The organism is Marinobacter sp. KM021, from assembly GCF_050707965.1.
GTDB classification, from domain to species: domain Bacteria; phylum Pseudomonadota; class Gammaproteobacteria; order Pseudomonadales; family Oleiphilaceae; genus Marinobacter; species Marinobacter shengliensis.
Map to the genome: position 1 here is coordinate 4,528,936 of NZ_CP136129.1, position 43,425 is coordinate 4,572,360.

The following is a 43,425-nucleotide window of genomic DNA, read 5'->3' on the forward strand; positions in this document are numbered from 1 at the left end:
ATGACCAGCCCAAGGCTGTCGAACAGTGGGGCCGTGTTGTATTGCCGGATCAGTCGCGCGCCTTGCAGGAACAGTGGAACTTGTGGTCCGGGTACATTGGTGATCGGCAGGTTGAAGAGCGGGTGATAACGCTGCGCCACCTGCAGCTCGGAATATAGCCGGGCAGACAGCGCCAGCAGGGTGGACGGCAGCAGTTCGGTCAGCCGGTCGGCGGCAATGGCTTCCCGGTAGGGTTCAGACTCCACCGCGTTCTGATGGATGCGTCGGATCCGGGCTGCGGGATTGGGTTCGTTAGTGGCAAGGTCCAGCAGCATCGCAGACATCTGGTTGCCGGTGGCTTTGCGCAGGCTGCTGGAGCGCACCGAAATCGGCGTCATTGCTACCAGGGACTTGTCTGTGTCGCCACCCTGTTGTTCGAGGTAACGGTGCAGGGTCTCAGCGCATAATCCGAGCACCACGTCGTTCAGGGTGACATCTCCGAGGCTGGCCTTGATTGCCTTGAGCCGGGACAGGCTGACGCTGGCGGAGACAATGCGCCGGTTGGCGGTGATCTGCCGGTTAAACGGACTGTGGGGTGCGGTGAACAGCGGGAAGGGCACCGGCAGCTTCTGCAGCTGTTTCTTGACCAGGCCCCGGGCGGTGGCTTCGGCTGCGTTGTAAGCGAGTGAGGCAACCTGCATGGGGGTCTTGAGCATATTGGCGCTGGCCTGAAGAAATACACGCTCCTCGGAAGGCTCCGGTCGCGCCAGCCAGGGACGTGGCGGTGCAATGGGCCGGGGCTCTGGTGTGTATTCCAGTAACTTGCCCATGATCTCCTCGCCACTGAAGGCATCAATGGCGGCATGGTGCAGTTTGACGATCAGCGCAAATCCTTGTTTATCACCTTCCGGGTCGTCAATGCGAAAGCCGTCGACAAACGTGATGTGCCACAGGGGGCGGTCACGTTTTAGCGGCTCTTCCATGATTTTTGATGCCAAAGACATCAGGCTTGCCTGTTTGCCGTGTTCGCCCAGGTTAACGTAGGCCAGGTGCCGCTCAATACTGAAGCTGGGGTCATCGATCCAGTAGGGGCGCCCCAGGCGCAGGGGGATTTCCTTGAGCTTTTGCCGAAACAGGGGGACCACGTGCAGGCGGCTGCGCAGGTATGACACAAACGTGCTGAATGCCAGGGGATCTCTCAGGCCGCTGGCGTCGAACAGGTACACACCGCCAATGTGCATGGGGGTGGTTTCTGACTCCAGATAGAGAAACGAGGCATCCAGTTCCGACAGCTGACGCATCCAGCGCACTCCCTTGTGTGTCACGGTTAAGGTTGCGGGCCTTGGAGTATAGCCCATGGCATGATCGGGCCTATTGGCCCCGGTGCCTCGATTTTATTCCGGTTGAAGCCATTTGTGGATGGTCTCATCATGGCTGAGTCTGTCCCAGAACCACATCAATGCCTTGCCTTTGTCTTCGCTATGGCGGGCCAGATGTACGCTGATGGCGGAGCGGGGTTCACTCGTCTCTTTGGCAATAAGCGAGCCCCTGGCGAGCTGGTTCCGGATTCTCGGGTAGGGCAGCCAGCCAACTCCCAAACCTACCTCCTGGGCTAGAATCTTTTGGTCGATGTTGCTGACGGTGAGGGTTCTCTGGCGCCGGAATATTCCCGCATGGCCGGGTGGCAGCGAGCGCGACGTATCCGCCGCTACCGCTGCGGGATACTGTGCAATATCCGCTTCGGCCAGGGGGCCGGTCACACTGGCGAGGGGGTGTTCTGCGCCTACCGCAAACACAAACGGTACTTCCCCCAGTGATTTGGTGGCGAAAGCTCCGGCAGGTTTGCTCAGCAGGTCTGCCCCGACAACCATATCAACGCGACGGCTTTGCAGGGCATCCCAGGCACCGGCGAAGACTTCTTCGATAATCTGCACATCAACCGGAACCCCAAGCTGATGAAAATCCCGAATGGCCGGAAACAGGCATTCAGCCGGCAGCAGCGAGTTAAAGCCAATACGCAGCCGGGTTTCCCAGCCCTGGGCCACCTGCCGCGTGGTATGGGCAAGGTTCTCCGCGGCTTCCAGCAGTGAACGCCCCTCCTCAAGCAGATACCGCCCGGCTGAGGTCAGTACAGCCTTATGACCGCTGCGGTCAAAGATACTGACGTTCAGATCCTCTTCGAGCTTCTGAACCGTGTAACTGATGGCGGAAGGCACCCGGAACAGCTCCGAGGCAGCCCCTGCAAAACTGCCCTTGCGGTCAATGGCGTCCAGCACTTTGAGTGCGTCAATCGTAATAGCTGTATGCATGTTCGAATAATCTGAAAGTGTTTGCCAGAAATGCTTGCTATCAGCCTACCAGCCCACCCGGTAACCTGTCTCCAACATTTGTAAACGGGGTCAGACCCCTGTGAGTTAATGTGGACAGTTAAATTGGGGTCAGACCCCTGTTGATAAGTCTGCAGTTATACACAGGGGTCTATACACAGGGGTCTGACCCCAGCAGGAGGTTTTATGGGTTTGTTGGTTGATGGTCAGTGGCACGACGAGTGGTATGACACGGACAAGACCGGAGGCAAGTTTGAGCGTGAAGCGGCTCGGTTTCGCAACTGGGTAACGGTTGATGGCTCGCCCGGTCCGGCGGGGGAGGGCGGCTTTGCGGCCGAGAGCGGGCGCTATCATCTGTATGTGTCTATGGCCTGCCCCTGGGCGCACCGGACATTGATATTCCGGAAGCTGAAGGGTTTGGAGCGTCACATTTCGGTGTCGGTTGTGCATCCGGACATGGTGGAGAATGGCTGGGAGTTTCGGGAGGATGATCCGGCTCACCAGGATCATCTGTATCAATCCCAGTTTATGCATCAGATCTACACTCGGGCCGCGCCAGATTATTCCGGTCGGGTCACCGTACCGGTGTTGTGGGATAAGCGGCAGGAAACCATTGTCAGCAATGAGTCTGCCGATATCATCCGGATGTTCAATTCCGCGTTTAACGGCCTGGAAGGCGTGAATTCCGCTCTGGATCTATACCCGGAACAGCTGCGCGAGCAGATCGATTCGGTGAACGAGCGGGTTTATGACACCGTTAACAATGGTGTTTACAAGGCCGGCTTCGCGACTGCACAGGACAAATACGAAGAAGCCTACAGCGCGCTGTTTGATTCTCTGGACTGGCTTGAGCAGATCCTGGCGGGGAAGCGCTATCTGACCGGCAGCCAGCTTACCGAGGCGGACTGGCGCCTGTTCACCACGTTGATTCGGTTTGATGCCGTGTATTACAGCCACTTCAAATGCAATCGCCAGCAGATCCGGGATTATCCGAATCTGTCAGGTTATGTGCGGGAGCTGTACCAGGTGCCCGGAGTGGCCGAGACGGTGGATATTCGTCAGATCAAGCAGCATTACTATGTCAGCCAGCGCACCATCAACCCGACACAGGTGGTGCCGGTTGGGCCAGATCTGGACTTCGATGCGCCCCATGGCCGCGAGCAGGTTGGCTAAGGCAGTAGAACGGGCGGCGCCTGATGGGTTGCCGCCCGGTTTGATGCTCAGCTGACTCGGGCTACCGCCACTTCAGTCAGCAACTCCAAGGCCTTCCGGTGCTCAGACTTCGGCAGGCAGGTGAGCAGGTCGCAGGCGATCCGTGCCTGCTCTTTTGCCTTGGCCATGGTATATTCAATGGCGCCGGAGGATTTGACGATCTCCAATACCTTCGGCAGGTCGTCCAGCCCGCCTTTGCGGATGGCCTGACGAATCAGCTGTCGCTCTTCATCGCTGCCGTTGGCCATGGCATAAATCAGGGGCAGGGTGGTTTTCCCCTCGGCCAGGTCGTCGCCCACGTTTTTGCCCATGGCTTCTGCATCGCCCAGATAATCGAGAACGTCGTCCACCAGCTGGAACGCCAGGCCTAGGTGCTTTCCATAGTCTTTCAGTGCAGTTTCTTGCCTGTCATCGGCGCCCGCCAGCAGCGCGCCGGTGTGGGAGGAGGCCTCGAACAGCATGGCAGTCTTGTTGTGGATGACCACCATGTACTGCTCTTCGGTAAGATCCGGGTTTTTCACGTTCATCAGCTGCATTACTTCGCCTTCGGCAATCACCGCCGTGGCGTGGGACAGAACGTTCATGATCGGCAGGCTTTCCAGTTCCACCATCATCTCGAAGGCCCGGGCGTAGAGGAAATCACCTACCAGAACGCTGGGAGCATTGCCCCATTTTGCGTTGGCGGTGCTGCGGCCCCGACGCATGTCAGAGGTGTCGACCACATCGTCGTGGAGCAGGGTGGCGGTGTGCAGGAACTCGATGACGGCAGCCAGCTTCAGGTGTTCGATTTCGCTGTAGCCTGCAGCCCGACTGGATAGTAGTACCAGCAGCGGCCTCAGGCGTTTACCGCCGCTTTCAATGATGTATTGAGCGATCTTCTCAACCATTGGGACGTCAGAGGCAAGCCGCTGGATTATCAGGTCATTGACGCGGCTGAAGTCTTCCGCCACGGTGTCATGGATGCGCTGGGCTGTCATCGGGCTGGTACGTCCCTTGCTGGTGTTTTCGTTGAGTTTTCGGGCAGGACGCGGCAATGCTAGGTATTGCTGCCTACAGTGTCAACTTGCCCGGGAATCTCACTTGTATTGCCCGGCGGCTTTTCGTACAATCACGCGCCCAACTCATCCCAACCTGCGCTCCCTGCAATAGGGTCGCCAGAGCGCTTCCCTTAGAACCAGGTGGATAAGAGCAGGGATGGGTCAATCGCGGAGACTATGAATGTACGCAGTTATTGTTAGCGGTGGTAAGCAGCACCGTGTAAAAGAAGGCGAAACTCTGAAGCTGGAGAAGCTGGAAGTTGAAACCGGCGGCTCTGTTGAGTTCGATCGTGTTCTTCTGGTTGCCAACGGCGACGACGTAAAAGTCGGTGCCCCGGTAGTTGATGGCGCAAAGGTGACCGCTGAAGTGGTTAGCCACGGTCGTCACGACAAGATCAACATCATCAAGTTCCGTCGTCGTAAGCATCACATGAAGCGTCAGGGCCACCGTCAGTGGTTTACTGAAGTCAAGATCACGGGTATCCAGGGCTAAGCCCTCGAATAACCCCTTAATTAAGGAGGCTGGTAATGGCTCATAAAAAGGCAGCAGGTAGTACCCGTAACGGTCGCGATTCCGAGTCGAAACGACTTGGTGTCAAGCGCTACGGCGGTGAGACTGTCACTGCAGGCAGCATCATCATTCGTCAGCGTGGCACCCGTTTCCACGCCGGCAGCAACGTAGGCATTGGCAAGGACCACACCCTGTTCGCGAAAGCGGAAGGTCAGGTGAAGTTCGAAACCAAAGGTCCGCAGAACCGCAAGTTCGTGAGCATCGTTCCGGCTGCGTAAGCAGCGGCGATCCGGTTCTGTCGAACCTTGGGTGAGCCTGATATGCTGATCTGATCAGCCCTCAGGTGAATCCGGAGCCCCGCAAAGCTTCCATGAGGCTGCGGGGCTTTTTAGTTTATGCAAAGGCATCAGGCGTATGAAATTTGTAGACGAAGCCACCATCATTGTTGAAGCCGGTAAAGGCGGCCACGGCTGCCTGAGTTTCCGGCGGGAAAAGTATGTACCAAAGGGTGGTCCCGACGGCGGTGACGGCGGGGATGGCGGCTCTGTCTACCTGGAAGCAGACAGCGCTCTGAACACGCTGATCGATTACCGCTTCCAGCGCAAACACAAGGCCCAGAATGGCGAGCCGGGGGCCGGGCGTAACTGCACAGGTAACAAGGGTGAAGACCTGGTGCTGCCGGTACCGGTAGGCACCACCGTTGTGGATATGGATACCCATGAAGTGCTGGGCGACCTCACCAAGGAAGGCCAGCGCCTGAAGGTGGCCCAGGGTGGTTTTCATGGCCTGGGGAATACCCGTTTCAAGTCATCGGTCAATCGTGCCCCGCGACAGACCAGTAAAGGCTCGGAAGGTGAGGCCCGTAATTTGCGCCTGGAGCTGAAGGTTCTTGCGGATGTCGGTTTACTGGGCATGCCCAATGCCGGCAAATCTACTTTCATTCGTTCGGTATCTGCGGCAAAGCCGAAGGTGGCTGACTACCCGTTTACCACGCTGGTACCCAATCTTGGTGTGGTTAGTGTTCAGGCTCACCAGAGCTTTGTCATTGCCGACATTCCGGGGTTGATCGAAGGCGCTGCCGAGGGCGCAGGGCTGGGTATCCGCTTCCTTAAACATCTGGTGCGTACCCGCTTGTTGCTGCACTTGGTGGATGTGGCGCCTTACGATGGTTCGTCCCCCGTTGAGGCGGTAAAGGCCATTGCTCACGAGTTGGAGAAGTTTAGCGAAACCCTGGCCAGCCGCCCCCGTTGGCTGGTGCTGAACAAGGTCGATATGGTGCCAGAAGAAGATCGTGACGCCCATTGCCGGGCCATCGTGGATGAGCTGGGTTGGGAAGGTCCGGTATTCCGCATCTCGGCATTGAGTGGTGAAGGTACCAAGCCGTTGGTTCAGGCGGTGATGCGCTGGATTGAAGAGCAGGCGGAGCAGGAAGCCGAGAACCCGGAAGTTGCCGAGCAGGAGGCCGCTCGTCGCCGCCGGATGGACGAAGAGGCGCGCGCCAGAATTGAAGCTGATCGACAGGCTCGCCGGGCTGCGCGAGAAGCCGATGACGATGATGACTTTGACGACGACGATTACGACGTTGAAGTGGTCTACGCCCCCGAGTAAACAGCAACCCCAAGGGACAGAATCGCAATCATGAGTGAACGCCTCCAGCTCCGAAAGGCTCGACGTCTGGTTATCAAAATTGGTAGTGCCTTGCTTACCGATGATGGCAAGGGGCTGGATGTCGCGGCCCTCGGGTTGTGGGTAGACCAGATTGCGGAGCTGATTGCCGAAGGCGTGGAAGTGGTGGTGGTGTCCTCAGGCTCGGTGGCTGAAGGCATGAGTCGCTTGGGCTGGAGCTCACGGCCCCAGCATTTGCACGAGTTGCAGGCCGCAGCAGCGGTCGGTCAGATGGGCCTGGTGCAAACCTGGGAGGCGCAGTTCAAGCGCCATGATATCCACACCGCTCAGATTCTGCTGACCCACGATGATCTCTCCGATCGCAAGCGTTACCTGAACGGCCGCAGCACGCTGCGCACGCTTCTGGATTACGGTGTGGTGCCCATCGTCAATGAAAATGATACGGTGGTGACCGACGAGATCCGTTTCGGTGACAACGATACCTTGGGCGCGCTGGTGGCCAACCTGATCGAAGCCGATGGTCTGATCATCCTTACCGACCAGTTGGGGTTGTTTAACAAGGACCCACGTAAGCATCAGGATGCAGAACTGGTTACCGAACGCAAAGCCGAAGACCGGGATCTCGACGCCATGGCGGGTGGCGGCGCCGGGGCGCTAGGCCGCGGAGGTATGCTGACGAAGCTGCGGGCAGCCCGTCTGGCAGCCCGTTCAGGTGCCTTTACCGTGATTGTCGGCGGTCGTATCGAGCATGCGATTTCCCGTCTGCGGCAGGGTGATGTGATTGGCACGTTATTGCTTCCAGAGCAGGGTAGAATGGCGGCTCGCAAACAGTGGATTGCCAGCCATCTGCAAACCCGGGGTAAATTGACGCTGGATGAAGGTGCGGTAAAGGTGTTGCGCCAGGGCGGTCGCAGTTTGTTGCCGGTAGGCGTGAAGGCAATTGCCGGCCAGTTCCGGCGGGGCGAGATGGTGTCATGCGTTGACCTGAATGGTCGGGAAATTGCCCGCGGGCTTGTTAACTACGATGCTGACGAAGCAAGGGCTATTGCCGGCCGCTCAAGTGATCGCATTGCCGATGTGCTGGGTTATGTCTCCGACGAAGAGATGATTCATCGGGATAATCTGGTTGTGGTCTGAGTTGTTCGTATAACGGGTAAAATTCAGGCACAAAAAAACCGGCACGAAGCCGGTTTTTTGTTTGCCCGGCGAAGCCGGCAAACCCGGCCACCTGAAAGAAGGTGGCGTCACCCCGGCTGAGGGGAAGACAATCCGACTGGCAAGGGCGTTGTTGGCTAACGGCAGGGTCTGAAGGAAGCTATAGGAGGTTAACGGTACACAACGCAAGTGAACCTGCTTCGGCAGTCCAGGTGGGTAAGCGTGCAAAATAGCGCGACGCCCGATACTCAGTCAGACCTGGGCTGTGTTTGAGGGTGGCATCGTTAACAGGGAGCCGGTGCAGTAACCGGGGAAGCCTGGCACCCTATCCGGTTCGACCGGACGCTGAGGCTCAAGGTGAAAGCCAAGGCCGCAGCGGGTGTGAGGTGGCAGATGAAGCCGTAGTAGTGACGAAGTTCCGGCCCGAGAAGCCTGGTAACAGTGTGGAGGGCAAAACCGGAATGACCGCTGGCGGAGGTTCAGCGGGCCGATCAGGGTCAAAAGCTCTGGTTGGATGCGAAGGGCGGAAGTCATTAACGAGCATGACGGACGACGAGCGATAGGTGGACGCTGCGTTCACAAGCTGCCCGACGGGGCGGGGATGTGCATCGAGGTGCTGCGGGAACGCAGTCGCTTTGGTGTTCACCGAACAAGGGAGTAGAGCGAGACCGTGGCGGCAGATTGCCAGAGTGCTAGTACCCGGACGGATCGTTTGAAACAGACCAGCAGCCAGGCCGATCCTCGAAGTCGTCATCACACAGATGAGCAGGCATGAGGACCTACTACAGCTTGTACGGACAGCTGCTGTCAAAACAGCGTTTGTATGAAGCCTTCAGGCACGTCAAGCGCAACAAGGGTGCGGCCGGAATCGATGGGCAGAGCCTGAGTGCGTTTGAGGCGAATCTGGAGGTGGAGCTGTCGTGCCTGTTACTCGAACTGAAGGAAAAGCGCTATCGGGCGCACCCGGTCAGGCGTGTGGCCATCGCCAAGGACGACGGTGGTGAACGTTTGCTGGGCATTCCAACGGTTCGGGACCGGGTTGTGCAACAGGCGTTGCGCAGAATCATCGAACCGATCTTCGAGCCGGACTTCCACCCGTCGAGTTACGGGTATCGTCCGGGCCGCAGTGGTCACCACGCCATCGGCAAGGCGGAGTTATTCGTCCGCCGCTACCGACGGACATGGGTAGTGGATATGGACCTGTCGAAATGCTTCGACACCCTGAACCATGACCTGATCATCCGTCAGTTCCGCCGACGGATCACGGACGGCAGTGTTCTGTCACTGCTGCGCCAGTTCCTGGAAAGCGGCGTGATGGTGGGGTACCACCTTGAAGACACGACGTTGGGCAGCCCGCAGGGCGGCGTGATCAGTCCGCTGATCGCGAACGTCTACCTGGACGCCTTCGACCAGTTCATGAAAGCGCGGGGGCATCGGATTGTCCGCTATGCAGACGATATCCTGATCCTCTGCGCCTCCCGAGCTGGGGCGAGCAATGCGTTACGGGTGGCCCAAAGCTACCTGGAAGGGGAGCTGAAGCTGACAGTTAACGCCACCAAGACCCACATCGCCAACAGCGATGAGGGGGTGAAGTTCCTGGGTGTGGTGATCTACACGAACTACACACGCATCCAGGACAAGAAGGTGGTGACACTCAAGCAGAAGCTGAAGGCGCTGACCAGGCGAAACCGGGGCGTCGGACTTGCGGCGATCATCCGCGAGCTGAACCCGGTGCTACGGGGCTTTGTCAACTACTTCCGGGTAGCTAACTGTGCGCGGGTGCTAAAGCAGGTTATGAGTTGGTTAAGACGGCGACTGCGCTGCATCCAGCTCAAACAGTGGAAGAGACCGGGCCGGTTGCATCGGAGGCTGAAACAGTTGGGCTACAAGCCTCCGTTTCGGTACATCAAGATGCAAAGCTGGCGCAATGCGGCCTCACCGCTGGCCCACCATGCAATCCCGAATGCCTATCTGCATAATGACTTACGGTTGGTGGATCCGACCAAGGTCAGAACCGGCATCACTGTCCCCGAATTCGGGGTAAGTTAATGGCATGAGCCGTATACGTGGCCCGTATGTACGGTTCTGTGAGAGGGATGAGGCGGTGACGCCTCACCCTACTTGATATGAGCTCAAGATTCAGGCAGCTTTCAGGGCCTTGATCTTGGCGTTCAGGCGGCTCTTATGACGAGCAACCTTGTTCTTGGCGAAGATGCCTTTGTTGACCATGCTGTCCAGAATCGGCTGAGCGGTCTTCAGGGCTTCCTGAGCGCCTTCGTAGCTGCCAGCTTTGATCTGGGCGTCTACTTTCTTCATGTAAGTACGTGCCATGGAACGCAGGCTGGCGTTGTGCTTGCGGTTTTTCTCGTTCTGACGAGCGCGCTTCTTGGCTTGCGGGGAATTTGCCACCGTAAAACTCCTGAAATTCGTTGCTGTAACTACTGAATATGTTTACATCGCAGGCGCGCCAAAACCAGCGCGTCGGAATAAATGACGCGGAACTATGCCGCCGAAAGGCCCAAATGTCAAGGCCGGCGGCGCAGTAATCCCCGTGTTGAAAAGGCCTGTGATACACTCCCGCATCGCCTGCATTGGGCCTGAACCGGCTATGGCTGGCACCTTGCGGATTACCGAAACGCCATTCCGGCCTGAACCCTGGATTTCTGGACGCCCATCACCATGTCATCGGAACCTCAACCAATAGACTCTCAGCCCCCAGTTCAGGAGCCCCCAAAAGCGCCCGGCTTGCTGCGTTCATCCGGGGTGGTTGGCGTAATGACCATGCTATCGCGGGTGCTGGGGTTAGTGCGGGATATGGTGATTGCTCGCTATTTCGGGGCGGGTACCGCGGCGGATGCCTTCTTCGTGGCGTTCAAGATTCCCAACTTCCTGCGCCGCCTGTTTGCCGAAGGCGCCTTTTCCCAGGCCTTCGTGCCGGTGCTGTCGTCCTATCGGGAAAATCGTGACATCTCCGAGGTCAAACGCCTGGTGGATGCGGTGGCAGGTTCTCTTGGCCTGGTGTTGCTGGCGGTGACGCTGGTCGCCATGCTGGGTGCGCCGGTATTGACCTCCATCTTTGCCCCGGGCTTTCTCAGTGATGACGTCAAGTTTGCCCTGGCCAGCGATATGCTGCGCATCACGTTTCCATATCTGCTTTTGATCTCTCTGACCGCGTTTGCTGGCGGTATCCTGAACAGTTATGACCGGTTTGCCATTCCCGCGTTTACCCCGGTATTACTGAATCTCGCCATGATTGGGTCGGCCATCTTCCTGGCTCCCCTGATGGATGAGCCGGTGATGGCGCTGGCCTGGGGCGTATTTATCGCCGGTGCCTTGCAGCTGTTTTTCCAGTTACCGTTCCTGATGCGCCTGGGGCTGCTGCCCAGGCCGAGGGTGGACTACAAGCACGAAGGGGTCAGCCGGATTCTCAAGCTGATGGCTCCAGCGTTGTTTGGCGTGTCGGTCAGCCAGATTAACCTGTTGCTGGACACCGTGCTGGCGTCGTTCCTGCAAACCGGCAGCGTATCCTGGCTGTATTACTCTGACCGCCTGGCGGAACTGCCGCTGGGGGTATTCGGCATTGCTATCGCCACGGTGATTTTGCCCAGCCTGTCCCGCAAGCACGCGGCCGCCTCGAAAGACCAGTTTGCCGCCACCCTGGATTGGGCCGTGCGCGCGGTGCTGTTGATTGGTGTGCCGGCAGCGCTGGCACTGGCACTGTTGGCGGAACCGCTGATTGCCACCCTGTTTCATTATGGTGAGGTGACCGATCGGGATGTGGCCATGTCGGCCCAGAGTCTCCGGGCATACTCCGCTGGCTTGCTGGCGTTCATGTTGATCAAGGTGCTGGCCCCCGGTTTTTTCTCCCGGGAAGACTCCAAAACCCCAGTGAAAATCGGCGTAATTGCCATGGTTGCCAATATGGCCTTCAACCTGGCGTTGATTGTACCCCTGGCTCATGCTGGCCTGGCGCTGGCGACTTCCATTTCGGCCTGGCTGAATGGCTACCTACTCTGGCGCGGATTGCGCAAAGAGGGCGTCTGGAAAAGCCAGCCGGGCTGGCCCAGGTTCCTGATTCAGTTGTTGGTGGCCAATGCCGCCCTGGCTGCGGTGGTGTTCTGGCTGAATGCCCCGGTGGCAGACTGGCTTGCCGCCAGTGGTCTGCAGCGGGCCATCGATATGGGGGTTCTGGTGGTTGCCGGGGTGGCGGCCTATTTTGTGGCTCTGGCCCTGGTGGGTGTGCGGGTTCGCCAGTTCCGCCAGAAGTAAGCAGCCTCAAGATTTCTACCGCACCCCAGCATGAGGTATAATCGCGCGTTTTCTCACCAGCGCATCTCGCTTCTCGGGCAGGTGCGCCACAAAGCCAGCTGGCAAGTTAAGGTTCGCAGTACATGCGTCTGATTCGAGGCCTGACCAATCTTAAGCGCCTGTCCGGGCAAGCGGATTCGCCGCTCGCCGATGGCTGTGTGGCGACCATCGGTAATTTCGACGGCGTGCACCTGGGCCACAAAACCATTATTGATCAGGTGAAGCAGAAAGCCGCTGAGCTGGATGTGCCCGCGGTGGTGATGATTTTTGAGCCTCAGCCCCGGGAGTTTTTCCAGGGTGCTGACGCGCCACCACGACTCATGCCGTTCCGCCAGAAATTTGAGGCGTTGTTGGCCGAGGGCGTGGATGTGGTGCTGTGCATCCGTTTCGACGAGCGATTCCGCAGCTATTCTGCGATGGGCTTTGTGGAAGACGTGCTGATCCAGGGCCTGGCGGTGCGCCATCTTGTGGTGGGTGATGACTTCCGTTTTGGCTGCGACCGGGCCGGGGACTTCAGATTGCTGGAGCAGGTGGGCCAGGAGCATGATTTTACCGTCGAAAATACCCGCACTGTGACGGTAGACGGCGAGCGGGTAAGCAGTACCCGCGTGCGCAATGCCCTGAATGTGAACGGCCTTGAGGAAGCGGAACGGCTGCTCGGGCACCCTTACCGCATCCATGGCCGGATTGTGTACGGGCGCCAGTTGGGCCGGCAGATCGGTGCCCCCACAGCCAACATCCTGCTGCATAAGATGCCGGCGCTGCGTGGTGTGTACGTGGTGCGGGCCCGGCTTGAAACCGGTGAATGGCGCGATGGCGTGGCCAATATCGGCCTGCGGCCCACGGTAGACGGCAAGCGGCCATCACTGGAAGTGCACCTGTTCGACTTTGCTGGCACACTTTATGGCCAACATTTGGAAGTGGTGTTCCGCCATGGCCTGCGGGACGAAGTGAAATTCGACTCTGTTGACGAACTGAGGCAACAGATCGCCCGGGATTTTGAGCATGCCCGGGCCTGGCTGGCGAATAACCCCGCCACGTCGGAAACCTGATTCAACTGACCAACTAAAGAGTACGCACACAAACATGAGCGACTACAAGCATACCCTGAATCTGCCGGAAACCGCGTTTCCCATGCGCGGTAACCTGGCCAATCGCGAGCCGGAGATGCTCAAGCGGTGGCAGGACCTGAACGTCTACGGCAACCTGCGCAAGCAGCGTGAAGGCCGGGAAAAGTTCATCCTGCACGATGGCCCTCCTTACGCCAACGGCAGCATTCACATCGGGCATGCGGTCAACAAGATTCTGAAAGACATGATCGTGAAATCCCGCAGTTTCATGGGCTATGACGCACCCTACGTGCCCGGCTGGGATTGCCACGGCCTGCCCATTGAACACAAGGTGGAGCAGGAAATCGGCAAAGCCGGCGTGAAGGTGGATTACAAAACCTTCCGCCAGGCCTGTCGCGATTACGCTATCAAGCAGGTTGAAGGCCAGAAAGCCGATTTTATTCGCCTGGGTGTGATGGGCGAGTGGGACAAACCCTACCTGACCATGGACCCGAAAGTTGAAGCAGGCATTGTGCGGGCGCTGGGCAAGATCGTGGCCAAGGGCCACCTGGTACGTGGATTCAAGCCGGTTTACTGGAGTGTGGTTGGTCAGTCCGCACTGGCAGAAGCGGAAGTTGAATACCAGGACAAAACCTCTACCCAGATCGACGTGCGTTTCACTGCCGTGGATCAGGACGCAGTCCTAAACGCTTTCGGAACCGACGGCGGCCAGGGCGATGTGTCGGTTGTGATCTGGACCACCACCCCCTGGACCATCCCGGCCAACCAGGCGGTGTCCATCGGCGCCGATCTGGAATACGCCCTGGTGCAACTGGATGCCGGCAACGGCCCGGAGCGCCTGATTCTGGCCACCGATATGGTGCAGAGCATCATGGCCCGCTGGGGGGTGGAAGATTATCAGGTGCTGGCCAATGTGGTCGGTTCAGCGCTGGAAAACCAGCTATTGCACCATCCGGTGTATGACAAACAGGTTCCGGTGCTGCTGGGCGACCATGTCTCCCTGGATGCCGGTACCGGCGCAGTCCACACCGCACCAGACCACGGTATGGAAGACTTTGAAGTAGGCAGGGCCTACGGCATTGGCACCATCAACCTGGTGAAAGCTGACGGTACCTACACCGAAGCGGCTGGCGAGTTTGCCGGCGTGCACGTATACAAGGCCGACGAGCCCGTATGCAGCGCCCTTGAGCGTGAAGGTAAGCTGGTGCGCTCGGAGAAATTCCGCCACAGCTACCCGCACTGCTGGCGGACCAAAACCCCGCTGATCTATCGGGCCACGCCCCAATGGTTCATCAGCATGGACAAGCTCAATCTGCGCGCCGATGCTCTGGAAGCCATCAAGGGCATCCGCTGGGTGCCATCATGGGGCCAGAATCGTATCGAGGCCATGTTCGAGCAGAGCCCGGACTGGTGTATCTCCCGTCAGCGCACCTGGGGTGTACCGATCACCTTGTTTATCCACAAGGAGACCCAGGAACTGCATCCGAACACCCAGGAACTGATCGAGAAGGTAGCCCAAGCGGTGGAAGCCGGCGGCATCGACGCCTGGTACGACATTGACCAGAAGGAACTGCTGGGCGCAGATGCCGACCAGTACGAAAAAGTAATGGATACCCTGGATGTCTGGTTTGATTCCGGTGTCACCCACGACTCTGTTCTGAGAGTGCGGGAGGAACTGGGCCAGTTCCCGGCCGATCTGTACCTGGAAGGCTCCGACCAGCACCGAGGCTGGTTCCAGTCGTCCCTGAAAACCTCCATCGCCATGAATGGCGTGGCCCCGTACAAGCAGGTGCTGACCCACGGCTTCACCGTGGACGCCAAGGGCTACAAGATGTCCAAGTCCATGGGTAACGTCATCGCACCACAGGAAGTGATGAATGAGCTGGGTGCAGACATTCTGCGCTTGTGGGTTTCCGCCACCGACTACAGCGGCGAGATGAGCGTCTCCAAGGACATCCTGCGCCAGACGGCAGACGGCTACCGCCGTATCCGTAACACCGCCCGCTTCCTGCTGAGCAACCTGACCGGGTTTGATCCGGAGCAGCACACGGTGGCGCCGGAAGACATGATCGCCCTGGATCGCTGGATGGTGGACCGTGCCCTGCAACTGCAGAACGAACTGCACGAAGACTATGGTAACTACGCCTTCCTGCGGATTTACCAGAAGGTGTACAACTTCTGTGAATCCACTCTCGGCGGTTTCTACCTGGACATTATCAAAGACCGACAGTACACCACCCAGGCCGACAGTCTGGCACGGCGTTCCTGCCAGACGGCGCTCTATCATGTAGCCGAAGCCCTGGTACGCTGGATTGCCCCGATCCTGAGCTTTACCGCCGATGAAATCTGGCAGCACCTGCCAGGCAAGCGCGGCGACACCGTGTTCTACGAAACCTGGTACGAAGGCCTGACCGCTCTGCCGGAAGACTTCGAGCTGGGCCGGGACTACTGGCGCGAGATCTACGCGGTAAAAGAAGCCGTCAACAAGTGCCTGGAAGAAGCCCGTGCCCGTGGCGAAATCAAAGGCTCCCTGAGTGCGGAAGTTACTTTGTACTGTGAAGGTAGCCTGGCTGAGCGCCTGAACCACCTGGGTGAAGAGCTGCGCTTTGTGCTGATTACCTCAGAAGCTACCGTCAAGCCGGTGAGCGACGCAGCGGGTGCAGAGCAAACCAACCTCGAAGGCCTGTTGGTGAAAGTCACTCCGGCCGCCCATGCCAAGTGCGAACGCTGCTGGCACCACCGCCAAGATGTGGGTGCCAATGCGCAGCACAGCGACCTGTGCGGCCGCTGCGTCACCAACGTGGAAGGCCCGGGCGAAACCCGCGCCTACGCCTGATGGACGCTGTGATGACTGAAACCCGTGTGGGTAGTAAATTGAAATGGTTGTGGCTGGCGGTGCTGGTGATTGCTCTGGACCTGGGTACCAAGGCTCTCGCCACCGCCATGCTCACGTACGGTAACCCGGTACCGGTGATGCCCAGCTTCAACCTGACCCTGCTGCACAACACGGGCGCTGCTTTCAGCTTCCTGGCGGATGCCGCCGGCTGGCAGCGCTGGTTCTTCGTAACCCTGGCCATCGTGGTCAGCGTGGTACTGGTGGGCTGGCTCAGAAAACTGCAGAGCCACGAAACCTGGATGGCCATCGCCATCGTACTCATCCTTGGTGGCGCCCTTGGTAACGTCTACGACCGGGTAGTGCATGGCTACGTGGTGGACTTCCTGCATTTCTACTGGCAGGACTGGCACTTCCCGGCCTTCAACCTGGCCGACACCGCCATCACCATCGGTGCCGCCATGATGATACTCGACGCATTCCGCAAACCCGCTGACGACAGCGGCGATGCCAACCGGAGCAACTGATTCCCATGAAAGACCTACCTATCGACAAGGGAACCCGCGTAAAACTCCACTTCGCCCTCAAATTCGAGGATGGCGAAACCGTGGACACCACCTTCGATAAAGAACCGGCCACCCTGGAAATCGGCGACGAAAACCTGCCGGAAAATTTCGAGGCTTACTTGATGGGCCTGAAAGCCGGCGATCACCAAACCTTCCAGGTGCCGCCGGAAAAAGCCTTCGGCCAGCACAACCCCAGCAACGTACAGACTTTCAAACGGCACGAATTCAGCGCCGACATGGTTCTGGAGCCCGGTGTAGTGGTGTCCTTCGCCGACGCGCGCCAGCAGGAACTGCCCGGTGTGATCAAGCGGGTGGAAGGTGATCAGGTGGATGTGGACTTTAATCACCCGCTGGCAGGGCATACACTGAACTTTGAAGTAAAGATCATTGATGTGGAGCCGGCTGGGCCTACGCATTGATGGCCAAGGCGCGGCCCTGAACAGCTAACTCGAATATAGCGGGATGCGGGGAGGAGCTTTCAGGGACTGTCTGCAGCAGGGATGCTGCAGTCAAGCGTACACGGACGTATTCACAGCGTGTCCCTGAAAGCTCCTCCCCGCAGCACGCGGGCGACCAACTCCACCAGGCGGAAACTCCAAAGGCAAGATGATGCAAATCCGACTCGCTAACCCCCGTGGCTTCTGTGCCGGCGTAGACCGCGCCATAGAAATCGTAAACCGCGCCCTCGACGTATTCGGCGCCCCCATCTACGTACGCCACGAAGTCGTCCACAACAAATTCGTCGTCGACAACCTCCGTAACCGCGGGGCCATCTTTGTCGACGAACTGCATGAAGTGCCAGACGACAAACTGGTGATCTTCAGCGCCCACGGCGTGTCCCAGGCCGTACAGAACGAAGCCACCCGCCGTGGCCTGAAAGTCTTTGACGCCACCTGCCCACTGGTTACCAAAGTCCACATGGAAGTCATGCGCTACAGCCGCGACGGCCGCGAGTGCATCCTCATCGGCCACCATGGCCACCCGGAAGTGGAAGGCACCATGGGCCAGTACGACCACAGCAACGGCGGCGACATCTACCTGGTAGAAGACGAAGCGGACGTACAAAAGCTGGAAGTGAAAGACCCCAGCCGCCTCGCCTACGTCACCCAGACCACCCTCTCCATGGACGACACCGCCCGGGTTATCGACGCCCTGCGCGCCAAATTTCCGGAAATCGAAGGCCCCCGCAAAGACGACATCTGCTACGCAACCCAGAACCGCCAGGATGCCGTAAAACAACTTGCCGGCGACTGCGACCTGATGCTGGTTGTCGGTTCCCCCAACAGCTCCAACTCCAACCGCCTGCGGGAACTGGCCGAACGCATGGGTACCCCGGCGTACCTGATAGACGAAGCGGCCCAGATAGAAGCTGAATGGTTAGACGGCAAGAGTGCTGTGGGCGTTACTGCAGGTGCTTCGGCACCGGAAGTGCTGGTGGCGGATGTGATTAGCCGGCTGAAGGAGCTGGGTGGGGAAGAGCCGCAGGAAGTGACGGGTAGGGAGGAGAATATCGTGTTTTCTATGCCTAAGGAGTTGCGGATTGATGCGATTAATGTGTGAGCTGCGTCAGATTACAAAAGACTGATTTCCGCTCGTCAGTCCTAAACCGCCATTTGTCGATGACATCTGGCGGTTTTTTTTGGCGACTTTATTCTGTAAACATGAAAAATTGTTCAGGGAGCTGGCTTATGCGCAGTATCAACGCGCAGCGAGGATTCACATTAATTGAGTTGTTGGTTGTGATCGTGTTAGTCGGCATAACTGCGGCGATCGCTGTGCCTAATTTCGGCCGGCTGATCGATTCCAGTCAGCGCTCGGCAGCCGCAAACGACATGTCTGGCTTGCTTAATTTTGCGCGATCAGAGGCGATTCGTCGTGGAAATCGGGTCGCGGTTTATGCAAGAGATACCAACGATACAAGTGCGGGGTACGCTGTGTGTGTTCAGGCTGACATAGCGGCCTGTAAAGCGGGCACGGCTGGTCCGGATCAGCTGTTAAGAACCACCAACTCGCTTTCTGGCAGCGTGTCCATAAGTCAGATTACGCCCTCCACAGCTGCCGATCTTATTTTCAGTGGTCGCGGTATGGCCAGTCAGCAGTTCGATTATCGCGTATGTGGTCAGTCTGGTACTGAAGCAGTTGATCTTGAAGTGAATGTCGGTGGTCAGGTTCGAATCAACAATAACACCAACATAAGCTGCCCTTAAGGAATGGATGTTGTGAAACGCAAAAATACCCAATTGCCGGTTAATGAGCAGGGATTCTCCCTGATTGAGGTTTTGGTGGCCGTACTGGTTCTGGGGATCGGATTGCTGGGTGCTGCGGCCCTACAGTTGTTGTCTTTGCAGAATATCAGCAATGCCGAGCTTCGAACTCAGGCGACTTTGTTTGCTCAGGAACTGACCGAGTTGGCCAGGACGACCAATACTCCGTCTGACTTCGAGCAATCCGGCGGCAGCACGGCTTCTTGCTCATCGTTGTCTGGACAGTTCCAAGTTTGGTGTGAAGCTATGTCACACACTATGCCCGGAGCGACGTTCGACTCTAGCTGGGATGGCACGACAAATGAATTTACGGTTGAGGTGATCTGGCCAGAGCGCATCATGTATCCGGATGCAACGGCAACACCCGGTGCCGGTGAAGCCACATCAGACTACACATTAGTCACGAGGTTCCAGTGATGAAGGACTTGGGTAAACAGGCAGGTTTGACGCTCGTTGAGCTTCTTATTGCGTCGGTGCTGGGCTTACTTTTGACACTGGGTGTGGCTCAACTCTTTGTTAGCGGGAGCGATACGTTCCGTTTGGCGGAGTCGATCGGGCGCATGCAGGAATCTGGTCGACTGGCTCAGGATATTTTAGGTAGAAGTGTTCGGAGTACTGACTACTGGGGATGCCTAAGCGCAGATAGAATCCGGAGTGTGGTGGATGAAAACCATGGTAGTTACGATCCAGATTTGCACAATTTCGTCGACCCTCAGGGTATTCAGTTCGATATAGGTGATGGAACTACGGCGGCTACGGGGACTGTCCTGATCCAGCTCAAGGGTATGCGAAGTGTTGCATTGCCTGTGGATACGAGTGCAGGCGGAACCAATGGGGCGCCGATCAGTGGTAGAACAATTCCTTTGCAGTCACTGTCAGCAGGCCAGGTCAACAAAGGTGGGTTTGCCATGCTAAGTGATTGTGATGATGCGATTGTTTTCAGGGTCTCCGACATAGATCTTGCCAACAACACAGTAGATCTGGCAGCGACTATCACCGATTCCGGTGGAAATGCTGTTGTCCCGGGCAATGAAGCAGCAGGGAGCTGTAGCGACAGCTCCCTGCCAAACTGCTTTCCGGCGACACTTGCCGGTGGTGAGCTTTTCACGGGTTACGTAGAGCGCTACTACATCAGAGACGATAATGGCCGGAGGTCATTGGTTTTCGACGGATTTGGGCCTACCGGCGTTATCAATCGTCAAGAAATTGTGTCTGATGTTATCGATATGCAAGTGCAAGTTGGCTCGGGCCCAAGGGGAGACAACGTGATCAATAATTGGCAAACGGTTAATGCCGGTAACTTAACAACTGTCAACGAAAAATCAGTCACTTATGTTAAAGCTGCTCGCATCAGCCTTCTAGTGCGTAGCCAGGAGGATGGTGTGGCTGGGTCATTGCAGGATGTCTGTTATCCGGCCTGGTCAAATTGCACGGCTGGTAATAACTGGACGCCCGCCAACACGGCTGACCGCCACTATTATCGGGTTTACACGTCAACTTACAGCATTCGAAACCGTCTTTTGGATACATCGCCATGAGTCATTTGAAAACTTGGATGCCAGCCAATCGATTCCCGAAGCAGCAGCGCGGCGCGGCTCTACTTGTAAGTCTGGTCATCTTGCTGGTTCTGACGGTACTTGCTCTTTCGAGCATGCAGGGCACCTCCACCCAGGAACGGATGGTTTCGGCTCAGCGAGACGCTCAGATCGCCCTTGAGGGCGCAGAAGCGGCGTTGTTGGCAGCTGAAGCGGAGTTGAGCGGTGGTACGCTCCCCACATTTAGTGCCGGTGCCGGTCTTTACGATGAGAATACCGCCGCACCGACAGATTTACTGAACCCCCAAACCTGGGCTGCGCCGTCTGGAGGTGGAAATGGAAATGGCACAAGACAGGCTTCGATGCCTCAGCTAGACGGCGTGGATCTTCTGGCGGAGCCGCCGAGGTACTTTATCAAGGAAACGCCTGCAACTGGCTCAACGACCAACAGTGGATTTGGTCTGGGCACCGGAGGCGTGGCCGATGGGGTTCAGCAGTCGACATCGAACGGACGGGTTTTTCGGGTAGTCGCTTACAGCAGCGGTGCATCTGGCGAGGCTGGTCGAGCGGTTGAAGCCTATGTTATCCGAGCCCAGTAAACATTGCGTGACAGATCACGTGGAGAGTAAATATGAACGTTAAAAATTTCTTCCGACAAGGCCTGAAGAGCAGTCTGGTCGCAATGTTTGTGGCTTGGCCAGCGATCGGCTGGTCGGCGACTGTCGCAGACCGTCCTCTGTTTATTGACGCTGCGGTTGATCACAATCTGATGTTTGTGATCGATGATTCAGGGAGTATGGATTACGAGGTCATTGCTCCCAGTGTTGGTGTGCAGGGAGACATAACCAATTACTATCTGTTCGATCCGGGTTACGACCGACCCTATAAAGATGGTGATCGCCTGTATAATAGCTGGTACAGCTTTCAGAAGCGTTATTATTATCTTCGGTCTGGCACCTACAATCTGCAGTATTATGATCCAGGCGCAGAGTACAAACCGTGGCCGTCTGGCGCAAATAACACGTTTGCGGACGCAGATATCACAGACGCCAGAATGGATGCTGGTTTTGGTAATCGATCTGAGAGCTACGACCTGACAGCGACGAATACACTCGGTCTTGGATCAGATGATATTCCAGCGACCTTTTTTGTGGTTAACAAAACCGCAGAAGTTTTTGAGACTAGTGAACGTTACCAGCAGTGCTCTTCAAGTTGGGACGGTATTACCAACGACGGTTACTGCTATCGCCGCGAGTGTAATAGGTGGCGCTGCTCGAGAGATTGGCATTATGATTATATCTATGCCAATAGTCGACAGCCCGTAATCACCGATGAAACCAAATTGCTCTCCTGCTCAAACATAGAGTCAAACGAATACACGGACTGGCGTCAGGAAAACAAGACCTACCTTTTCAAGGATGCTTCCGGAAACGTTATCCCTTCACGGAAGATGGGGTTTGCCCCGGATGGAACCTGCATTCAGCGACTCGAGTTGGTCAATGACGCCAACGGCGATAACAAAGCCGAGGTTTATGCCGCTCTGAATGGCACCGGTTCTGTGGATGACTTTTTCGCAGAACAACAGCAAAACTTTGCCAACTGGTTTTCGTACTATCGTCGTCGCCATCAGGTAATACGGGGTGCTGTCGCGGAGTCGGTAAAAAACCTGGAGAACATGCGGTTGGGGATTTTCTGGATCAACGACAGTTCTCCCAGCGTTACCATGTACAATTCGGACTCTAGTGGAGAATCCTTTTTGGATGCCAACTATGGGCGATTTGTGGATGGTACATATACAGGACTAGGCACTCCGAATCGTGAAGCCCTTGATCGCGCGGGTAAGCTGTTTGCTGATGAGAATGTTCGGGGGACACTCGAGTGCAGAAAGAACTTTGCACTTTTGTTTACCGATGGATACTCCTCGAATCCGGGCAGCAGCTGGAATTTCGGTAATGCCGATAAAGATGCGGATGCGCCGTTTGCGAATAGCAAGTATTCCGGAACCCTCGGCGACGTAGCTTACTACTACAACCAGGGGTTGAGAACGGCAGCTGGAGCTATTCTTCCGGGTGGCGAAATGCGTGTGGATGCGGCCTGTGGAACAGGTGCAGAAAAGCCTTGGATGGATTGTAACCGGGACTTCCACATGAACACCTTCACAGTGGCTCTGGGTATGAAGGGGGACAAATTTGCGGGGCGTGGCTATTCCAAGGTGATTGATGCCCACAACAATCCGCCCGATTGGGGCAGCACAAACATGAACAGCTTCGGTGGCGAGTCGCAGATTGATGACTTGTACCATGCGGCGGTTAACGGCAAAGGCGAATATTATGATGCCCAGTCAACAACAGAACTTGTGAAGGCTCTGAAAGCCGCAATTGATGATGTCCAGCAGCAACAGGGAAGCGGTTCGAACGTCAGCTTTAATACGACGTCGTTAAAAAGTGGTGGCTATATTTTCAGCGCTCAGTTTACCTCCCAGATCTGGACCGGAACGCTGAAAGCCGAGGCTATTGACAAGGATGGTGTTGTGTCCAGCGAAAAATGGGATGCAGCGACGATTCTGAATGCCAGAGATCTTTCAACCGACCCACGCCTTATTCTGACCAATAATGGGAGTGGCGTTACCTTTGATTGGGCAAACCTGACCACCACCCAAAAAGCAGATCTTAAGGCGGGTGGCTCAGATGCACTGGGGCAAGCGCGTTTGTCTTTCATCAAGGGCAATAAGGTTACCAGCGCGGAGGGTGTAACCTTCCGGGATCGCAAGAGCCGCTTGGGCGCCATCATCAATTCGGCACCGGTGTATGTCGGTGAGCCTAACCGTATCTGGCCGGACAAAACGATGTTTGGCGCGACACCATACAGTGCGTTCAAGACCAGCAAGAAGAGTCGCACGAAAGCGGTTTATGTTGGTGCGAACGATGGCATGTTGCATGGCTTTGATGCCGATACCGGCGAAGAGCTGTTGGCCTACATTCCGGGTTTCCTGTATTCGACGAATGCAAACAAAGGTCTGAGTGCCCTGACTGATCCTAACCTGGATTTCCAGAGTTATGTGGATCTGCCGCTTAACACCTCTGATGTATACGCTAATGGCGCCTGGCGCTCCATTGTTATCGGTGGCTCGCGGGGCGCTACACCGGGCATTTTCGCTCTGGACGTCACGGATCCATCCAGTTTCTCGGCGGCCAATGCCGGATCCACGGTAATGTGGGAATTCTCCGGTGACAACAACCTCGGTAACATGACGGAGGCTGTTCAGATTGCACTACTCAAGTGGGCAGACGGTGATTATCGATGGAGTGCCGTATTCAGTAATGGCTACGGCGCACCAAGCGGAAAGAACGGGCTGTTCGTGCTCGATATTGAAAACCCGGGTAACTATGAATTCATCGAGGTTGCAAACGGTGCCGGCCTGTCGGCGCCGCGTCTGGTTGATTTCATGGATGTGAATGGCGACCCGAACAGTGATGGTGTTGCTGATCGCGTCTACGCTGGGGATCTTGAAGGCCGTTTGTGGGCCATCGACCTCAGTGGTGGCAAAAATAGCTGGGGCGTTCTTTATAATGGTGATCCACTGTTTGTGGCTAAGGATAATCTGGGTAATGCTCAGCCGATTACCGCGCAGCCTGATATAGCCCGGAATAATTACAAGAAAGACTTGAATGACCCCAACTTGTTGGTCTTCTTTGGTACCGGTAAGTATCTGGACGCATCAGATATCCCGGCTGCGGGAGCTACGTCGCAAACCCAGACATTCTATGGCATCAGCGATCGTGGAACGTCTGTTGATGGTAATGGCAATCCCTTAGCCAGAGATGACCTGGCAATGCGGACGTTTACCGGTGGTAGCATAATGGTTGATGGAGAACCGCGGCCGGTCCGCAAGACGGACGGTGCCGCCCTGGATTGGGCAACCAAATTCGGCTGGTATGTGGATTTACCAAGCTCTGGTGAGCGGCTTTCGGAGGCTCCTGTAGTGCGCGGTAATTACGTTGTCTTCGCATCCACCATTCCGGTGGGCGGTGATCCGTGTGGCGGTGGCGGTAGCTCCTTCCTGACGGCGCTCCAACTGGACGGATCAACAGATTCCAGCAAGTCGATCATCGATGTGAATAATGATGGCAAGCTCGACGGCGATGATCAGGGTTGGGCTGGAGTGTACTACGGAGATGGTATTATTACCGGCCTTTCGTTCATCGATAACTTGTTGATTGCCCCCGACACGGCCGCAAACAAAACACCGTTTTTGACTGACTTCGGCGCCGGTCTCAGTGGTACCCGGCGAGTAGGTTGGCATGAGCTCATTGACTAAAACAGGATCAACTATGAACGATGCATTAAACGCAGGACCGGGCTATGCCCGGCCTGCTGAGGAACGCGGTTTTACCTTAATTGAGCTTATGATCGTGGTTGCCATTGTTGGTATCCTCGCAGCCATTGCGTATCCCTCTTATCAAAGCTCGGTCGAGAAAAGCCGTCGTTCCGATGCGCAGGCTGCGCTAACTGCGTTCAGCGCTGCTATGGAGCGCCATTACACGGATAACGGAAATAGCTATCTGGGAGCTGCGGCTTCGGGCGCTGATACTGGCGCTCCTGATATCTTTCCCACACAGGCCCCGCTCGATGGTTCCACCAAGTTTTACGACCTGACTATCGGTGCCGCGACTCGAAATACCTATACTTTGGTTGCTACACCAAAGGGAGCGCAGGCCGGCGATGGTGCACTGCGCTTGTTCTCAAATGGCGTTCGTGAATGGAATAAGGATGGTGCTGGTTCCTGGGTGGAGTGGAATCAATAACCCTATGCGCCTATGGGCAAGTTATGTTCCGCCCATAGGCGTCTTCGACTATTCCGTCATTGTCACTATCCCTTGCCAGAATTGGTCTTCCCCCCATATTGATTCTGATCTGGAAGGCTTGTCTCGGGTCGCCATCTTTGGGACACCAGAGTAGATGTCCGATACTTTCCCGCGCCATTCCCGTCGATCTGAACCCAAAGTGCTTTCTGATTCCTGTTCTCCCGTAGAGGTAGCCTTGGGAGGGGGAGGGCAGCACCCGAAGGATGGCTTCTGATGAAGTAAGATGCCGGGATCGTGATGGGTCGACAAATATTGTGATGGGCTTGTTCCAGTCTGTAGAACATTTACCGTTTGTATCTAGTGGGCACAAGGTAATATTCGCGCTTCTGGTGATGGCCTCAGTTCTGGCGTAGCTTATGGCAGTCAGTAGCTGGTGCAGAGTGTCCTTACGATGGCTATTCTCGATGAGTTTGCCAAACGAGGGGAGGCCGATACCGAGCGCGATGATCAGTATGGCGATAGTAAGCAGCAACTCTATAAGGGTGAATCCCTGATAATGTCGTTTTTTCATTTTTACGTCCTTGTGATTGGTAGTTTAGCTCTCGTCCTGAGAGTCGCGTGAAATTATCTACTCCATCCCCAACTTCTTCAACCGATACCGCAACGCCCGAAAACTGATCCCCAATCTCTTGGCCGCCGCCGTCTTGTTCCACCGGGTTGCCTCCAGTGCCTTCTCAATCGCCTGCCGCTCGATGTTCTCCAGGAAGCCCTCCAGGTCTATCTCCCCCTCAGGCACAGGAGCAGGAGCCTCCGATGTGCCGGTGTCAGAGCTGCGCTCCGATACCGGGGTTCCGGGGATAGCACCACCTCCCAGATGCAAATCAGCCGCATCAATCAAATCTTCATCACACAGGGTAAACGCCCGCTCTAGAATATTTTCCAGTTCCCGCACGTTGCCGGGGAAATCGTACCCCTGCAGGCGATCTATTGCGGCTGGCGTTAGTTTGGCCGGATCGCATTCGTACTCTCGGGCGATGCGCTGCAGAATATGGTCGGCCAGCAGGGAAATGTCTTCCGCCCGCTCGCGCAGAGGCGGTACTGCCAATTCAATCACGTTAATCCGGTAGAACAGGTCCTGACGGAAGCTGCCTTCTTGCACCAGTTCCGGCAGGTTTTTGTGGGTGGCGCTGAGTACGCGGATATCTACTGGCACTTCCTTGGTGTCGCCCACCGGGCGCACGGCTTTTTCCTGAATGGCGCGCAGCAGCTTTACCTGCATGGCCAGGGGCAGGTCGGCGACTTCGTCCAGGAACAGGGTGCCGCCGTTGGCGCTTCGGAACAGGCCCTCCTTGTTTTCGACTGCACCGGTAAAGCTGCCTTTCTTGTGGCCAAAGAACTCGCTTTCCATCAGTTCCGAAGGGATGGCGCCGCAGTTCACAGCAATGAACGGGCCATCGGCCCGCGGGCCCTGCATGTGGATCATGCGGGCGACCAGTTCTTTTCCGCTGCCGGACTCGCCGCTGATAAACACCGGCGCCTGGCTGCGGGCCAGTTTTCGGGTCTGGTTCCGCAGCTTGCGGATTTGTGGGGACTCGCCGAGCAGAAGTCCGGGCTCGTCAGCTTCGGGGCTATCCTGGTTCTTGGGTTCGCTCAGCTTCAGGGCGCTGTTCACCAGTTCCCGCAGGCGGGGCAGTTCCACGGGCTTGGAGACAAAATCGAAGGCGCCGGCTTTCAGGGATTCGATGGCGGTGTCCATGTTGCCGTAGGCAGTGATTACGGCCACCGGCGTGCAGGGGGCGTGCTGCTGAATCCAGTGCACCAGGTCTATGCCATTGCCATCGGGCAGGTTCATGTCGGTCAGGCACAGTTGGGGCTTGTGTTGTTCAAGTAAGGCCCGGGCTGTGGTCAGGTCCGGTGCGGTGTAGGTGGTAATCCCCATGCGGGTGAGGGTGATTTCCAGCAAGTCCCGGATATCCGGTTCGTCGTCAACAATCAGCGCTGTTTGGTGTGTCATTATTTGTGTTCGGTTCCCTGTTGAATGTCAAACGCCCGATGCCCCGCGCCCCGTTCAGATCATCCGCCCGGGATGCGCGAAGGTAATGCGAAAGCGACAGCCTGGCTGCTCATCTTCCACCAGCGACAAATGCGCCTGGTTGGCCTCGCAAAGTTCCCGGGCCAGGTACAGGCCAAGGCCGGTTCCGCTCTTGTCGGTGGTGAAAAAGGGCTCAAATACCGAGTGTCGGTGGTCCCGTGCGATGCCGGGGCCGAAATCCCGTACATCCACGTAAGCCCGCTCGCCATCGGCGGTGGCGCCAACCACTAATTGTATCCTGTTTTGGCCGGTCTGCTGTTTGCTGTAGCGCAAACCATTGTCACACAGATTCACCATGACCTGTTCAATCTGGCTCTTGTCAAAGCGGGCAGGCGGTACGGCATCGTCTGCCAATAGCTCAATAACGGCTTTGGAGCCGTCGTCTCGGGTCTGCTGGAAGTCCCGGGTGAATTCGCTAAGCCAGTCCCTCACGTCCACTTGCTCTGAGTTGGCGGCCCTGCGCCGGGACAGGTCGAGTACGTTTTCAATGATGCCGTTCACCCGCTTCGAGTGCCGGCGAATGATATCCAGCATCTGTTTGTCGCCTTTGTCCAGGTTGGGCGACTCCTCCATCAGCTGTGCTGCGTGGCTGATAGCCCCGAGGGGGTTGCGGATCTCATGGGCGATGCCGGCAGTCAGGCGCCCTAGCGACGCCAACTTCATTTGCTGGGCTTGCTGGGTGACTTTGCTCATATCCTCGATGAACACCAGAATCTGGTCGCCCCGCTCCTGATCCAGTTGGGTAAAGTTGGCCTGTAGCAGGGGGGAGGTGGGCGACGCCTGAAACGGTTCGATGCGCATGTTGGGGTTTTTCAGCCAGGCCTCCAAACCTTTGCGCAACGGTTTGGGCAGCAATCGGTTTTGGTGCTCTGCACCACCCTGGCTGTTGACCGAACCGAAAAGCAGCTCCTCAGCCGCTGCGTTAGCCAGTCGGACCTGTCCAAAACGGTCCAGTACGAGAATGCCGGTTCGCATGCGCTGGATGATCTGCTGGTTGATCTGCTCCAGCTCCGCAATGCTTCGGGCCCGGCTGGTGGCAAGCGCCTCGCTGCGCATCATACGCTTCGAGATGCCTTGCAAAACGAAGGCAGCGGCAAAATAGAGGATGCCCAGTGAGCCGGCGCGAACAATGTCGTCCGCGGATTCGTTGATCACCAGCACCGCCCAGCCGGAAATGCCAAGGGAACAAATAGCTGCGAGCGCAGCGTAGAAAGTGCCCATGCGGCTGGGATTGAGGATGTTCCCGGCGGCAACGGAGACAATGACCAAATTGGCGAGGCCGTTGGTGATGCCGGTGCTGGCCAGCAACAGCCCATGCATTATCAGGATATCGATCAGGATAGACAGCGTGATGTGCCGCTGCCGTGGCTGCAGCCCGGCCAGCAGCGTTAGACCAACAAAGGCATTGATGGCGAGATAAGACACCGCGCCTGCCTGGTAATAATCCAGCCAGCGAAATTTGGAATCGGTGGTGAATGGGTCCACAAACAGCAGGCCGACCAGCATCAGGCTGATCACCAGCCGGTAATGATTGTAGATGCGGAACAGCCTCACCTGTTGATGGTGTGCTCGTGGCCCGAAAGGAGAGCGCGCGGCTGTGGCTGAAGATGCGTCGGTTACCATGGGTATGGTTATCTGCCTTTGGTCAGGAGAAATCCTTGTCTATGGAGGGTTATAATAGCCTTTTAACGGCAATAAGTTACAGGAGCCCTGATCATGACGGTAACCGGTACAACCACCGAAGACACTGCTGCGCCCCGTAAGCTACGGGTGGTGATGGCCCAGCTGGATTTTCTGGTGGGGGATATTCCTGGCAATACCGACTTGATCATTCAGGCCACCCGTGAGGCAGCGGAGCAGCATCAGGCCGATATCGTGCTGTTTCCGGAGCTTTGCCTGACAGGGTACCCGCCGGAAGACCTGTTGCTTCGGCCGAGCCTGGATTTGCGAGTGCAAGAAGCGCTTGAGCGTTTGCAGCAGGCGAATCTGGCCCCCGCCATGGTCATTGGTGCGCCTCTCCGCTCGGCGGGCTTGCTCTATAACGCGGCAGTGATCATCGAGGCCGGGGAAATCCGGGGCCGTTATTTCAAACGCTGCCCGCCGAACTACCAGGTGTTCGATGAGAAGCGCTACTTTGCCGAAGGTTCGCAGACCCTGGTGGTCGACATCAAAGGAGTTCCGGTGGGTATCACCGTGTGTGAAGACCTCTGGAAAGATGGCCCCCTGGAAGATGCGGCAGCCGCTGGCGCCCAGTTGGTCCTGAACCTGAACGCGTCTCCCTACGACATCGACAAGCAGGCCCGCCGCAAGGCGTTGCTGGAGCGAAAAGCCTCGGAAAATCGCGTCAGTATCGTCTACGTTAACCTGGTGGGTGGGCAGGACGAACTGGTGTTTGATGGAGGTTCGATGGTTTATGACCACTCCGGCACCTTAAAAGTAGAGATTCCCCAGTTCACCAACGGCCTGTTTCCGGTGGATTTTCTGTGTGAACACCACTGCCAGCCGGTGTCTCAGCCACTGCCTCCGGAGCCGTCACTGGAAGCGAATGTTTATAACGCGCTAGTCACCGGTGTTCGGGACTACGTTAATAAAAACGGTTTCAAGTCTGTGGTGCTTGGCTTGTCCGGCGGCATTGATTCTGCGGTCACTCTCGCAGTGGCGGCGGATGCCCTGGGCAAGGAGCGGGTGCGGGCGGTGATGATGCCATTCCGTTATACGTCAAGCGCCAGCCTGGAAGACGCGGAAGCCCAGGCGAGGGCTATGGGCGTTCAGTACGATGTGTTCTCCATTGAGCCCATGTACGACACCTTTATGGCAACCCTGGCGAAACCCTTTGAGGGCACGCGCCCGGACACCACGGAAGAAAACCTCCAGGCTCGCCTGCGCGGCGTGTTGTTGATGTCCCTGTCCAACAAGTTTGGCTCTCTGGTACTGACCACCGGTAACAAGAGCGAGATGGCGGTGGGCTACTCCACGCTCTATGGCGATATGGCCGGCGGCTTCGATGTGCTGAAAGACGTACCGAAAACGCTGGTGTTCCGCCTGGCCTGGTACCGCAACAGCTTGGCACCGGTTATTCCCGAGCGGGTCATTACCCGCCCGCCGTCGGCAGAGCTGGCGCCCGACCAGAAAGACGAAGACAGCCTGCCCGGCTATGACATCCTTGACCAGATTCTGCATTTTTATGTAGAGCGGGATTACAGTGCTGAAGCGATTGTCGCGGAGGGGTTTGACCGTGCGGATGTAGAGCGGGTGCTGCGCCTGGTGGATATCAATGAGTATAAACGGCGCCAGGCGCCAATTGGCGTGCGCATTACCGAGCGGGGCTTCGGTAAGGATCGTCGCTATCCGATCACCAATGGCTGGAAGCTGGGTTTCTGATTGCTTCCCCTTGAAAGAAATAAGGGCCGGTGGCGAATGCTTCCGGCCCTTTTGACATCTGGATGATTACTCGTCGCCCATCAGGCCAAAGGTAACCACATTGGTGAGCGAGCGATTCTGGCGGCGCAGGCGGTCAGACTGGAATTCGCCGTTCTCATCAAACGCCTCGCTATTGGGGAAGTTGGTGCGCAGGGTGGCAATGGCATCGCTGGCGCCTTTTTTCAGGTCCATTAACCGGAAGGTATCGGCCAGCAGAATCAGGGCCTCTTCAACGGATGGTGAGGACGGGTAGTTCTCCACAACAAAACGGGCCCGGTTGTTTGCAGCGATGTATGCCTCACGCTTGATGTAATAGCGGGCGGCGTGCAGCTCAAGTTCCGCCATCCGGTTGCGTACGGCGATCATACGCTGGCGGGCATCCGGGGCGTATTCACTGTCCGGGAAGCGGTTCAGCAGTTGGGAGAAATCCCGGAAGGCCTGCAGTTGCTCGCCAGGGTTTCGGGCGGCAACATCAATGGCGAAGTATCGCGCCGCCAGACCGATATCGAGATTATAGGAAGCAAGGCCGCGCATATAGAGCGCGTAGTCCAGGTGTTCGCTCTGCGGATTCAAACGCATGAACCGATCGGCTGCCGCCCGAGATCCCTCAAGGTCAAGATTCTGGTAACGAGCGTAGATCAGGTCCAACTGGGCCTGCTCGGCATAACGGCCGAACGGGTAGTAGGTTTCCAGGGCATCCAGGTTCTGCTCGGCTTCATTGAAGTTGCCGGAGTTCATCGCCTTTCGGGCATTGTCGTAATAGGTCTTCTCCGGCAGCACTTCCACGTCTTTTTTGGAGGCGCAGCCGGTGGCCAGCGCTATCATTGTGGAAAGTAGCAGTAATCGGACAACTGATCTCATGCCGGAATCCCGTATAATGGTCACAACTTGAATGAATTTCGCATTGTAGCAAAAAGAGGCTGAATGTCTTCCAATAACCGGATTACCGGACATTACATAGTACCCCCGCAGCTCAGCGACAAGCGCCTGGACCAGGCCGCCGCCGAGTTGATGCCCGAGCATTCCCGCTCGCGCCTGCAGTCCTGGATCAAAAGTGGCGCCTTGACCGTTAACGGCGCCGTTCGCAAGCCCAGAGACAAGGTGATGCTGGATGACGTTCTCGACCTGGATGCCGAGCCGGAAGTGCAGGTGACCTGGGAAGCCGAGCCCATCAGCCTGGACATTGTCTACGAAGATGAGCACCTGCTGGTGATCAACAAGCCGGCGGGCCTGGTGGTACATCCTGCCGCCGGCCACGCCGATGGCACCCTGGTCAACGCACTACTCAATCATGCGCCAGAGGTAGAGAACCTGCCCCGGGCCGGCATTGTTCACCGCCTGGATAAGGACACTTCCGGCATCATGGTGGTGGCTCGCAGCCTGATAGCCCACACCTCCCTGGTGGACCAGCTGCAAACCCGTACCATGGGGCGGGAATACGAAGCCGTGGTCGTCGGCTCGCTGACCGGAGGTGCCACCGTAGACGCACCCATCGGCCGACACCCCCAGGATCGCAAGCGCATGGCGGTGGTCCCGTCCGGAAAGCCGGCGGTCACCCACTACCGGTTGCTGGAACGTTTCGCCGCCCATACCCATATCCAGTGCAAACTGGAAAGCGGCCGAACCCATCAGATCCGAGTACACATGACCCATGTGCGCCACCCCCTGGTGGGCGACCCGGCATACGGCGGCCGCCTGCGCCTACCCAAGGGCACCACAGAAGAACTTCGCCAGGCGCTGGCTGCGTTTAGCCGCCAGGCCCTGCATGCCAGAAGGCTGACTCTGGAACATCCGGAAACCGGCGAAACCCTCAGCTGGGAAGTGCCGCTGCCGGAAGACATGGTCCAACTCATCGAAGCCCTGCGCAAGCACGCCCGGGAGCTGGAAAACAGTGATTTCTGACAACAACACCCTGACCCCGAGCTGGCGCGCGCCAGCTCATGTGCGGGCCCTGTGCACAACCCGAAAAGGTGGCATAAGCCTGCCGCCCTGGGAAACACTGAACCTGGGCGGACACGTCAACGACAACCCGGACCACGTGGCCGAAAACCGCAGCCGCCTGGCCGGATTTATCGGCCTGGATGCCAACAACATTGGCTGGCTCAACCAGGTACACGGCACCGGCGTGGTAGAACTCACGCCAGATAACGTTGGGGCGATCCCCGAAGCCGATGCCAGCTACACCCGGCAGCCCGGAATCGCCTGCGCCATCCTCACCGCCGACTGCCTGCCCGTCATCCTGGCAGACACCGACGGCACCGTCATAGGCGCCGCTCACGCCGGCTGGCGTAGCCTTTGCGGCGGCGTACTCGAAAGCCTGATCACCGCCATGGCGGTACCCCCGTCCAACCTCCAGGCCTGGCTCGGCCCCGCCATAGGCCCCGACAGCTTCGAAGTCGGCCCCGAAGTCCGTCAGGCCTTTCTCGAACACAACCCCGATGCTAGCAAGGCTTTCATTCCCGCAAAACAGCGTCCCGGCCACTACCTGGCCAACATCTACCAACTTGCAAGTCAGCGCTTGAAAGCAGCCGGCGTTAGGTCCATCTCTGGCGGCAGTTTGTGCACTGTTAATGACAGCGACTGGTTCTTCTCGTATCGAAGAGACGGTGAAACCGGAAGAATGGCGACGTTGATCTGGATGAAATCATAATCAAGCCCAAGACGTCTCGGGCGAAAAACTCCGAAGCATCGGGCTGGGGCAGGGAGCGCTTTCCAGAACTGTCTGCAGCAGGGATGCTGCAGTCAAGCCTACAGGGAAGTATTTACGGCGTGTTCTGGAAAGCGCTCCCTGTTCCAGCCCCGACGACGTAATAGCATGCCCGTAACGAACCAAACTCCACGCCAAGACTAATCGCCGTCAAATTTCTGACGAAATAGCCCCCAGCCAACTTGAAGTCCCCCAGGTTGCCCCTACACTAATTCTCAAAGCAACACGAATACCCTTCACCAACCACCAACTGGTATTCGCACAAAATTCGGGGAAACGAACACATGAGAATCGACAAACTCACCAGCAAACTGCAAAGCGCCCTGGCCGATGCCCAGTCCATTGCAGTCGGCAAAGACCACAACTTCATCGAGCCGGTTCACCTGATGCAGGCCCTGCTCGATCAGCAAGGTGGCTCCATCAAGCCCCTGCTCAAACAGGTGGCTGTGGAGCCCGGCCGCGTGCGCCAGGCCATCGCCAAAGAAATTGAAAACCTGCCGGAAGTGCAGGGCAACGCCGGCGACGTGTCCATGTCAAACGACATGGGCCGGCTGTTCAACATGGCCGACAAACTGGCCCAGAAGCGCGGCGACCAGTTCATCTCCAGCGAGCTGATTCTGCTGGCAGCCGTCGAAGACCGCGGCTCCCTCGGCCGTGTGCTGAGAGAACAAGGTGTAGATAAGGCTGCCCTGGAAAAAGCCATTGATGCCGTGCGCGGCGGCGAAACCGTCAACGACGCCAGTGCCGAAGAAAACCGTCAGGCGTTGTCCAAATACACCATCGACCTCACCGAGCGGGCCGAAGCCGGCAAACTGGACCCGGTCATCGGCCGTGATGACGAAATCCGCCGCACCATCCAGGTACTCCAGCGCCGCCGTAAGAACAACCCCGTGCTGATTGGCGAGCCAGGTGTGGGTAAAACGGCCATCGTTGAAGGTCTGGCCCAACGCATTGTCAACGGTGAAGTGCCGGACGGCCTCAAGGATAAAAAGGTGCTGTCTCTGGACATGGGTGCCCTCATCGCTGGCGCCAAGTTCCGCGGTGAGTTCGAAGAGCGCCTGAAAGCCGTGCTCAACGAACTGTCCAAACAGGAAGGTCAGATCATCCTGTTCATCGATGAGATCCATACCATGGTCGGCGCCGGCAAAGCCGAAGGCTCCATGGACGCCGGTAATATGCTCAAGCCTGCGCTGGCACGGGGAGAGTTGCACTGCGTAGGCGCCACCACCCTGAACGAGTACCGGGAAAACATCGAGAAAGACGCAGCGCTCGAGCGCCGTTTCCAGAAGGTACTGGTGACTGAGCCCAGTGAGGAAGACACCATTGCGATTCTTCGTGGCCTTAAAGAGCGCTACGAAGTTCACCACGGTGTGGAAGTGACCGATGGTGCGATCATCGCCGCCGCGAAACTGTCCCATCGTTATATCACCGATCGCCAGCTGCCGGATAAGGCCATCGATCTGGTAGACGAAGCGGCAAGCCAGATTCGTATGGAAATGGATTCCAAGCCCGAGGCGTTGGATCGCCTGGAGCGGCGCCTGATTCAGCTCAAAATTGAACGCGAGGCCCTGAAGAAAGAAACCGATGCTGCTTCCAAAAAGCGGTTGGAAGAGTTGTCTTCGGTGATCGGCAATGTCGAACGCGAATACGCCGATCTGGAAGAAGTCTGGAACACCGAGAAAGCGGCGCTGCATGGCTCCCAGAAGATCAAGAGCCAGCTGGAGCAGGCCCGGATTGACCTGGAAAACGCCCGCCGCGCTGGCGATCTGGGCAAAATGTCCGAGCTTCAGTACGGCACCATTCCGGAACTGGAGCGCCAGCTGGATATGGCCAGCCAGGCTGAAATGATGGAAATGAAGCTGCTGCGTAACCGGGTCACCGACGAGGAAATCGCCGAGATCGTCTCCAAGTGGACCGGCATCCCGGTATCGAAGATGCTGGAGGGCGAGCGGGATAAACTGATGCGCATGGAAGACGCCCTGCACGACCGGGTGATCGGCCAGCATGAAGCGGTCGAGGCGGTCTCCAATGCCGTGCGTCGGTCCCGGGCCGGGTTGTCTGATCCCAACCGGCCGAATGGCTCGTTCCTGTTCCTCGGGCCGACCGGTGTGGGCAAGACCGAGCTGTGTAAGGCTCTGGCATCGTTCCTGTTTGATACCGAAGAGGCCATGGTGCGGATCGATATGTCCGAGTTTATGGAGAAACACTCCGTTGCTCGTCTGATCGGCGCGCCTCCCGGTTACGTGGGCTACGAAGAGGGTGGATACTTGACCGAGGCGGTGCGCCGCCGGCCGTATTCGGTGCTGCTGCTGGATGAGGTCGAAAAGGCCCATCCTGATGTGTTCAATATCCTGCTGCAGGTGCTGGATGATGGTCGCCTGACCGACGGCCAGGGCCGTACGGTCGACTTCCGGAATACCGTGATCGTGATGACCTCCAACCTGGGTTCCCACATCATTCAGGAAAAGGCGGGTGAGGAAAACTACGACGCCATGAAGGCGGCAGTCATGGAGGAGGTTGGAACGCACTTCCGCCCTGAGTTCATCAACCGGGTAGACGAAGTGGTGGTGTTCCATCCGCTGGCGGAAAGCCAGATTCAAGGTATTGCCCGTATCCAGATCGAGAATCTGGCGCGGCGATTGAAAGATCAGGATATGAAGCTTGAACTGGACGATGCGGTTATGCAACTGCTGGCGGAAGTGGGCTACGACCCGGTCTACGGTGCACGTCCTCTCAAGCGGGCGATTCAGCGGATGATTGAAAACCCGCTGGCGCAGAAGCTACTGCAGGGCGGCTTTGTGCCCGGCGACACTATTCGTGCCGCTGTAGAGAACGACCAGTTGGTGTTCTCGAAGGCCTGACAAAGCCGGGCGTCAGCCAATAAAAAAGGCCGGGCAACCAAACGTGGTTGCCCGGCCTTTTTTGTGGTGAGAAAACTAGCGTTGGGCCGGTGCAGAGCCTTCCGGCCCGCAGTTTTCTTCCATAATCTCCCGGAATCGGCGACGTTGCTCTTCGATTTCGTCCTGCGCCAGATAGCGCATCTCGCCGTTCTCCTCAACCCGGATTCGCGCGTTGCTGTTCAGCACGTCCAGATTAGACCGGGCGGTGGCACAATTGGCTTCCCGCTGCTTGCGGCGAGCTTCCTCAACAGCGGTCTCTTGACGGCGCTGTTCCTGGGAGCGCTGCTGCTCCTGCAGTTCTCCCAGCTGTTCCTGGGCACTTTGGCGCTGGCCAGACTGGCTTCTGCTGGTCGTGCCGGAGCGGACATTCACCTGCTCCGAGTTCGCGCCCGTTGGCTGGCGGTCGCCAAAGTGGGTTACTCCGTTCTCATCTGTCCATTTATACACTGAAGCGCCGGCCACAAGGCCCGGTGTCATCGCCATCAGAAGTGTCAGCATCAGGATTTTTCGATTCATGTCTCTGCCCGTTTCTTGTCTACTGCCTGGGGATATCATGCCACCGAAACGATGGATTTTCCCTTGCCTGGTTCAAATCTCTTGCACGTTATATCCGGTCAGTATGGCAGAGTGTAGAGGAAAATGGTCGCAATTAAGCCACAGCGCCTATTGACAGTGAGTTTCCCGCTGTCAGAATTACCGATTGCCTGAAGACTGGGGTCAATACGGCAGGCAATCCCGAGCGAGTATCCCCCGTTAATCACCACACTGAGTTCGCCACGCGCTGGCGGGCGCTGGTTGTTGCTTACGTGCAACCCGTTGATTGGTCGTTCTCCGCAACCCTCAGGAGGGCGGCTGGCCAGGAGACAACCTCTTATTCATGGTGTGGAGGAGTGCCGGTTCCGCTTTCAAAAGAAGCAGGGAAACCGAAAATCCAGGCAACCGGGGCGAAACCCGGCTCATTCACTCGTAGAAGAGGGTAGAAAATCGTGGAGTTATTGTCTGGCGCCGATATGCTGATCCGCTCCCTGCAAGATGAAGGGATCGAATACATATACGGCTATCCGGGTGGTGCAGCCCTTCATATTTATGATGCGCTGTTCAGGCAGGACAAAGTCAAGCATATTCTGGTGCGGCACGAGCAGGCGGCGGTCCACATGGCCGACGGCTACGCCCGTGCAACCGGAAAACCAGGTACCGTACTGGTGACCTCGGGTCCTGGAGCCACCAACACTATTACCGGCATTGCCACCGCCTTTATGGATTCCATCCCCATGGTGGTTCTGTGCGGCCAGGTTGCATCCACCCTGATTGGTGAAGATGCTTTCCAGGAAACCGATATGATGGGTGTTTCCCGCCCGGTGGTTAAACACAATCTCAGTGTGCGCCATCCGGAAGAGATTCCCGAAGTCATTCGCAAGGCCTACTACATTGCCGCGACCGGCCGCCCCGGCCCGGTGGTGGTGGATATCCCCAAGGATATGACCACCCCGAACGAGCGCTATGAGTATTCCTATCCCAAGAAAGTGAAACTGCGCTCCTATAACCCGGCGGTTCGTGGCCACGCAGGCCAGATCAAGAAAGCCGTGGATATGTTGATGGCCGCCAAGCGCCCGATGATTTACGCCGGTGGTGGGGTGATTCTGGGTAAGGCCTCCAGCCAGTTGACTGAGCTGACCAAGACACTGGGATTCCCGATCACCAATACCCTGATGGGCATTGGCTGTTATCCGGCGACTGACAAACAGCACCTTGGCTGGCTGGGCATGCACGGCACCTACGAAGCCAACATGGCGATGCACCACTCAGACCTGATTCTCTGCGTCGGTGCGCGTTTTGATGACCGGGTAACCAATGCCACCGAGAAATTCTGCCCTGGCGCTCGCATCATCCATATCGACATTGACCCCGCGTCTATTTCCAAAACGATTGATGCCGATGTGCCGATTGTGGGTCCGGTGGATGCGGTCCTGAAGGAAATGCTGTCACTGGTCAAAGAGTCGAAAGACAAGCCGGATGCGGATGCGCTGGCGGCCTGGTGGAAGCAGATTGAAGAGTGGCGAGCATTCCACGGGATGCGTTACGAGACCAGTCCGGACGTCATCAAGCCGCAGGAAGTGGTTGAGATGCTCTGGAAGCTCACCAACGGCGACGCCTTTGTGACCAGCGATGTTGGCCAGCACCAGATGTTCGCGGCCCAGTACTACAAGTTTGACAAGCCCAACCGCTGGATCAACTCCGGTGGCCTTGGCACCATGGGCTTCGGCTTGCCGGCAGCCATGGGCATCAAGCTGACTCACCCGGATGACGAAGTGCTGTGCTTCACCGGTGAGGGTAGTATCCAGATGAACATCCAGGAGCTGTCTACCTGCAAGCAATACAATCTGCCTGTGAAGATCATCAACCTGAACAACCAGGCACTGGGTATGGTCAAGCAATGGCAGGACATGAACTATGAGTCCCGGCACGCTGAATCCTACATGGAGTCATTGCCCGATTTCATCAAGCTGGCGGAAGCCTACGGTCATGTCGGTGTTCGCATCGAGCGCAAGGAAGATCTCGAGCCCAAGCTCAAGGAAGTTCTGGCGATGAAAGACAAGCTGGTGTTTGTGGACATCTACGTTGACCGCTTTGAGCATGTGTACCCGATGCAGGTTGCCCGTGGTTCCATGAAAGACATGTGGCTCAGCAAGACGGAGAGGGTGTGATCATGCGTCGAATCATTTCTGTTTTGCTTGAAAACGAACCCGGTGCCTTGTCTCGGGTAGTTGGTCTGTTCTCGCAGCGCAACTACAACATCGAGACCCTGACCGTGGCCCCGACGGAGGATGAGACGCTGTCCCGCCTGACCGTCACCACCACCGGCTCTGATAAGGTCATCGAACAGATCACCAAACAGCTGAACAAGCTGATTGAAGTGGTCAAGCTGGTCGACCTCACCGAAGGTTCGCACATTGAGCGCGAACTGATGCTGGTCAAGCTCAAGGCGACCGGCTCCCAGCGTGCGGAAATCAAGCGCACGGTGGATATCTTCCGAGGCCAGATCGTGGACGTGACCAGTTCTGTGTACACCGTGCAGTTGGCGGGTGACAGCGAAAAGCTGGATGGTTTTATCCAGGCGGTGGGTACCTCCGGAATCCTTGAAGTGGTGCGTACCGGCGTCTCAGGTATCGCTCGTGGCGAAAAGGTGCTCAGCCTCTGAGGCTGCTTTGCAAATTTGAACATCATGGCCCGGCAGGGCCATTACATATAATAGAGGTTTCTCATGCAGGTTTATTACGATAAAGATTGTGATCTTTCCATCATCCAGGGCAAGAAAGTTGCCATTCTGGGTTTCGGTTCTCAGGGCCACGCCCACGCGTGCAACCTGAAAGACTCTGGCGTTGACGTAGTGGTTGGCCTGCGTGCCGGCTCTTCCTCCATCGCTAAAGCCGAAGCCTACGGCCTGAAGACCAGCGACGTGGCTTCGGCCGTTGCTGCCGCTGATGTGGTTATGGTTCTGACTCCGGACGAATTCCAGGCCCAGTTGTACCGTGAGGAAATCGAGCCGAACCTGAAGCAGGGCGCTACCCTGGCCTTCGCTCACGGCTTCGCAATCCACTACAACCAGATCGTTCCCCGTAAAGATCTGGACGTGATCATGGTTGCCCCGAAGGCGCCGGGCCACACGGTGCGCACCGAGTTCACCAAGGGCGGTGGTATTCCTGATCTGATCGCCATCTTCCAGGACGCTTCCGGCAACGCCAAGAACGTTGCTCTGTCCTACGCCAGCGGCGTGGGCGGCGGCCGTACCGGTATCATTGAAACCACCTTCAAAGACGAAACCGAAACCGACCTGTTCGGTGAGCAGGCGGTTCTGTGTGGTGGTGCGGTTGAACTGGTAAAAGCCGGCTTTGAAACCCTGACCGAAGCGGGCTACGCTCCGGAAATGGCGTACTTCGAGTGTCTGCACGAGCTCAAGCTGATTGTTGACCTGATGTACGAAGGCGGCATCGCCAACATGAACTACTCCATCTCCAACAACGCCGAGTACGGTGAGTACGTAACCGGTCCGGAGGTGATCAACGAGCAGTCCCGCGAAGCCATGCGTAACGCGCTGAAGCGCATCCAGAGTGGCGAATACGCCAAGATGTTCATCTCTGAAGGTGCACTGAACTACCCGTCCATGACCGCTCGTCGTCGCCAGAATGCAGCGCACGAGATCGAAACCGTGGGCGAGAAGCTGCGTTCCATGATGCCGTGGATTTCCGCGAACAAGATCGTGGACAAAGAAAAGAACTGATCCGGAATTTCCGGTACGGTTTGAAAGCGCGGCCCTAGTGGCCGCGTTTTTCGTATATACTCCGCCCAAATGCTTTCCGGAGTTTATGGAATGACTGAAGACAAAAAATCTGTTGAACATCCAGAGTCCCACGATGCACACGAGTCAGAAGTGGCGGCCGGAGAGGTTATTGAGGAAGAAGTCGTAGGTGGTGCAAAGGTTCGCCGAAAAGGTATCTATCTCCTGCCCAATGCGCTGACAACGGCCTCCCTGTTTTCGGGGTTCTATGCCATTGTCTCGGCGGCCAATGGTGTTTTCGATAATGCCGCCATCGCCATATTTGTTTCCATGATTCTCGACGGCCTTGATGGCCGGGTAGCGCGGATGACCAATACCCAGAGCAAGTTCGGGGAAGAATACGATAGCCTTGCCGACATGGTGGCGTTCGGCGTTGCGCCCGGAATGGTGGCTTTTTTCTGGGCTCTGAACGGCCTCGACAAGGTTGGCTGGGCTATTACATTCATCTACGTTGCCGGAGCTGCCCTGCGCCTCGCTCGTTTCAACACCCAGATTGGCTCGGTGGACAAAAAGTACTTTGTGGGGCTGCCGAGCCCGGCAGCTGCAGCGTGTGTGGCGGGTCTGGTCTGGTGCTTCCATCAGTATGAGCCAGCCACCTGGTTGACCCTGCTTTCGATTATTGTTGTCGGCGGCACCGGCCTATTGATGGTCAGCAATGTGCTTTACCGCAGTTTCAAGGATCTCGATATGCGGGGGCGGGTGCCATTCGCGGCCATCCTGCTGGTAGTGCTGATTCTTGTGGTGATCGCCCTTGACCCGGCAACCGTATTGTTTACGGCATTCCTGATATATGCACTGTCTGGTCCGGTGCGCGCCTTGTTCAGACAAAAGGCAAAACGCGCCTGATGCTATAGTGCACCCGCCCGGGGAAGTCCGGGCGGGAATTTCTCCGGGAATCTGCGGTCACTTATTCAAACCGCTTCCTCTGGAGTCAGCCCATGCTCATCAAACGGCGCCCTTCCTGGTCTTTGCCCGAATCCGAAGTCACTCCCCGGTCTGTCTACCTGAACCGACGTAAATTCATGACCGGAGCTGTTGCCTCTGCTGCAGCCCTCGCTGCGCCCGGCCTTTTGCGGGCAGATGACAGCCCGACAACCACGCCGCTGACCTTCCGTGAAGCGCCGGAGTACTCGACCGACGAGAAGAAAACGCCCTTTGATGCAGTAGCCAAGTACAATAATTTCTATGAGTTTGGCGCCGGCAAGGGCGATCCTGCCAAGTATGCCCACGAGATGTCTGTGGACCCCTGGTCTGTGGAGGTTGATGGGGAGTGTGCCCGGCCCGGTCATTACGCCCTTGAAGATCTGCTGAAGCCCCACGACTATGAAGAGCGAATCTACCGGCTCCGCTGTGTTGAGGCTTGGTCTATGGTGATTCCCTGGGTTGGCGTGCCGTTAGCGACAGTATTAAGCCGCCTGGAGCCGAATTCGCGAGCGAAGTACGTGTACTTCGAAACCCTGCATGACCCAAAACAGATGCGAGGGCAGCGCTCCCTGTTCAGTACCATAGATTGGCCGTACCGGGAGGGGCTGCGTATGGATGAGGCGATGAACGAGCTTTCTTTCCTGGCGATTGGTCTCTATGGCGAAACCCTGCCTAATCAGAATGGCGCTCCGATCCGCCTCGTGGTTCCCTGGAAGTACGGATTCAAGAGTATTAAATCGATAGTTCGGATTCGGTTTCTGGAAGAGCAGCCTAAAACGACCTGGGAATTACTTGCGCCAAGTGAGTACGGATTCTATGCCAACGTAAACCCTGAGGTGGATCATCCGCGTTGGAGTCAGAAGAGAGAGCGGCGTTTACCCTCTGGTGTACTCCGTCCGAATTGGATGGAAACCCGAATCTTTAATGGTTACGAAGAGCAGGTTGCGCATCTCTACAAAGGGATGGACCTGGCCAAGTTCTACTGATGTTGCCTGCAGCCGAACGAATGGTGTCGAGCGTTGTGGCGAAAGTTATCGTCTTTTGCGCTGCCTTGATGCCATTGATATGGCTGGTGTCCGATGTTGTGGTTGGCCGAATAGGGCCGGATCCTGGTCAGGAGATAACAGAACGGCTGGGTATTGCGGCCTTCCAGTTATTGCTTGTGACGCTTCTGATAACCCCTTTGAAGAAAATGACCGGCTGGCCTGGTTGGTTGCGCCACCGGCGCATGCTGGGTTTGTTTGCCTTCTTTTACGCAGTGTTGCATGTGTTTGCGTTCTTGCAGCTGATTCTCGGTTGGGGCGATTTGTGGGCGACCTTCACACGCCGGCCCTACATCGCCCTGGGGGCAGTCGCCTTCCTTCTGATGATTCCTCTCGCATTAACTTCAACAAAAGCGATGATGAAGCGGATGGGGCGTCGATGGAAGCCGATCCACCGCTTGATCTACCTGTCGGCAATTTTCGCCTGGCTGCATTTTTTGTGGCAGGCAAGAAGCGATGTGACCGAAATGGTGGTATACGGGCTGTTGCTTCTGGCTTTGCTGTTTATCAGGGCATACTGGTTTGGTGTTTCTTCGTTGGTTCCCTTGCGAAAGTCCAGAGCTTGATTGGAAAGCAAGCATTTTGGTGGCGTATTGACCAGCGGCATAGGTGGAAACCGAATGAGGGGAAAGTTTTTCGAAAAAGGGCGTTGACAGTTTTCGTGGCGCCTGTAGAATGCGCACCACTTCTGAGGGACAAGCCGCTGACGGCAACCTCCCAGACGAAAGCAACTGTTTGAAAGTATTCGAAAATTTGATCTGAAAATTCTTCGAAA

The 43,425-nt window shown here is 57.0% G+C and carries 37 protein-coding genes (1 of these 37 only partly in view); 28 read left to right on the forward strand and 9 right to left on the reverse strand.

Going from position 1 to position 43,425, the window contains the following annotated elements:
* Positions 1-1,280 carry the 5' portion of a WS/DGAT/MGAT family O-acyltransferase gene (locus tag RVM24_RS21165; protein WP_431474714.1) on the reverse strand. Its footprint begins 247 nt before the window's first position, so only the first 1,280 of its 1,527 coding nucleotides appear in the window; its start codon is at positions 1,278-1,280; the stop codon falls past the left edge of the window.
* A 93-nt stretch (positions 1,281-1,373) separates the two neighbouring features.
* Positions 1,374-2,288 carry a LysR substrate-binding domain-containing protein gene (locus RVM24_RS21170; RefSeq protein ID WP_431474715.1) on the reverse strand — a complete coding sequence of 305 codons (915 nt, stop codon included), beginning with the start codon at positions 2,286-2,288 and terminating at the stop codon, positions 1,374-1,376.
* A 204-nt stretch (positions 2,289-2,492) separates the two neighbouring features.
* Here RVM24_RS21170 and RVM24_RS21175 point away from each other — a divergent pair, with 204 nt between their 5' ends.
* Positions 2,493-3,479, forward strand: coding sequence for a glutathione S-transferase family protein (locus tag RVM24_RS21175; RefSeq protein WP_431474716.1), 987 nt, complete (start codon positions 2,493-2,495; stop codon positions 3,477-3,479).
* A gap of 47 nt (positions 3,480-3,526) precedes the next feature.
* On the opposite strand, the gene RVM24_RS21180 is transcribed toward RVM24_RS21175, so the two are convergent.
* Complete coding sequence (locus RVM24_RS21180) at positions 3,527-4,495, reverse strand: polyprenyl synthetase family protein (RefSeq protein WP_431474717.1); 969 nt, start codon at positions 4,493-4,495, stop codon at positions 3,527-3,529.
* A 241-nt stretch (positions 4,496-4,736) separates the two neighbouring features.
* Between RVM24_RS21180 and rplU the strand changes: the two genes are divergently transcribed.
* From rplU to ltrA, 5 genes are all read left to right on the forward strand, one after another.
* Positions 4,737-5,048, forward strand: coding sequence for a 50S ribosomal protein L21 (gene rplU, locus RVM24_RS21185; protein WP_061332366.1), 312 nt, complete (start codon positions 4,737-4,739; stop codon positions 5,046-5,048).
* 35 nt (positions 5,049-5,083) lie between these two features.
* Positions 5,084-5,344 (forward strand): 50S ribosomal protein L27, encoded by a 261-nt coding sequence (gene rpmA, locus RVM24_RS21190; protein ID WP_022987754.1) that lies wholly within the window; start codon positions 5,084-5,086, stop codon positions 5,342-5,344.
* 136 nt (positions 5,345-5,480) lie between these two features.
* Positions 5,481-6,674 carry an Obg family GTPase CgtA gene (cgtA, locus tag RVM24_RS21195; RefSeq protein WP_431474718.1) on the forward strand — a complete coding sequence of 398 codons (1,194 nt, stop codon included), beginning with the start codon at positions 5,481-5,483 and terminating at the stop codon, positions 6,672-6,674.
* Between the two features lie 30 nt (positions 6,675-6,704).
* The gene (gene proB, locus RVM24_RS21200) at positions 6,705-7,829 is read left to right on the forward strand and encodes a glutamate 5-kinase (protein WP_431474719.1); all 1,125 of its coding nucleotides are present in this window, start codon (positions 6,705-6,707) and stop codon (positions 7,827-7,829) included.
* Positions 7,830-8,618: 789 nt separating this feature from the next.
* Complete coding sequence (ltrA, locus tag RVM24_RS21205; protein WP_061333421.1) at positions 8,619-9,896, forward strand: group II intron reverse transcriptase/maturase; 1,278 nt, start codon at positions 8,619-8,621, stop codon at positions 9,894-9,896.
* 90 nt (positions 9,897-9,986) lie between these two features.
* Here ltrA and rpsT read toward each other — a convergent pair whose 3' ends face one another.
* Complete coding sequence (rpsT, locus tag RVM24_RS21210) at positions 9,987-10,256, reverse strand: 30S ribosomal protein S20 (protein WP_058091292.1); 270 nt, start codon at positions 10,254-10,256, stop codon at positions 9,987-9,989.
* Between the two features lie 270 nt (positions 10,257-10,526).
* On the opposite strand from rpsT, the gene murJ reads away from it, so the two are divergent.
* From murJ to RVM24_RS21270, 12 genes are all read left to right on the forward strand, one after another.
* Positions 10,527-12,116, forward strand: a complete 1,590-nt coding sequence (gene murJ, locus RVM24_RS21215) for a murein biosynthesis integral membrane protein MurJ (protein WP_431474720.1) — start codon at positions 10,527-10,529, stop codon at positions 12,114-12,116.
* A 122-nt stretch (positions 12,117-12,238) separates the two neighbouring features.
* Positions 12,239-13,207: a bifunctional riboflavin kinase/FAD synthetase gene (gene ribF / locus RVM24_RS21220; RefSeq protein ID WP_431474721.1), complete on the forward strand. Its 969-nt coding sequence runs from the start codon at positions 12,239-12,241 to the stop codon at positions 13,205-13,207.
* Between the two features lie 34 nt (positions 13,208-13,241).
* Entirely contained in the window at positions 13,242-16,061 is a 2,820-nt protein-coding gene (gene ileS, locus RVM24_RS21225; RefSeq protein WP_431474722.1) for an isoleucine--tRNA ligase, read from the forward strand.
* Complete coding sequence (gene lspA, locus RVM24_RS21230; protein ID WP_061332361.1) at positions 16,061-16,585, forward strand: signal peptidase II; 525 nt, start codon at positions 16,061-16,063, stop codon at positions 16,583-16,585. Before ileS ends, lspA begins: the two co-directional genes overlap by 1 nt.
* Before the next feature lie 5 nt (positions 16,586-16,590).
* Complete coding sequence (gene fkpB, locus RVM24_RS21235) at positions 16,591-17,043, forward strand: FKBP-type peptidyl-prolyl cis-trans isomerase (protein WP_420195177.1); 453 nt, start codon at positions 16,591-16,593, stop codon at positions 17,041-17,043.
* Positions 17,044-17,233: 190 nt separating this feature from the next.
* The gene (ispH, locus tag RVM24_RS21240) at positions 17,234-18,184 is read left to right on the forward strand and encodes a 4-hydroxy-3-methylbut-2-enyl diphosphate reductase (RefSeq protein ID WP_431475425.1); all 951 of its coding nucleotides are present in this window, start codon (positions 17,234-17,236) and stop codon (positions 18,182-18,184) included.
* Positions 18,185-18,312: 128 nt separating this feature from the next.
* Positions 18,313-18,831, forward strand: coding sequence for a GspH/FimT family pseudopilin (locus RVM24_RS21245; RefSeq protein WP_431474723.1), 519 nt, complete (start codon positions 18,313-18,315; stop codon positions 18,829-18,831).
* Between the two features lie 12 nt (positions 18,832-18,843).
* Positions 18,844-19,305 (forward strand): type IV pilus modification protein PilV, encoded by a 462-nt coding sequence (gene pilV, locus RVM24_RS21250; RefSeq protein ID WP_431474724.1) that lies wholly within the window; start codon positions 18,844-18,846, stop codon positions 19,303-19,305.
* Entirely contained in the window at positions 19,305-20,426 is a 1,122-nt protein-coding gene (locus RVM24_RS21255) for a PilW family protein (RefSeq protein WP_431474725.1), read from the forward strand. The genes pilV and RVM24_RS21255 overlap by 1 nt, the downstream gene beginning before the upstream one ends.
* Positions 20,423-21,022: a PilX N-terminal domain-containing pilus assembly protein gene (locus RVM24_RS21260; RefSeq protein ID WP_431474726.1), complete on the forward strand. Its 600-nt coding sequence runs from the start codon at positions 20,423-20,425 to the stop codon at positions 21,020-21,022. The genes RVM24_RS21255 and RVM24_RS21260 overlap by 4 nt, the downstream gene beginning before the upstream one ends.
* A gap of 32 nt (positions 21,023-21,054) precedes the next feature.
* Positions 21,055-24,741 carry a pilus assembly protein gene (locus RVM24_RS21265; RefSeq protein WP_431474727.1) on the forward strand — a complete coding sequence of 1,229 codons (3,687 nt, stop codon included), beginning with the start codon at positions 21,055-21,057 and terminating at the stop codon, positions 24,739-24,741.
* A 13-nt stretch (positions 24,742-24,754) separates the two neighbouring features.
* Positions 24,755-25,228 carry a type IV pilin protein gene (locus RVM24_RS21270; protein ID WP_431474728.1) on the forward strand — a complete coding sequence of 158 codons (474 nt, stop codon included), beginning with the start codon at positions 24,755-24,757 and terminating at the stop codon, positions 25,226-25,228.
* 10 nt (positions 25,229-25,238) lie between these two features.
* On the opposite strand, the gene RVM24_RS21275 is transcribed toward RVM24_RS21270, so the two are convergent.
* The 3 genes from RVM24_RS21275 to RVM24_RS21285 are packed head-to-tail and all read right to left on the reverse strand — an operon-like array spanning position 25,239 to position 28,943.
* Positions 25,239-25,799, reverse strand: coding sequence for a GspH/FimT family protein (locus RVM24_RS21275; RefSeq protein ID WP_431474729.1), 561 nt, complete (start codon positions 25,797-25,799; stop codon positions 25,239-25,241).
* 57 nt (positions 25,800-25,856) lie between these two features.
* Positions 25,857-27,242 (reverse strand): sigma-54-dependent transcriptional regulator, encoded by a 1,386-nt coding sequence (locus RVM24_RS21280; RefSeq protein ID WP_431474730.1) that lies wholly within the window; start codon positions 27,240-27,242, stop codon positions 25,857-25,859.
* Between the two features lie 54 nt (positions 27,243-27,296).
* On the reverse strand, positions 27,297-28,943 hold the full coding sequence (locus RVM24_RS21285) for a sensor histidine kinase (RefSeq protein WP_431474731.1): 1,647 nt from the start codon (positions 28,941-28,943) through the stop codon (positions 27,297-27,299).
* Positions 28,944-29,036: 93 nt separating this feature from the next.
* On the opposite strand from RVM24_RS21285, the gene RVM24_RS21290 reads away from it, so the two are divergent.
* On the forward strand, positions 29,037-30,701 hold the full coding sequence (locus tag RVM24_RS21290) for an NAD+ synthase (RefSeq protein ID WP_431474732.1): 1,665 nt from the start codon (positions 29,037-29,039) through the stop codon (positions 30,699-30,701).
* A gap of 66 nt (positions 30,702-30,767) precedes the next feature.
* Here the strand turns inward: RVM24_RS21290 and RVM24_RS21295 are convergent, their stop codons facing one another.
* On the reverse strand, positions 30,768-31,601 hold the full coding sequence (locus tag RVM24_RS21295) for an outer membrane protein assembly factor BamD (protein WP_152437349.1): 834 nt from the start codon (positions 31,599-31,601) through the stop codon (positions 30,768-30,770).
* A gap of 63 nt (positions 31,602-31,664) precedes the next feature.
* On the opposite strand from RVM24_RS21295, the gene rluD reads away from it, so the two are divergent.
* The 3 genes from rluD (at position 31,665) to clpB (ending at position 36,308) form a co-directional block, all read left to right on the forward strand.
* Positions 31,665-32,642: a 23S rRNA pseudouridine(1911/1915/1917) synthase RluD gene (gene rluD, locus RVM24_RS21300; RefSeq protein WP_138438110.1), complete on the forward strand. Its 978-nt coding sequence runs from the start codon at positions 31,665-31,667 to the stop codon at positions 32,640-32,642.
* Positions 32,632-33,390 (forward strand): peptidoglycan editing factor PgeF, encoded by a 759-nt coding sequence (gene pgeF / locus RVM24_RS21305; protein ID WP_431474733.1) that lies wholly within the window; start codon positions 32,632-32,634, stop codon positions 33,388-33,390. The genes rluD and pgeF overlap by 11 nt, the downstream gene beginning before the upstream one ends.
* Before the next feature lie 341 nt (positions 33,391-33,731).
* Positions 33,732-36,308, forward strand: a complete 2,577-nt coding sequence (gene clpB / locus RVM24_RS21310; protein ID WP_431474734.1) for an ATP-dependent chaperone ClpB — start codon at positions 33,732-33,734, stop codon at positions 36,306-36,308.
* A gap of 75 nt (positions 36,309-36,383) precedes the next feature.
* Here clpB and RVM24_RS21315 read toward each other — a convergent pair whose 3' ends face one another.
* Positions 36,384-36,863, reverse strand: a complete 480-nt coding sequence (locus RVM24_RS21315; protein ID WP_431474735.1) for a DUF4124 domain-containing protein — start codon at positions 36,861-36,863, stop codon at positions 36,384-36,386.
* Between the two features lie 470 nt (positions 36,864-37,333).
* On the opposite strand from RVM24_RS21315, the gene RVM24_RS21320 reads away from it, so the two are divergent.
* From RVM24_RS21320 to RVM24_RS21345, 6 genes are all read left to right on the forward strand, one after another.
* Positions 37,334-39,052, forward strand: a complete 1,719-nt coding sequence (locus tag RVM24_RS21320) for an acetolactate synthase 3 large subunit (protein ID WP_061332345.1) — start codon at positions 37,334-37,336, stop codon at positions 39,050-39,052.
* Between the two features lie 2 nt (positions 39,053-39,054).
* On the forward strand, positions 39,055-39,546 hold the full coding sequence (gene ilvN / locus RVM24_RS21325; protein WP_058091315.1) for an acetolactate synthase small subunit: 492 nt from the start codon (positions 39,055-39,057) through the stop codon (positions 39,544-39,546).
* Positions 39,547-39,609: 63 nt separating this feature from the next.
* Positions 39,610-40,626 (forward strand): ketol-acid reductoisomerase, encoded by a 1,017-nt coding sequence (ilvC, locus tag RVM24_RS21330; protein WP_072678284.1) that lies wholly within the window; start codon positions 39,610-39,612, stop codon positions 40,624-40,626.
* Between the two features lie 90 nt (positions 40,627-40,716).
* Positions 40,717-41,529 (forward strand): CDP-diacylglycerol--serine O-phosphatidyltransferase, encoded by an 813-nt coding sequence (pssA, locus tag RVM24_RS21335; RefSeq protein WP_431474736.1) that lies wholly within the window; start codon positions 40,717-40,719, stop codon positions 41,527-41,529.
* A 92-nt stretch (positions 41,530-41,621) separates the two neighbouring features.
* A complete protein-coding gene (msrP, locus tag RVM24_RS21340) occupies positions 41,622-42,593 on the forward strand; it encodes a protein-methionine-sulfoxide reductase catalytic subunit MsrP (protein WP_431474737.1) in 972 nt (323 codons plus the stop codon).
* Positions 42,593-43,216 carry a sulfite oxidase heme-binding subunit YedZ gene (locus tag RVM24_RS21345; protein WP_431474738.1) on the forward strand — a complete coding sequence of 208 codons (624 nt, stop codon included), beginning with the start codon at positions 42,593-42,595 and terminating at the stop codon, positions 43,214-43,216. The genes msrP and RVM24_RS21345 overlap by 1 nt, the downstream gene beginning before the upstream one ends.
* The last annotated feature ends 209 nt before the right edge of the window (positions 43,217-43,425 follow it).

Coding starts and splice junctions, on each gene's coding strand:
- RVM24_RS21170 (WP_431474715.1), bottom strand. CDS start 2,288: ATGCATACAGCTATTACGATTGACGCACTCAAAGTGCTGGACGCCATT.
- RVM24_RS21175 (WP_431474716.1), top strand. CDS start 2,493: ATGGGTTTGTTGGTTGATGGTCAGTGGCACGACGAGTGGTATGACACG.
- RVM24_RS21180 (WP_431474717.1), bottom strand. CDS start 4,495: ATGACAGCCCAGCGCATCCATGACACCGTGGCGGAAGACTTCAGCCGC.
- rplU (WP_061332366.1), top strand. CDS start 4,737: ATGTACGCAGTTATTGTTAGCGGTGGTAAGCAGCACCGTGTAAAAGAA.
- rpmA (WP_022987754.1), top strand. CDS start 5,084: ATGGCTCATAAAAAGGCAGCAGGTAGTACCCGTAACGGTCGCGATTCC.
- cgtA (WP_431474718.1), top strand. CDS start 5,481: ATGAAATTTGTAGACGAAGCCACCATCATTGTTGAAGCCGGTAAAGGC.
- proB (WP_431474719.1), top strand. CDS start 6,705: ATGAGTGAACGCCTCCAGCTCCGAAAGGCTCGACGTCTGGTTATCAAA.
- ltrA (WP_061333421.1), top strand. CDS start 8,619: ATGAGGACCTACTACAGCTTGTACGGACAGCTGCTGTCAAAACAGCGT.
- murJ (WP_431474720.1), top strand. CDS start 10,527: ATGTCATCGGAACCTCAACCAATAGACTCTCAGCCCCCAGTTCAGGAG.
- ribF (WP_431474721.1), top strand. CDS start 12,239: ATGCGTCTGATTCGAGGCCTGACCAATCTTAAGCGCCTGTCCGGGCAA.
- ileS (WP_431474722.1), top strand. CDS start 13,242: ATGAGCGACTACAAGCATACCCTGAATCTGCCGGAAACCGCGTTTCCC.
- lspA (WP_061332361.1), top strand. CDS start 16,061: ATGGACGCTGTGATGACTGAAACCCGTGTGGGTAGTAAATTGAAATGG.
- fkpB (WP_420195177.1), top strand. CDS start 16,591: ATGAAAGACCTACCTATCGACAAGGGAACCCGCGTAAAACTCCACTTC.
- ispH (WP_431475425.1), top strand. CDS start 17,234: ATGCAAATCCGACTCGCTAACCCCCGTGGCTTCTGTGCCGGCGTAGAC.
- RVM24_RS21245 (WP_431474723.1), top strand. CDS start 18,313: ATGCGCAGTATCAACGCGCAGCGAGGATTCACATTAATTGAGTTGTTG.
- RVM24_RS21255 (WP_431474725.1), top strand. CDS start 19,305: ATGAAGGACTTGGGTAAACAGGCAGGTTTGACGCTCGTTGAGCTTCTT.
- RVM24_RS21260 (WP_431474726.1), top strand. CDS start 20,423: ATGAGTCATTTGAAAACTTGGATGCCAGCCAATCGATTCCCGAAGCAG.
- RVM24_RS21265 (WP_431474727.1), top strand. CDS start 21,055: ATGAACGTTAAAAATTTCTTCCGACAAGGCCTGAAGAGCAGTCTGGTC.
- RVM24_RS21270 (WP_431474728.1), top strand. CDS start 24,755: ATGAACGATGCATTAAACGCAGGACCGGGCTATGCCCGGCCTGCTGAG.
- RVM24_RS21275 (WP_431474729.1), bottom strand. CDS start 25,799: ATGAAAAAACGACATTATCAGGGATTCACCCTTATAGAGTTGCTGCTT.
- RVM24_RS21280 (WP_431474730.1), bottom strand. CDS start 27,242: ATGACACACCAAACAGCGCTGATTGTTGACGACGAACCGGATATCCGG.
- RVM24_RS21285 (WP_431474731.1), bottom strand. CDS start 28,943: ATGGTAACCGACGCATCTTCAGCCACAGCCGCGCGCTCTCCTTTCGGG.
- RVM24_RS21290 (WP_431474732.1), top strand. CDS start 29,037: ATGACGGTAACCGGTACAACCACCGAAGACACTGCTGCGCCCCGTAAG.
- RVM24_RS21295 (WP_152437349.1), bottom strand. CDS start 31,601: ATGAGATCAGTTGTCCGATTACTGCTACTTTCCACAATGATAGCGCTG.
- rluD (WP_138438110.1), top strand. CDS start 31,665: ATGTCTTCCAATAACCGGATTACCGGACATTACATAGTACCCCCGCAG.
- clpB (WP_431474734.1), top strand. CDS start 33,732: ATGAGAATCGACAAACTCACCAGCAAACTGCAAAGCGCCCTGGCCGAT.
- RVM24_RS21315 (WP_431474735.1), bottom strand. CDS start 36,863: ATGAATCGAAAAATCCTGATGCTGACACTTCTGATGGCGATGACACCG.
- ilvN (WP_058091315.1), top strand. CDS start 39,055: ATGCGTCGAATCATTTCTGTTTTGCTTGAAAACGAACCCGGTGCCTTG.
- ilvC (WP_072678284.1), top strand. CDS start 39,610: ATGCAGGTTTATTACGATAAAGATTGTGATCTTTCCATCATCCAGGGC.
- pssA (WP_431474736.1), top strand. CDS start 40,717: ATGACTGAAGACAAAAAATCTGTTGAACATCCAGAGTCCCACGATGCA.
- msrP (WP_431474737.1), top strand. CDS start 41,622: ATGCTCATCAAACGGCGCCCTTCCTGGTCTTTGCCCGAATCCGAAGTC.
- RVM24_RS21345 (WP_431474738.1), top strand. CDS start 42,593: ATGTTGCCTGCAGCCGAACGAATGGTGTCGAGCGTTGTGGCGAAAGTT.